The sequence below is a fragment of the Mesorhizobium sp. CAU 1732 genome (genome assembly GCF_039888675.1).
In the GTDB taxonomy this organism is placed as follows: Bacteria; Pseudomonadota; Alphaproteobacteria; order Rhizobiales; family Rhizobiaceae; genus Aerobium.
Window position 1 is genome coordinate 319,345 of sequence record NZ_JBDQQR010000002.1, and the last position, 56,563, is coordinate 375,907.

53 protein-coding genes (2 of these 53 running past the window's edge) are annotated in these 56,563 nt (G+C 65.1%); 12 read left to right on the plus strand and 41 right to left on the minus strand.

The window, feature by feature from the left end:
- The 3 genes from AAFN55_RS19275 to AAFN55_RS19285 form a co-directional block, all read right to left on the minus strand.
- On the minus strand, positions 1-4 hold the start of the coding sequence (locus AAFN55_RS19275; RefSeq protein WP_347800592.1) for a metalloregulator ArsR/SmtB family transcription factor. It extends 260 nt beyond the left edge of the window; only the first 4 of its 264 coding nucleotides appear in the window; the start codon lies at positions 2-4; the stop codon falls past the left edge of the window.
- Between the two features lie 30 nt (positions 5-34).
- Entirely contained in the window at positions 35-1,342 is a 1,308-nt protein-coding gene (locus AAFN55_RS19280) for an MFS transporter (RefSeq protein WP_347800593.1), read from the minus strand.
- A 104-nt stretch (positions 1,343-1,446) separates the two neighbouring features.
- On the minus strand, positions 1,447-1,641 hold the full coding sequence (locus AAFN55_RS19285; protein WP_347800594.1) for a DUF1192 domain-containing protein: 195 nt from the start codon (positions 1,639-1,641) through the stop codon (positions 1,447-1,449).
- A 99-nt stretch (positions 1,642-1,740) separates the two neighbouring features.
- On the opposite strand from AAFN55_RS19285, the gene AAFN55_RS19290 reads away from it, so the two are divergent.
- The 8 genes from AAFN55_RS19290 (at position 1,741) to AAFN55_RS19325 (ending at position 9,371) form a co-directional block, all read left to right on the plus strand.
- Positions 1,741-2,748: an NAD(P)H-quinone oxidoreductase gene (locus tag AAFN55_RS19290; protein ID WP_347800595.1), complete on the plus strand. Its 1,008-nt coding sequence runs from the start codon at positions 1,741-1,743 to the stop codon at positions 2,746-2,748.
- 51 nt (positions 2,749-2,799) lie between these two features.
- On the plus strand, positions 2,800-3,372 hold the full coding sequence (locus tag AAFN55_RS19295) for an XRE family transcriptional regulator (protein WP_347800596.1): 573 nt from the start codon (positions 2,800-2,802) through the stop codon (positions 3,370-3,372).
- A gap of 5 nt (positions 3,373-3,377) precedes the next feature.
- Entirely contained in the window at positions 3,378-3,911 is a 534-nt protein-coding gene (locus tag AAFN55_RS19300; RefSeq protein ID WP_347800597.1) for a GNAT family N-acetyltransferase, read from the plus strand.
- A 163-nt stretch (positions 3,912-4,074) separates the two neighbouring features.
- Positions 4,075-4,779 carry a DUF1013 domain-containing protein gene (locus AAFN55_RS19305; protein WP_347800598.1) on the plus strand — a complete coding sequence of 235 codons (705 nt, stop codon included), beginning with the start codon at positions 4,075-4,077 and terminating at the stop codon, positions 4,777-4,779.
- Positions 4,780-5,029: 250 nt separating this feature from the next.
- Positions 5,030-5,491 (plus strand): (2Fe-2S)-binding protein, encoded by a 462-nt coding sequence (locus tag AAFN55_RS19310; RefSeq protein ID WP_347800599.1) that lies wholly within the window; start codon positions 5,030-5,032, stop codon positions 5,489-5,491.
- Positions 5,491-7,716: a molybdopterin cofactor-binding domain-containing protein gene (locus AAFN55_RS19315; RefSeq protein ID WP_347800600.1), complete on the plus strand. Its 2,226-nt coding sequence runs from the start codon at positions 5,491-5,493 to the stop codon at positions 7,714-7,716. The genes AAFN55_RS19310 and AAFN55_RS19315 overlap by 1 nt, the downstream gene beginning before the upstream one ends.
- A 57-nt stretch (positions 7,717-7,773) precedes the next feature.
- Positions 7,774-7,995 carry a hypothetical protein gene (locus AAFN55_RS19320; protein ID WP_347800601.1) on the plus strand — a complete coding sequence of 74 codons (222 nt, stop codon included), beginning with the start codon at positions 7,774-7,776 and terminating at the stop codon, positions 7,993-7,995.
- Between the two features lie 59 nt (positions 7,996-8,054).
- Positions 8,055-9,371: a cytochrome c gene (locus tag AAFN55_RS19325; protein WP_347800602.1), complete on the plus strand. Its 1,317-nt coding sequence runs from the start codon at positions 8,055-8,057 to the stop codon at positions 9,369-9,371.
- A gap of 23 nt (positions 9,372-9,394) precedes the next feature.
- Here AAFN55_RS19325 and AAFN55_RS19330 read toward each other — a convergent pair whose 3' ends face one another.
- The 8 genes from AAFN55_RS19330 to AAFN55_RS19365 all read right to left on the minus strand — a co-directional run bounded on the left by AAFN55_RS19330 (position 9,395) and on the right by AAFN55_RS19365 (position 19,946).
- Positions 9,395-10,561 (minus strand): M20 aminoacylase family protein, encoded by a 1,167-nt coding sequence (locus AAFN55_RS19330; RefSeq protein WP_347800603.1) that lies wholly within the window; start codon positions 10,559-10,561, stop codon positions 9,395-9,397.
- A 19-nt stretch (positions 10,562-10,580) separates the two neighbouring features.
- Positions 10,581-11,417 (minus strand): ATP-binding cassette domain-containing protein, encoded by an 837-nt coding sequence (locus AAFN55_RS19335; protein ID WP_347800604.1) that lies wholly within the window; start codon positions 11,415-11,417, stop codon positions 10,581-10,583.
- Positions 11,414-12,301: an ABC transporter ATP-binding protein gene (locus AAFN55_RS19340; RefSeq protein ID WP_347800605.1), complete on the minus strand. Its 888-nt coding sequence runs from the start codon at positions 12,299-12,301 to the stop codon at positions 11,414-11,416. The genes AAFN55_RS19335 and AAFN55_RS19340 overlap by 4 nt, the downstream gene beginning before the upstream one ends.
- Positions 12,302-12,304: 3 nt before the next feature.
- Positions 12,305-13,204: an ABC transporter permease gene (locus tag AAFN55_RS19345; RefSeq protein ID WP_347800606.1), complete on the minus strand. Its 900-nt coding sequence runs from the start codon at positions 13,202-13,204 to the stop codon at positions 12,305-12,307.
- Positions 13,201-14,208 (minus strand): ABC transporter permease, encoded by a 1,008-nt coding sequence (locus AAFN55_RS19350; protein WP_347800607.1) that lies wholly within the window; start codon positions 14,206-14,208, stop codon positions 13,201-13,203. The genes AAFN55_RS19345 and AAFN55_RS19350 overlap by 4 nt, the downstream gene beginning before the upstream one ends.
- A 51-nt stretch (positions 14,209-14,259) precedes the next feature.
- On the minus strand, positions 14,260-15,816 hold the full coding sequence (locus AAFN55_RS19355; RefSeq protein ID WP_347800608.1) for an ABC transporter substrate-binding protein: 1,557 nt from the start codon (positions 15,814-15,816) through the stop codon (positions 14,260-14,262).
- Between the two features lie 79 nt (positions 15,817-15,895).
- Positions 15,896-19,723, minus strand: coding sequence for a hydantoinase B/oxoprolinase family protein (locus tag AAFN55_RS19360; protein WP_347800609.1), 3,828 nt, complete (start codon positions 19,721-19,723; stop codon positions 15,896-15,898).
- Between the two features lie 67 nt (positions 19,724-19,790).
- Positions 19,791-19,946, minus strand: coding sequence for a hypothetical protein (locus tag AAFN55_RS19365; protein WP_347800610.1), 156 nt, complete (start codon positions 19,944-19,946; stop codon positions 19,791-19,793).
- Positions 19,947-20,007: 61 nt separating this feature from the next.
- Here AAFN55_RS19365 and AAFN55_RS19370 point away from each other — a divergent pair, with 61 nt between their 5' ends.
- The gene (locus AAFN55_RS19370) at positions 20,008-20,745 is read left to right on the plus strand and encodes an IclR family transcriptional regulator (protein WP_347800611.1); all 738 of its coding nucleotides are present in this window, start codon (positions 20,008-20,010) and stop codon (positions 20,743-20,745) included.
- A gap of 39 nt (positions 20,746-20,784) precedes the next feature.
- On the opposite strand, the gene recQ is transcribed toward AAFN55_RS19370, so the two are convergent.
- The 7 genes from recQ to AAFN55_RS19405 all read right to left on the minus strand — a co-directional run bounded on the left by recQ (position 20,785) and on the right by AAFN55_RS19405 (position 28,447).
- A complete protein-coding gene (gene recQ / locus AAFN55_RS19375; protein WP_347800612.1) occupies positions 20,785-22,584 on the minus strand; it encodes a DNA helicase RecQ in 1,800 nt (599 codons plus the stop codon).
- A gap of 151 nt (positions 22,585-22,735) precedes the next feature.
- Positions 22,736-23,053 carry a hypothetical protein gene (locus AAFN55_RS19380; protein WP_347800613.1) on the minus strand — a complete coding sequence of 106 codons (318 nt, stop codon included), beginning with the start codon at positions 23,051-23,053 and terminating at the stop codon, positions 22,736-22,738.
- A 61-nt stretch (positions 23,054-23,114) separates the two neighbouring features.
- Positions 23,115-24,023, minus strand: a complete 909-nt coding sequence (locus AAFN55_RS19385) for an SMP-30/gluconolactonase/LRE family protein (protein ID WP_347800614.1) — start codon at positions 24,021-24,023, stop codon at positions 23,115-23,117.
- 11 nt (positions 24,024-24,034) lie between these two features.
- Positions 24,035-24,976: an ABC transporter permease gene (locus AAFN55_RS19390; RefSeq protein ID WP_347800615.1), complete on the minus strand. Its 942-nt coding sequence runs from the start codon at positions 24,974-24,976 to the stop codon at positions 24,035-24,037.
- Positions 24,973-25,917, minus strand: coding sequence for an ABC transporter permease (locus tag AAFN55_RS19395; protein ID WP_347800616.1), 945 nt, complete (start codon positions 25,915-25,917; stop codon positions 24,973-24,975). Before AAFN55_RS19395 ends, AAFN55_RS19390 begins: the two co-directional genes overlap by 4 nt.
- Positions 25,914-27,365 carry a sugar ABC transporter ATP-binding protein gene (locus AAFN55_RS19400; RefSeq protein ID WP_347800617.1) on the minus strand — a complete coding sequence of 484 codons (1,452 nt, stop codon included), beginning with the start codon at positions 27,363-27,365 and terminating at the stop codon, positions 25,914-25,916. Before AAFN55_RS19400 ends, AAFN55_RS19395 begins: the two co-directional genes overlap by 4 nt.
- 77 nt (positions 27,366-27,442) lie before the next feature.
- Positions 27,443-28,447, minus strand: coding sequence for an ABC transporter substrate-binding protein (locus tag AAFN55_RS19405; protein ID WP_347800618.1), 1,005 nt, complete (start codon positions 28,445-28,447; stop codon positions 27,443-27,445).
- A 237-nt stretch (positions 28,448-28,684) separates the two neighbouring features.
- On the opposite strand from AAFN55_RS19405, the gene AAFN55_RS19410 reads away from it, so the two are divergent.
- A complete protein-coding gene (locus tag AAFN55_RS19410; protein ID WP_347800619.1) occupies positions 28,685-29,926 on the plus strand; it encodes a sensor histidine kinase in 1,242 nt (413 codons plus the stop codon).
- The gene (locus tag AAFN55_RS19415; protein ID WP_347800620.1) at positions 29,923-30,651 is read left to right on the plus strand and encodes a response regulator transcription factor; all 729 of its coding nucleotides are present in this window, start codon (positions 29,923-29,925) and stop codon (positions 30,649-30,651) included. The genes AAFN55_RS19410 and AAFN55_RS19415 overlap by 4 nt, the downstream gene beginning before the upstream one ends.
- Positions 30,652-30,687: 36 nt before the next feature.
- Here AAFN55_RS19415 and AAFN55_RS19420 read toward each other — a convergent pair whose 3' ends face one another.
- The 21 genes from AAFN55_RS19420 to AAFN55_RS19520 all read right to left on the minus strand — a co-directional run bounded on the left by AAFN55_RS19420 (position 30,688) and on the right by AAFN55_RS19520 (position 53,996).
- Positions 30,688-32,208 carry an AMP-binding protein gene (locus AAFN55_RS19420; RefSeq protein WP_347800621.1) on the minus strand — a complete coding sequence of 507 codons (1,521 nt, stop codon included), beginning with the start codon at positions 32,206-32,208 and terminating at the stop codon, positions 30,688-30,690.
- A gap of 14 nt (positions 32,209-32,222) precedes the next feature.
- The gene (locus tag AAFN55_RS19425; RefSeq protein WP_347800622.1) at positions 32,223-32,681 is read right to left on the minus strand and encodes a MaoC family dehydratase N-terminal domain-containing protein; all 459 of its coding nucleotides are present in this window, start codon (positions 32,679-32,681) and stop codon (positions 32,223-32,225) included.
- The gene (locus AAFN55_RS19430; protein ID WP_347800623.1) at positions 32,678-33,985 is read right to left on the minus strand and encodes an MFS transporter; all 1,308 of its coding nucleotides are present in this window, start codon (positions 33,983-33,985) and stop codon (positions 32,678-32,680) included. The genes AAFN55_RS19425 and AAFN55_RS19430 overlap by 4 nt, the downstream gene beginning before the upstream one ends.
- 57 nt (positions 33,986-34,042) lie before the next feature.
- Complete coding sequence (dctP, locus tag AAFN55_RS19435) at positions 34,043-35,080, minus strand: TRAP transporter substrate-binding protein DctP (RefSeq protein WP_347800624.1); 1,038 nt, start codon at positions 35,078-35,080, stop codon at positions 34,043-34,045.
- Positions 35,081-35,118: 38 nt separating this feature from the next.
- Positions 35,119-36,405, minus strand: a complete 1,287-nt coding sequence (locus AAFN55_RS19440; RefSeq protein ID WP_347800625.1) for a TRAP transporter large permease — start codon at positions 36,403-36,405, stop codon at positions 35,119-35,121.
- Entirely contained in the window at positions 36,402-36,980 is a 579-nt protein-coding gene (locus AAFN55_RS19445) for a TRAP transporter small permease (protein WP_347800626.1), read from the minus strand. The genes AAFN55_RS19440 and AAFN55_RS19445 overlap by 4 nt, the downstream gene beginning before the upstream one ends.
- A gap of 25 nt (positions 36,981-37,005) precedes the next feature.
- Positions 37,006-37,875 carry a CoA ester lyase gene (locus AAFN55_RS19450; RefSeq protein WP_347800627.1) on the minus strand — a complete coding sequence of 290 codons (870 nt, stop codon included), beginning with the start codon at positions 37,873-37,875 and terminating at the stop codon, positions 37,006-37,008.
- Complete coding sequence (locus tag AAFN55_RS19455) at positions 37,875-38,330, minus strand: MaoC family dehydratase (protein WP_347800628.1); 456 nt, start codon at positions 38,328-38,330, stop codon at positions 37,875-37,877. The genes AAFN55_RS19450 and AAFN55_RS19455 overlap by 1 nt, the downstream gene beginning before the upstream one ends.
- A 23-nt stretch (positions 38,331-38,353) precedes the next feature.
- Positions 38,354-39,532: a CaiB/BaiF CoA-transferase family protein gene (locus AAFN55_RS19460; protein ID WP_347800629.1), complete on the minus strand. Its 1,179-nt coding sequence runs from the start codon at positions 39,530-39,532 to the stop codon at positions 38,354-38,356.
- On the minus strand, positions 39,525-40,790 hold the full coding sequence (locus AAFN55_RS19465) for an acetyl-CoA hydrolase/transferase C-terminal domain-containing protein (protein ID WP_347800630.1): 1,266 nt from the start codon (positions 40,788-40,790) through the stop codon (positions 39,525-39,527). Before AAFN55_RS19465 ends, AAFN55_RS19460 begins: the two co-directional genes overlap by 8 nt.
- A gap of 22 nt (positions 40,791-40,812) precedes the next feature.
- The gene (locus AAFN55_RS19470; protein ID WP_347800631.1) at positions 40,813-41,979 is read right to left on the minus strand and encodes an acyl-CoA dehydrogenase family protein; all 1,167 of its coding nucleotides are present in this window, start codon (positions 41,977-41,979) and stop codon (positions 40,813-40,815) included.
- 13 nt (positions 41,980-41,992) lie between these two features.
- Positions 41,993-43,213 carry a CoA transferase gene (locus AAFN55_RS19475; protein ID WP_347800632.1) on the minus strand — a complete coding sequence of 407 codons (1,221 nt, stop codon included), beginning with the start codon at positions 43,211-43,213 and terminating at the stop codon, positions 41,993-41,995.
- A 271-nt stretch (positions 43,214-43,484) separates the two neighbouring features.
- Entirely contained in the window at positions 43,485-44,282 is a 798-nt protein-coding gene (locus tag AAFN55_RS19480; protein WP_347800633.1) for an IclR family transcriptional regulator, read from the minus strand.
- A gap of 184 nt (positions 44,283-44,466) precedes the next feature.
- Positions 44,467-45,471: a hypothetical protein gene (locus AAFN55_RS19485; protein ID WP_347800634.1), complete on the minus strand. Its 1,005-nt coding sequence runs from the start codon at positions 45,469-45,471 to the stop codon at positions 44,467-44,469.
- A complete protein-coding gene (locus tag AAFN55_RS19490) occupies positions 45,461-46,579 on the minus strand; it encodes a GNAT family N-acetyltransferase (protein ID WP_347800635.1) in 1,119 nt (372 codons plus the stop codon). The genes AAFN55_RS19485 and AAFN55_RS19490 overlap by 11 nt, the downstream gene beginning before the upstream one ends.
- On the minus strand, positions 46,566-47,774 hold the full coding sequence (locus tag AAFN55_RS19495; protein WP_347800636.1) for a hypothetical protein: 1,209 nt from the start codon (positions 47,772-47,774) through the stop codon (positions 46,566-46,568). Before AAFN55_RS19495 ends, AAFN55_RS19490 begins: the two co-directional genes overlap by 14 nt.
- Before the next feature lie 3 nt (positions 47,775-47,777).
- On the minus strand, positions 47,778-48,662 hold the full coding sequence (locus AAFN55_RS19500; protein ID WP_347800637.1) for a ThiF family adenylyltransferase: 885 nt from the start codon (positions 48,660-48,662) through the stop codon (positions 47,778-47,780).
- On the minus strand, positions 48,650-49,600 hold the full coding sequence (locus tag AAFN55_RS19505) for a hypothetical protein (RefSeq protein ID WP_347800638.1): 951 nt from the start codon (positions 49,598-49,600) through the stop codon (positions 48,650-48,652). The genes AAFN55_RS19500 and AAFN55_RS19505 overlap by 13 nt, the downstream gene beginning before the upstream one ends.
- A 4-nt stretch (positions 49,601-49,604) precedes the next feature.
- Complete coding sequence (locus tag AAFN55_RS19510) at positions 49,605-50,969, minus strand: cytochrome P450 (RefSeq protein ID WP_347800639.1); 1,365 nt, start codon at positions 50,967-50,969, stop codon at positions 49,605-49,607.
- Positions 50,970-51,087: 118 nt separating this feature from the next.
- A complete protein-coding gene (locus AAFN55_RS19515) occupies positions 51,088-51,654 on the minus strand; it encodes a class GN sortase (protein ID WP_347800640.1) in 567 nt (188 codons plus the stop codon).
- A gap of 92 nt (positions 51,655-51,746) precedes the next feature.
- Positions 51,747-53,996 carry a marine proteobacterial sortase target protein gene (locus tag AAFN55_RS19520; RefSeq protein WP_347800641.1) on the minus strand — a complete coding sequence of 750 codons (2,250 nt, stop codon included), beginning with the start codon at positions 53,994-53,996 and terminating at the stop codon, positions 51,747-51,749.
- 193 nt (positions 53,997-54,189) lie between these two features.
- On the opposite strand from AAFN55_RS19520, the gene AAFN55_RS19525 reads away from it, so the two are divergent.
- Positions 54,190-54,945: a helix-turn-helix transcriptional regulator gene (locus AAFN55_RS19525; RefSeq protein ID WP_347800642.1), complete on the plus strand. Its 756-nt coding sequence runs from the start codon at positions 54,190-54,192 to the stop codon at positions 54,943-54,945.
- 39 nt (positions 54,946-54,984) lie between these two features.
- On the opposite strand, the gene panC is transcribed toward AAFN55_RS19525, so the two are convergent.
- Complete coding sequence (gene panC, locus AAFN55_RS19530) at positions 54,985-55,863, minus strand: pantoate--beta-alanine ligase (protein ID WP_347800643.1); 879 nt, start codon at positions 55,861-55,863, stop codon at positions 54,985-54,987.
- Positions 55,860-56,563, minus strand: the 3' portion of a protein-coding gene (gene panB / locus AAFN55_RS19535; RefSeq protein WP_347800644.1) for a 3-methyl-2-oxobutanoate hydroxymethyltransferase. The gene runs 142 nt beyond the window's last position; the window shows 704 of its 846 coding nt (coding positions 143-846); its start codon lies off the right edge, out of view; its stop codon occupies positions 55,860-55,862. The genes panC and panB overlap by 4 nt, the downstream gene beginning before the upstream one ends.

Consider the following 56,563-nt stretch of genomic DNA (forward strand, 5'->3'; position numbering starts at 1 on the left):
TCATCGCCATTTGTAAGCACGGACGGGCGTAAACTCAAATCCCTTGCGGCTTGACGTCTTCGGCGTCCGGATCGCCGGCATCCGCCGGAGGCTCAGCCTCCGGGTTGTCGGAATCCGCGCGGGGATCGAGCAGCACGCCCTGCGGCGTGACGGCCCGTTCCGACGGCAGCGTCTTGAAGATCTCGCGATCCTCGATCGGCACCGGCGCGCGAGCCCGCACACGCACGATCGCGTAGCCGGCAAGCAGGAAATGCGCGAGCGCGGTCGCGAGGAAGATGCTCTCCGGCCGCATCCGGCCCATCAGGAATGCGCCGAGGATCGGCCCGATCATCGTCCCGAAGCCGTAGAGCAGGAGCAGCCCGCCGGAGAGTTTTACGAAATCCTCGGAATTCGCATGGTCGTTCGCATGCGCGACCGCGATCGAATAGAGCGTGTAGGCGAGCGCGCCATAGGCAGCGGTCATGCCGAGGATCAGGTTCGCCGAGCGCGGCGCGAACAGGAAGACGGCCACCCCCACCAGCGCGCAGCCGAAGGCGGCCGCAGAGAGCACATAGCGACGGTCGGTCATGTCGGAGATGCGTCCGACCGGCAATTGCGCGACCGCGCCGGCAACGACGACGAAGCTCATCATCAGCGCGATTTCAGGCGTCGAGATGCCAACGCGCGCGCCATAGACGGCACCGAGCGTACCCCACGCGCCGTTCGCGACGCCGATCAGCAGGCAGCCGACCGCCGCGACCGGCGAGTTGGCATAAAGGCCGCGAAGATCGAGTTTCACGTCGGCGAGCGGCTGCGGGCTCGCGGCGGACGTGATCGCGGTCGGGATCAGCGAGGCGCAGAAGAAGATGCCCGCGACCATGAACAGGGCGGCCGAATTCACGTCGGCGAAGGCCACGATCATCTGGCCGCCCATGATCGAGGCGTATGTCACCATCATATAGAGGCCGAACACCGTGCCGCGGTTCTCGTTCGTCGCGCGCTCGTTGAGCCAGCTTTCGATGATCATGAAGGCCCCGGCCATCGTCAGGCCGGTTCCCGCGCGCAGCACGATCCAGGCATATTCGTTGATCATCAGGCCGGTCAGGAGCGCGATGATCGCTCCCGAAGCCGCAAACGCGCCGAACGCGCGGATGTGACCGACCTTGCGCACGAGCCGCGGAGCAAAGAAGCAGCCGGCAATGAACCCGCCGGCCCAGGCCGTGCCGAACAGGCCCAGCGAAGCCGTCGAAAAGCCCTCCGCCTGACCGCGCAGCGGCAGCAGGAGACCATGCAGGCCCGAGGCTGCGAGCAGAAACGCGGTGCCGCGAAGAAGCGAGAAGATCGGTCTGTATGTCGCGAGCATGCGTCTGCCTGTGTTCGTGTCGGTCGATCGGGCCTAGCCGCCGAATTTAGCCATCATGAGACGACATCCGCGCTGTTATGCGACGCATCGCATCCGATCCACACCTATTCGCGCCGGAAAAGCGCTTCGGCGGCAAGCTTGGTGGCTCCCTTGGACGACAATTCGCCCTCGAGACGCGCGATCTCGGATTTGAGCTGGCCGATTCGCTCGTTGAGTTCGTCCACGGACAGCAGGGACAGGTCCTGGCCGATCTCGTGCGCTCGCTTCGGCTTGGCTGCTTCGTCCTCGAATATCGCCATTCTCGTTCTCCGCTTTGCCTCTTTCGCCATAAATCTACATAAGGGTGGCGGGTCGATGCAAATGGCGTGATCCGACAGATTTCAGGAACGAGCAGAGACATGGCGACAACACCCCTTCCCGACAAGATGACGGCGATCGCGATCACCGAACCCGGCGGCCCGCTCGTCTTGAAGCCGGAACGCCGCGACGTACCCACGCCCGGCACCGGCGAAATCCTGGTTCGCGTGCGGGCAGCCGGCGTCAACCGGCCGGACGTATTCCAGCGCAAGGGTGCCTATCCCCCGCCCAAGGGCGCATCGGACCTGCCCGGCCTCGAAGTCGCCGGCGAGGTGGCGGCGCTGGGCGCGGGCGCCACGCGCTGGCGCATCGGCGACGCGGTCGCCGCCCTGACGCCCGGCGGCGGCTACGCCGAATACGCGATCGTCCACGAATCCAACGCGCTGCCGATCCCGCACGGCTTCACCTTCACCGAGGCAGCCGCCATTCCGGAAACCTTCTTCACCGTGTGGCACAACGTGTTCCAGCGCGGCGGCCTCAAGCCGGGCGAAACCTTCCTCGTCCATGGCGGGTCGTCCGGCATCGGCACGACCGCGATCCAGCTCGCCTCCGCATTCGGCAGCTATGTGTTCGCCACCGCCGGCTCGCCGGAGAAATGCGACGCGTGCCTCAAACTCGGCGCCGACCGCGCCATCAACTACCGCGAGGAGGATTTCGTCCGCGTCGTGAAGGACGCCACGGACGGCAAGGGCGTCAACGTCATCCTCGACATGGTCGGCGGAGACTATGTCGATCGCAACTACGATGCCGCCGCCATCGAAGGCCGCATCGTGCAGATCGCGACGCTGGGCGGCCCGAAGGCCAGTGCGGATTTCTCGAAGGTCATGGTCAAGCGGCTGACCCATACGGGCTCGACGCTGCGCCCCCGCACCGTGGCGTTCAAGGGCGAGATCGCGGCCGAACTGGAAGCCAAGGTGTGGCCGCTTCTGGCGACGCGCAAGATCGCGCCTGTCATGGACATGATCTTCCCGCTGAAGGAGGCGTGGCGCGCGCATGAACGCATGGAAGAGGGCGACCATGTCGGCAAGATCGTTCTGGACGTCGCCTGAGGACGCCAAACAGGATTGACGAATTTCCGAATATGAGAGAGGCTCCCATATATGGAAACCTCTCTCATCGATTCCGAAACGACTGACCGCCGCCTCGCCGAGCGGCTGAAAAGCCTCAGGGCGGAACGCGGCTGGTCGCTGGACGAACTCGCGACGCGCAGCAAGGTCAGCCGCGCGACGTTGTCGCGGCTGGAGAATGCCGAAGTCAGTCCTACGGCGAGCGTGCTGGGGCGTCTGTGCGCGGCCTATGGCCTGGCGATGTCCCGCCTCATGCTGATGGTCGAAGAGCACTACGCACCGTTGATCCGCAGCGACGATCAGCAGGTTTGGGTGGATGCGGAAACAGGCTTTCGACGCCGCGCCATTTCTCCGCCGGCTCAATCCCTCACCGGCGAAGCCATCGAGGGCAGTTTGCGCGCCGGAGCCGGCATCGTCTACGACGAGAGCCCTCGTCCGGGCCTGGAGCATCACCTGCTGCTCATCGAAGGACGCCTGTCCGTCACCGTGGACGGCGCGACGCACGATCTCCTGCCCGGCGACTGCCTGCGCTACCGGCTCTTCGGCCCCAGCGCCTTCGCCACGCCCGCCGACAGCTCCGCCCGATACATCCTGTTCATGGTTTGAGACCGATGATAACCGCCGCCATCACTGCATTCTCCTGTCAGGACGCGCAGACGCACCTGCCTGAACTCGCCGAACTGCTCCATGCCTGCGTCCATGACGGCGCCAGCATCAGCTTCGTCCTGCCGTTTTCGCTGACGGAGGCGGAAACCTTCTGGACGACGAAGGTGTTTCCGTCACTTCGCGCCGGAGGAACCATCCTCCTGATCGCAGAGGCGGACGGCCGCGTTGCCGGCTCCGTCCAGCTCGACCACGATACGCCGCCGAACCAGCCGCATCGCGCCGAGGTGCGCAAGCTGCTCGTCCACCCGGATTTCCGCCGTCGCGGCATCGGCAAGGCGCTGATGGCCGACCTGGAGCACCGTGCCCAAGAGATGGGCCGGAGCCTGCTCACGCTCGACACGCGGACCGGCGACAAGGCCGAACCGCTCTATGCATCCATGGGCTACGAGACGGCCGGCATCATCCCCGATTTCTGCCGCGACACCGTCTCGGATCGGCTGGACCCGACGACAATCATGTACAAGGCCATTCGCGCCTGAAGGGCGCTGATGGTCGCGCGAGCCCGACACGAAACTGTTCGTCGCCTGCACGATTTCTTGCCTCTCGCGGCAAATCCCGCTATACGAGGCGCGATTTCCCAAAACTGGTGGCTTTGCCCACCGCCCGCGCAAGGGACGCGGGCGAACGAGAGGATATGTCTCAATGGCCAACACGCTTCTGATGCCCAAGGCAACCGCCGTCTGGCTGGTTGACAATACGGCGCTGTCGTTCGAACAGATCGCGAATTTCTGCAAATTGCACCCCCTCGAAGTCAAGGCGATCGCCGACGGTGAATCCGCGCAGGGCATCAAGGGTCTCGACCCCGTCATCACCGGTCAGCTTTCGCGCGACGAGATCGCCAAGGCGGAGGCCGACCCGAACCTGCGCCTGAAGCTTCAGGAGCCGAAGGTTCGCGTTCCCGAATCCAAGCGCCGCGCACCGCGTTACACCCCGCTTTCCAAGCGCCAGGACCGTCCGAACGCCATCCTGTGGCTGGTCAAGAACCATCAGGAGCTGAAGGACGCGCAGATTTCGCGTCTCGTCGGCACGACAAAGTCGACGATCGAGCAGATCCGCAACCGCACCCACTGGAATTCGGCAAGCCTGGTCCCGATGGATCCGGTCACGCTCGGCCTGTGCTCGCAGATCGACCTCGACCTCGAGGTTCAGCGCGCCTCGCGCGGCCAGCCGGCTGCGGCGCCGACCGGCGACACGTTGCTCCCGGCTTCGATGACCGAGACGCTCGAAGTGACCGATCGCAACCCGACCAAGAGCGACGACGACGAACTCGACGCCGACGCGGTCTTCGCCAAGCTCTCCTCGCTCAAATCGACCACGCCGGTCGACGAGGACGACGACCAGCACTGATCGGGCTCACGCCCGCGCACCACAAAAAGAGCCGGAGCGGGTGCCGCTCCGGCTCTTTTTGTGTCCGCTCCCCAGCCTGCCACGCCCAATGCGGCTAAGGCACTCGAGGCCGACGCCGCCCATGCGTTTCCAACTAACGCGTGTGGACCGACCTCGCCTGTTGCAGTCGTGGGCTCGGCCCCCTATCGTCCTATCTGACGGGAATCGCGTCACTAAAATACAAAGCCAGGCGACAGGAAGCTGCCAAGCCATGATAAACCTCAGGGTCAACAATCAGGACGTTGAAGTCGACGTCCCCGGCAATGCAACGTTGCTGGCCGTGCTGAGCAACGATCTGAAACTCCGCGGTCAGAAGTTCGGATGCGGGGTGTCGCAGTGCGGCGCCTGTACTGTCCTGATCGACGGAGAACCCGTCAAAAGCTGCCAGACCCCGGTGACGTCCGCCATCGGACGCTCCGTCACCACGCTGGAAGGACTGCGTGACAGCAATGGGGGCCCCGGCGCCCTGCAGCAGGCATTCATAGAGGAACAGGCCGCGCAATGCGGCTATTGCACCAGCGGAATGATCGTTGCCGCCCAAGCGCTGCTCGACCGCAACGCCAGCCCGACCGAATCCGACATCCGCATCGCGCTCAGCGGCAATCTGTGCCGCTGCGGGTCGCATAATCGCGTCGTCAGGGCCGTGTTGAAAGCTGCGGGGAGCCCGGCATAATGAACAAGATGATATCCATCGATCGCCGCACATTCCTCAAAGGATCCGCCGGATTTCTGGCGGTGTCGTTCGTCCTGCCGGCCGATCTCTTTGCCCAGTCGTCCGCACCCGATCTTCCCGGCGACATGAAGAGCCACCCCCAGCTTTCAAGCTGGCTGCGCATCAATGCCGATGGCAGCGTCACGCTTTTCATCGGCAAGGTCGAGCTTGGACAGGGCGCATTGACCGCGGTCGCCCAGGTCTGCGCTGAGGAACTGGTCGTCGAATTCGACAGGGTCCAGGTCATAGCCGGCGATACGCGGCTGTCTCCCGATGAAGGCACGACCGCCGGTTCGCAGACCATGCCGAACTGTGCGACAGCCGTTCAGCAGGCTGCTGCCGAGGTCCGGCAGATCCTCACGAACATCGCGGCCGAACGCTTCGATCTCGATGGCGAAAGCCTCGCCATTTCCGATGGGACCATTTCGGGCGGCGACAACAGCGTCACCTACTGGGAACTGGTCGAAAACCTGAATCTCGAGGTCGATGCGACGGGGACGGCACCGCTGCTGCCTCTCTCGCAACATCGGATTATCGGGCGCAACGTTCCGCGTATCGATCTCCCCGCCAAGATCATGGGCGAGCCGATCTATGTCCAGGACATGCATCTGGACGGCATGCTCTACGGCGCCGTCGCGCGTCCTCCGACCTATCGCGCCCGTCTCACCTCGATCGATCTTTCCGGCGTCGAAGCGATGCCGGGCGTCGTCAAGGTCGTGCGCAATGGCAGCTTTCTGGGCGTCATTGCCGAACGCCAGGAACAGGCATTCGCCGCGGCCGAAGCATTGACTGCAGCGGGCGAGTGGGACGTCGAGAGCGCGCTTCCCGGCCATGACGGCATGAAGGAATGGCTTCAGTCCACGCAGAGCACGGAAACCGAGTGGCTGAACAAGGTTCGGGGCAGCACCACGCAGACGGCAGAGCGCCACGAGGCGACCTACTACCGTCCCTACCATATGCACGGCTCCATCGGCACGTCGGCCGCCGTGGCGGTTTTCGACGACGAAGGCGACATGCGGGTCTGGACGCATTCGCAGAGCGTTTGGGCCACCGCTGCCGCGATCGAGGGAATGCTTGGCCTCGACGAAGGCAAGGTCCACGCGATCCATACGGAAGGATCGGGTTGTTATGGCCACAACATGGCTGACGACGCGGCGGCGGATGCCTGCATTCTGGCGCATCAGATGCCCGGACGGCCGATAAAGCTGCAATATACCCGCGCCGGCGAACACCAGTGGGAACCCTACGGGTCGGCCATGGTCAACAGCGTGTCCGCGAACCTCGACGCGGATGGCAACATTCTCGACTGGGAGCACCACATCTATTCCACGCCGCACGGCAACAGGCCCGGCGGAAATCCGGGGCGCCTGCTCTCGGCGCAATATTTCGATCCGCCCTTCGAACTGCCGGTAGCCAGCGATGGCGGGCCGCCGAACTTCTCGTCGACGCGCAACGGCCTGTCCAATTACGATTTTCCCGGTGAGCGCGTCGTCACCCACTTTATCACCGAGATGCCGCTTCGCGTGTCATCGACACGTGGGTTGGGCGCCTATGCGAACGTCATGGCGGTTGAGCAGTTCATCGACGAACTGGCGGTGAAGGCCGGCGCAGACCCGGTCGAGTACCGGCTTCGCTACCTCAAGGACGAGCGCATGCGCGACGCACTCATCCGTTGCGCGGAAGCGTTCGGTTGGGACGCCTGGGAAAAGAGAGCCAACAGGGGCCGTGGCATCGCGATCGCGCGCTACAAGAATTTCGCCGCGATCACGGCGGTTGCGATGGAGGTGCAGATAACGCCGCGCAACGGTCTGGTTCGCGTGACCCGTGCCGTGGCGTCGAACGACGGCGGACACATCGTCAGCCCGGACGGCATCATCAACCAGGTCGAGGGCGGATTGATCCAGTCCATAAGCTGGACGCTCAAGGAAGAGGTCAAATTCGACAAGACGCGCGTCCTGTCGTCCGATTGGGCGAGCTATCCCATCCTCGGCTTCACCGAGGTTCCGCCCGTGGAAACCGTACTGATCGACAGGCCGGGTGAACCCTATCTGGGCAATGGCGAGTCGTCCCAGGGGCCGTCGGGCGCGGCACTGGCCAACGCCATCGCCGATGCCATCGGCACACGGATGCGTGACGTTCCCTTCACCCCGGACCGCGTGAAGGCTGCAATCGACGCCGCAGCCTGATCTGTCATCACGGCGGGGCTACGTCGCCAGCCCCGCCCAACCTCCGGGAGGTTCCCCATGTTCACGCTGGTCGCTGCCAGTCGAAAGCCCATCCTCGACGGTATCGTCGCTACCCGCCGGTACGAAACCGTTGCGGAAGCCGAAAAAGAGATGCGCAATTGGGGCCGCTTCGGCGTCGAGAACCAATGCAACGAGGCGGACGCGATTTACATCTGCGATCCCCGGGGCGAGCTCGTGCGCATTTGGGACCATGCGCGCAAATGCTCGGTGCCAGCTTAGCGCCGGTCGGGTCGGACAATCGGCCGCCATCCTCAGCCAGATAGCCAAAGGATCTTTCCTTGAAAGTTTCGACAGTTCTCATCGCCATCGGAGGCGCAGTGGTCATTGCGGCGGCCGGAGCCTACGCTTATGCCAACCGCCATCCCGAGATCGCGGCTATCACGCCTCCTTCCCGCGACAGTCTGGACGCCTCGCTGGTTGAACGCGGCGAAATGCTTGCCGGCATTGGCAATTGTGCCGTGTGTCACACGGCGGAAGGGGGCGTCCCGATGTCCGGCGGCTTCGGCCTGCCGACGCCCTTCGGCACGATCCACAGCACCAACATCACGCCCGATGCGGAGACCGGAATTGGAAGCTGGTCGCTGGAGGCCTTCGTGCGTTCCATGCGTAAAGGCGTGGATCGGGAGGGGCGTCACCTCTATCCGGCATTCCCCTATGATTTCTACACGCGCGTCACCGACGACGACCTCGAAGCGATCTATGCCTATCTGATGTCGCTGGAGCCTGTGCGGGCGGAAGCGCCAGCCAACGACCTCGGCTTTCCGTTCGACCAGCGCATTCTGATGGCCGGATGGAACCTTCTCTTTCTGGATGAAGGGCCCAAGACGGACGATCCCGGCAAGGACGATGTCTGGAACCGCGGCCGATATCTGACGGAGGGGTTGGCGCACTGCGCGGCCTGCCACAGCCCGCGCAACGTGCTTGGTGCGGCGGTGCGGAGCGGCGACGATGCCTATTCCGGCGGCGAAGCGGAAGGTTGGTACGCACCCGCCCTCAACGCGCAAAACCACGCGCCGATAGGCTGGAATGCGGACACGCTCGCCAATTACCTGATCGACGGCTGGGATCGCGACCATGGCATCGCCGCAGGGCCGATGATGCCGATTTCGAACGACCTCTACCATCAACCCGAGGAAGAGGTGGTGGCGATCGCCACCTATGTCGCCGATCTCATGGGAAGCGCATCCGGTCAGAGTGCGGGTGCCCCGGATTCGGCACGCCAGCGGGCGGAAAGTCTGGAGTTCGGTGCCGAGGACGCGCCTGCGCTACCGACGGATCCCGTGCTGGCACGGGGTGCCGAGGTTTTTGCGGACCAGTGCGCCGTCTGTCACCGTGCCGACACCTATACCGTTCCGCTCGCGTTGACCGGATCGGTCAATGCACCCGATGCCCGTAACTTCATCCAGACGGTCATGCATGGCATTCAGCCAGCACCCGCCGGATCTGCGGACCGCTTCATGCCGGCAAAGGGGTTGCAGATCGGTGACGACGATCTGGCCGCGTTGACCGCCTTCGTGCGCGGCAGGTTCGGCCCCGGCGACCCGTGGGACAAGCTCGACGAGACCGTGCGCTCGCTGCGTGAAGGCGCGGAGTAGACGGGCACGCGCCCGACGCCGGTTCAGCCCAAGCGCTGCTCGACCAGAGCCGACCAATAGCGCAGACCGTGAAGGATAGCGGCGTCGTTGAAATCATAGGCGGGGTGATGCAGCCCTGCCGTAGCGCCATTGCCCAGCCAGATGAACGAACCCGGCCGCTTCTCCAGCATGTAGGAGAAATCCTCCGACCCCATGATGCGCGGGCAGTCGTCGTCCACCGCGTCCGTCCCGACGACGCTGCGGGCGGCCTTTAGCGCGTGCCGCGTCATTTCCGGGTCGTTGACCGTAACCGGATAGCCCGGGCGCCAGTCGATATCAGCCTCGATATCCAGGAGCTTCGCCGACGCCGCGACGATGGCGCGAAACCGGGCTTCCACTGCCGTTCGGGTCTCGGGGTTGATGGTTCGTATCGTTCCACCCAGCAGGACGGAAGCCGGAATCACATTGAGCGCGCTCGCAGAACCCGCCGCCAGATGCGTCACCGACACCACGACAGGATCGAAGGGGTCGGCATAGCGCGAGGCGATCGACTGAAGCGCCGTCACCAGATGCGCGCTGGCAAGCACCGGATCCGGCGTCTCGTGCGGTGATGCGGCGTGACCTCCGCGCCCCCGCAACGTCACCATGAAGCGATCGCCCGCCGCCATCAGCGGACCCGGCCGTATCGCAAACGAGCCCACCGCGAGGCCCGGCTGATTGTGCATGCCGTAGACTTCGTCGATGCCGAATCGCTCCAGGAGACCTTCCTCGATCATCACACGGCCTCCGGCACCGCCTTCCTCCGCCGGCTGGAAGACCAGCACGACGGTGCCTGCGAAATCGCGCGCCGCGGCGAGGTGTCTGGCGGCGGCGAGAAGCATCGCGGTGTGGCCGTCATGACCGCACGCATGCATCATGCCGTCCACTTTCGACGCGTGAGGCAGGTTGGTCTGCTCGCTCATCGGCAGAGCATCCATGTCGGCGCGCAACGCTATCGTCCGTCCCGGCCCGCGCGATCCCTTCACCACGGCGACAACCCCCGACTGCGCGATCCCGGTGACGACCTCGTCGCAGCCGAACGCCCTCAGCTTTTCAGCGACGAAGGCGGATGTGTTCGGAAGGTCGAACAGCAGTTCCGGGTTCTGGTGGATGTGGCGTCGCCACGCAACGGCTTCCTGAGCGAGCTCATCCAGCGTGTCGGCTGCGTCCATCTGGCAATCCCCTCTGCTCTCAGTCTGCGCGGACGTCACTACCGACCCGGAACGGCGAGCGTTCCGGGTCGGGATCGGGCATCGCGTCGAGCAGCATGCGGGTATAATCGTTCTTGGGAGAATCGAAAATATCCGTCACGGGCCCCTGCTCGACGATCTTGCCGCGATAGATAACCGCGACGTCGTCGCAGATGTAGCGGATGACGCCCAGGTCGTGGCTGATGAAGAAATAGGTCAGGCCGAGTTCGCCTTGCAGCCGGTGAAGAAGGTTGAGGACTTCGGCCTGCACCGACACGTCGAGCGCCGAGGTCGGCTCGTCCAGGATCAGCAGTTCCGGCCGCACCGCAAGGGCGCGAGCAATGCCGATGCGCTGCCGTTGCCCCCCGGAGAACTCATGCGGGTAGCGGAACAGATGCTCCGCGCCGAGCCCGACCTGAAGCAACAGTTCCATCACCCGCTCGGTCCGCTGGCGCCCGGTGCGCGTGGTTTCGTCGCGATGGATGACGAGCGGTTCGGCGATGATGTCGTGGATCGTCATGCGCGGGTTCAGCGACGCGTAGGGATCCTGAAAAACGATCTGCATGCGGGAACGCAGGCGGCGCATATCCCCTGCCGAAAGCGAATGGATATCCTGGCCGTCGAACCGGATCGCGCCCGACGTCAGCGTCTCGAGGCGCAGGATGCAGCGCGTCAGCGTCGTCTTGCCGGAGCCCGACTCGCCGACCAGCCCGAAGCTGCCGCCCTTCTTCACCGACAGGCTGACGTCGTCTAGCGCCTTGAAGTCCTCCGACCTGCCGTACATGCCCCGGCGCGAACCGGCGAAAATCTTGGTGACGTTCTGGATATCGAGGCTCATGCGAGCGCCTCCGGTGACAGCCCGCTCAGACCCTTCAGTTCTCCGCGTTTTGTGTGCACCGTCGGCACGGAATCCAGAAGCGCCTGCGTATAAGCGTGGCTGGGGCGCTTCAGCACGTCAAAGACCGAACCCGCTTCGAGGATGCGGCCGCGATACATCACGGCGACATGCGAGCAAATCTGGGCGACGACACCGAGATTGTGAGTGATCAGCAGGACCCCGATATTGCGCTCTGCGACGAGGTCGTGGATCAGCCGCAGGATTTGCGCCTGTACCGACACGTCGAGTGCCGTCGTCGGCTCGTCGGCGATCAGAAGGTCGGGCTTGCCGATCATCGCCATCGCGATCAGCACGCGCTGGCGCATTCCGCCGGAAAACTGGTGCGGATAATCGTCGATGCGCTCCCCGGCGTTTGGGATGCCGACCTTCTCCAGCATCTCGATGGCGGTTCTGCGCGCGGCTGTTCTGAACGCCTTGCGCGACGCACCGGCCTCAAGTCCCAGGACGGACGGATCGGCGTGGCCTGCGTGCAAAGCCACGTCGACAAGCTGGGTTCCGATCCTGAACACCGGATTGAGGTTGGTCGTCGGGTCCTGGAAGATCATGCCGATATGGCGGCCGCGCAGCGCGCGCATGTCGCGGTCGGCGGCCTTGAGCAAATCCTTGCCCTGAAACGCGATCGAACCGGCGAGGTAACGCCCCGGCGGTGTCGGGATCAGCCGCGAGACGGACAGGCCCGTCAGCGACTTGCCGGAACCGGTCTCGCCGACCATGCCCCAGATTTCGCCACGCTCGATCTTCAGGTCGATGCCATGCAGGATCTGCGTCTCGCCCTCATAGCTCCGCATCGAGAGCTGCAGGTTCTTGATGTCGAGGAGTGCCATCGCCTACCTCCGCGCCTTGGGATCGAGCACGTCGCGCAACCCGTCGCCCAGAAGATTGAAGGCGAGCACCGCAAGAAAGATCGCCATGCCGGGCGCGACCGCCGTCCACCAATAGTCGGGCAGGTAGCTGCGCGCGCCGGACAACAGCGTGCCCCATTCCGGTGTCGGCGGCTTCACGCCGATGCCGACGAAGCCGAGCGAAGCGACCGTCAGGATGGCAAACCCCATGTCCAGCGAGGCCTTGACCACGATGGGCGACACGATGTTGGGCAGGATGTGCCGGCACAGGATGCGCACCCAGCCGGCACCCAGCGCGTGCGCGGCAACCACGAACTGCTCTTCCTTCTTGCCGATCACCTCGCCGCGCACGAGACGCGCATAGGCCGGCCACCAGGTAATCGCGATCGCCACGATCATGTTGAAAACGCCGGTGCCCAATGCCGCCGCCACAGCCATGGCCAGAATGAGGCTCGGGATCGTCAGCAGGAGATCGGTGATCCGCATCAGGATTTCATCGATCCAGCCGCCGAAATAGCCGGCGATCGCACCGACCGTCGTGCCGACCACGATCGCGATGAACACGACGGCGAGCCCCGAAAAGAGCGAAACCTGCGAGCCCACCAGAACCAGCGAGAAAATGTCCTGGCCGAGTTCGTTGGTGCCGAACCAAGCGCTCGCGGAAGGCGGCTGGAACCGGGCGGCGGTGTTCGTCATGCCCTGGACGTGCTCGGGATAAGGCACGATGTACGGAGCCAGGATCGCGATCACGATGAGCGCCACCACGATGGCGAGGCCGATCACCGACAGCCAGCTCTGGCGGAAGCGATAGAACGCCCTGCCCCAGTTTTCCAACCTCGCGGACTGGCTGCGGGCGGGAATGACGATCTGGTTCTCGGCCGTCATGCGTATCGCACCTTCGGATTGAAGACACCGTAGAGCACGTCGACGACGAGCATGGTGAACAGGTAGATGATCGCGATCACCAGCGTCACGCCGATCACAGGCATGAAATCCTGCGTCAGGATCGCCTGCGTGGCGTATAGCCCGAGACCGGGCCAGTCGAAGACCGTCTCGACCAGAACGGTTCCCCCGAGCAGCCAGGACACGTAGAGACCGATGACGGTCAGCGTCGAGGTCATGGCGTTCTTGAGCACGTATTTGAAGAGGATCAGACGGTTGGAAAGCCCGAGCGCGCGCTCCGTCATCACATAGTCCTGCTGCAGCACTTCGATCGTGGAGGACCGCATCATCCGCATGATCGTGGCCAGCGGCGACAGAGCCATGGCGATCGCAGGCAGCGCGAGATGCGCCGCCGCAATCTGGAAGGCATAGAAGTCTCCCGCGATCAGCGCGTCGATCGTGTAGAAGCCGGTCACCGTTTCAGGCGGCATCTCGATGAACGGATACCGACCGGCAAGCGGCAGCCAGCCGAGCCATGCAGCGAAGGCAATTTGCAGCAGCAGGCCCAGAAAGAAGCGCGGCATGGCGATGCCGCCCAGCGCCAGCGTGCGGGTCGTGTAGTCCAGAAAACCGTTGCGATAGACCGCTGTCAGCAAGCCGAGCGGAATGCCGAGGAGGATGGCGATGAACAGCGCCGCGAACACGAGTTCCAGCGTAGCGGGAAGATAGGTCAGAATATCGTCGAACACCGGACGGCGCGTGAACACCGACGTGCCCCAGTCGCCCTGGACGAGACCCGTCAGATAGGTCCAGTATTGCAGCGGCAGGGGCTGGTCGAAACCGAACTGCACCCGCAACTGCGCGATCGTCTCCGCAGACGCATTGGGACCGGCGGCAAGGCCGACCGGATCACCGGGCAAGAGGCGGGCCACGACGAAGAGAAGCAGCGTCAACCCGATCAGGATCGGGATGACGAGAACGAGCCGACGCAGAATGAAGACAATCATGCAGCACTCCGGTTTGTCGGGGCGAACGGGATCGCACGCCCCGACCAGGCATCACGCAAGCGAGAGCGGCCAGATCTCAAACGTATTTGCGGCAACCGGGCAGAAAGAATAGCCCTCGACATTGTCGCGCATGGCGAACTTGCGCAGTTCCAGAACGCCGAAGATGTCGGGCGCGTCTTCCACGATCACTTCCTGGAACGCCTTGTAGAGCTCGGCGCGCTTGGCCGGATCGACCTCGGCGCGGGCATCCTCGATCAGCTTGTCGACTTCCGGGTTGTTGTAGACCGGGTTCTGCCACTGGCCGTTGCGCGAGGAATGGTAGCCCGCGAATGCCGTGTTGTCCGGGTCCGCATAGTTGGCCGACTGGAAGATCGAATGGAAATCCGTCATCGTATCCGGTGACTTCGCCATCGCGACGATGTCGGGCCATACGAGAGCGCGGATGTCGAGGTTGATGTTCAGGGACCTGAGCGCCTCGAGCAGGATGAGACACCAGCGGCGCTGGTTCTCGTAACCGGCAGCGTGGGATATGGACAGGGTGAACCCGCCATCCTTGTACTCGGACTGCGCGAGGTATTCCTTCGCCTTCTCCATGTCCTGTCGGTAGATGTCGAGACCGTCCGCATGCCCGAACATGCCGGTGGGCAGAGGCCCTTCCATGAGTTCGGCAGGCCCGGCAGCATCCAGCATCGACTGATAGTTGTAGGCGTAGGAAATGGCCTTGCGCAGGTTCTTGTCGGCAAGCGGGCCCTTGGCGGTGTTCATCTTGATCGAGAAGCTGCGGTAATCGGGCTCCATGATCCGGACGACGCCGGGCATGTCCTTCACGGCTTCCATGTCCTCGGCGAACATGTCGAGCGCGAAATGCACCTCGCCGCGCTGGAGCATCAGGCGGGTCGTGGCGGCTTCGCGCACGATCTTCCAGATGACCGCCTCGATGTTGCCGCCCTGATGCCAGTCGTTCTCCGCACGGATGAGTTCGTAGAGATCGCCCGGGCGTGCACGGCCCATGGTGAAGGCGCCCGAGCCGGCGATGTTGGCCAGCAGATAGGCCTGCCCGTCATCGCTGCCGGCATTGGCTTCGACCACCGCGGAATTGACCACGAACATCCAGGGCAGAACCGAGAGCAGCGGCGCGAATGGCTTCAGGAGAGACATGGTGACGGTCGTCTCACCGCTCGCCTTGACGCTGTCGGCGTCCAGAATACCATCGACCATCCAGGCCGGCCCCTGCTTGAGACGGAGCAGACGGGCGAAGGAATATTCGACGTCTTTGGCCGTAACCGGCGCGCCGTCATGGAAACGGGCGGCCTCGTCCAGTTCGAACGTATAGATCAGGCCGTCGTCGGACTGCGTCCAGCTCTTCGCCAGGCCGGGCTTGGTCTCTGGCGGATTGCCGACCACGCGCACCAGCGCATCGTAGGTGTTGCGGAACAGCCATTGCGGCGCGTAGCCGGTCGCGACGTGCGGATCGAAATTCGGGATGTCCACGGTGCTGGCGAGCACCATGATCTTGCGGCCCTGCGCGCTGGCGTACCAGGGCATGGCTGTGGCGATCGCCGCGCCGGCGGACCCGATCAGAAACTGGCGTTTGTTTAAACGAAGCATGTCCATTCCCCTGTTCTGCCGGCATCGCCGGTGTTGAAGGCCGGCCGGCGTCGCTCGCCGGCCTGCCCTGTTTTCAAGTTCAGGCCGCCAGCCCTTTCTTGCGCGAGCTCAGGCGGTAAACGGTTTCGGCGGTGTCGGAACTGATCCGGTCTTCGCGCAGATCCTCTTCGACACTCTCGATCGAGCGCTTGAGCGGATCGCCGTATCCGGCACCTCCGCCAAGCTGGAGTTCGACCATGCGGTCCGCCCGATCCACGATCACGAGGCCACCAGAGCCGACATCATCGACAACCTTGCCTTCCGCATCGCGAACCAGACCGTGGGCAAGCAGGCCTGTCTGGCCGCCGAACAGTCCCTCGATCGGGGCATTCACGCCTTCCGGCGACACGAACACCGTCAGCGGAAGCCCGTCATCCTGGCGCTTGGCGAGCCGGATTCGCGCGCCCAGACCACCGCGATGCTCACCCGCGCCGCCCGAATCCGTGACGAAGCTTTTTTCCAGCACGACGATCGGCGACCGGCTTTCCAGAAGCTCGATGGACGAGGTGGCGGCCGAAGTCGGCCAGAGAACCGACGACTTGCCGTCCTGTGCGGCGCTGCCGCCCTGCCCGCCGCCTGACAGCAGGTGATCGTAGAACACCTTGCCTTCGGGCGTCTTGCCGTAGACCGTCATCAGGCTGGGCAGGCCGGTATGCGCCACGACCTTGTCAGGAGCAGCCTCCGACAGAGCGCGGAAGATGTTCGGCGAGGTGTACCAGCCGGTGCGAGTGCGCAGGCTGACGGGCGCTGGCTTGTTGCAGTTCAGAACCGACCCTTCCGGCGCCTTCAGCTTGAACGGCCTGTAGCAGCCGGCATTGCCGCGCACATTCGGCGTCAGCATGCATTTCAGCGGATAGGTCGAGTGCGCCGTGGTGTAGCTCAGCGTACAGTTGATGCCGCCCAGCGGGACCTCGGGCGGAGCACCCTCGAAATCGAGTTCGATTTCGTCGCCCTGGATCGTCACCTTGACCGGAACCGTCATCGGCGTGCCAAGCGGGTTGTAGGTCGTCGTGGAGGTGTATTCACCGTCCGGCAGTGCGCGGATCGCCTCGCGCATCGCCTTTTCCGACCGCGACTGGATCACTTCGGCAAGCGCGGTCAGATCGGCCAGACCATACTCGTCCATGAAGGCCGAAAGGCGACGGCTGCCCGTCTCGTTGGCGGCAATCAGCGAGCGGACGTCGCCGAGGACCTGCTGCGAGTCGCGGATGTTCTCCGCCATGATGCGGAAGAGGTCTTCGTTCTCGACGCCGGCCCTGACCAGCTTCATCGGCGGGATCTGGAGACCTTCCTCATAGAGTTCGGTCGCCTTCATGCCGTTTCGGGTGCCGCCGATATCGCCGACATGGCCGACGGTTCCCATGACAGCCACGACCTTGCCGTTCTGGAAGACCGGCGTGATGACGGCGATGTCGAAGAGATGGCCGGCACAGAGCCACGGATCGTTCGAGACCAGCACGTCGCCCGGTTCCAGCGTTTCCACGGGATAGCGCGCGAGTGCGGCCTTCACCACCATCGGCAGCGTCAGGTTGAACACCGGCATGACGCGGCTCGAATGGGCGAGCGTCTCGCCCCTGGCGTCAAGGATGGAGCAACCGAAATCCTGCGATTCCGAGATGATCAGCGAATAGGCGGTGCGGCAGACCGTGTGCCACATCTCTTCCGAGACCGTGACCAGGCGGCTCCACATGATTTCGAGCGAGATCGGATCGGACTCGATCTTCTCGATCGCCTGTTCCTTCGTCATGTCCGGGGTGACGAGGTCCATGCCCTTGCCTGCAACGGCAATCGTGATGCGAAGGTTGCCGGCCTCGTCCACCGTCAGCGTGTCGCCGGGCGGAACCACCGTCGTGGACTCCCGCTCCTCGATGATCGCGGGTCCCTTCACCTCGACACCAGGCGTCAGCCGGTAGCGGTCGTAGATCGCCGCATCGACGAAGCCTTCGCCGAAATAGGTCTTGCGGTGTCCCTTGAGCGCGCTGTCATCGCCTTGCGGAAGCCCGTCCTGCTTGATGGAAAGCGTCGGCGTCGCGCCGCTGGCCCGGATGCGGAAGGACAGGATTTCCAGCTCCGCGCCCGCCGGGACGATGGTGTAACGCGCCGCATAGACGTCCTCGAACGCCTTACGGATCGAACCGTATGCGGAGGCGTCGAGCCTGCCTGCCGGGATCGGAACGTTGATCTCGTGAAGCTGGCCGACCAGTCGCATGTCGGCCGTACGCGTCAAGACGACGTCGGCAACATCCGCGCCCGCGGCCACCAGCTTGGCGACGCCTTCGTCGGCTAGCGAGCCGAAGGCTGCATTCAGCGCGTCCGCATCGAGATCGGGCGACAGTTCCATCGGATGGGACCGGACCAGATCGAAGGAGAGCGGCGCGGTCAGGAAGCCGAACGCGGACGCCGCGCCGCTTGCTTGCGGAATGATGACTTCGGATACGCCGAGAATGCGCGCAACGCGTGCTGCGAAAGCAGGACCTGCGCCGCCGAAGCCGATCATCGAATAGCCGCGCGGGTCCTTGCCCTTTTCCACGAGATGAATGCGTGCAGCACTCGCCATGTTCTCGCCGACCACCTGGTGGATGCCCCAGGCAGCCTCGACCGTGGAAATGTCGAGCGGTTCGGCAATCGTCTTCAACGCCGTTTCGGCCGCGTCGAGATCGAGCGTCATGCGTCCGCCCAGGAAGAAGGACGGGTCGTAATAGCCGAGCGCGACGCTCGCATCCGTCACGGTCGGCTTGTCACCGCCCGCGCCGTAACAGGCGGGGCCGGGCGCGGCCCCTGCCGAATGCGGGCCGACCTGAAGCAGGCCGACCTCATCGATCGACGCGATCGAGCCGCCGCCGGCCCCAATCTCGATCATGTCGACCACCGGCGACTTGATCGGCAGGCCGGACCCGTTCTTGAAGCGACGAACGCGGCCGGCTTCCAGATAGGAGGCGATGTGCGCCATCCCGTTTTCGATCATGCAGGCCTTCGCCGTCGTGCCGCCCATGTCGAAGGCGATGACGTTGTCCTTCCCTGCCGCCTTGCCGAACCATGCGGTGGCAAGCGCACCGCCGGCAGGGCCGGATTCCAGGAGGCGGATGGGGAAGTCGCGCGCCTCGTCGAGCGACACCAGGCCGCCCGCCGAATGCATCAGACGCAACGCGCCCCGGAAACCGCGCGCATGCAGCTCGCGCTCGAACCTGCTGAGGTAACGATCCATCAGCGGCTGGACATAGGCGTTCGCGCAGGTGGTGACGAAGCGCTGATATTCGGAGATTTCGGCCACGACTTCCGAGGAGATCGACACGGAAATCTCGGGGTGGTGCTGCTTGATCAGTTCCCGAACCCGGCGTTCGTGGTCCGGGTTGCGGTAGGAATGCATCAGACAGACCGCGATCGCCTCGACCTTGTCGGCGACCAGCCGCTTCACGGCGCGCAGAACCGACGCCTCGTCCAGAGGCTTGATCACACCGCCATCCGCGCCCACGCGCTCGGAAATTTCAAGCCGGCGGGAACGGCTCACCAGAGGCTCCGGGAACGTCAGGAACAGATCGTAGATGTCGTAGCGCTGCTCGAAGCCGATTTCGAGAATATCGCGAAAGCCTTCCGTGGTGATCAGGCCGACCGGAGCACCTTTCCGCTCGATCACCGCATTCGTGACCAGCGTCGTGCCATGCACGATCTCGTCGATGTCGGCCACGCTGAGACTTGCCGCCTCGACCACCTCGCCAAGGCCGCCCAGCGCACCCTTCGACGGATCTGCCGGCGTCGTCAGGCACTTATGCAGCCGGATCGCGCCTGCGCTCTCGTCGAACAGGATGAAGTCGGTAAAGGTGCCGCCAATATCGATACCGGCGCGGAAACCCTTGGCGTTAGCTTGCATTCGGAAAATCCCCATTCGTCGAGGCAAGCCGCAGGCAAGCCTCCGTCCTTACCGCCATCGCTGGCGGTCAAAGTGTTTGCATGAATTCTTCCGCGGCATTGGCGAAGCGGCTGGCCCGTCGAAAGGCGCGCGAGGCCTGCATCGTCACGCCCATTTTTTGTGCATGAAGAATGTTGCTGAGTTTATAGGCCGGCACGAAAGATGAGTCCAGCATAAGTTTCATATTTGACATTATGTTCCAATAGTGGAACAAATGGCATGTCAAACTCGCGGGAGGATTGAATTTGAGCGCCCTTGAAGATGCCATTGCAATTCTCGGTTGCTTCTCTTTCGAGGAGACTGCTCTGACTCAGGCCGAGCTGACGCGTCGCGTCGGCCGGCCGAAAGCAACGGTATCGCGGGTGATGAAGACGCTGCGGGATACCGGGATGCTGGAATATGATTCCGCAAGCCGGCTTTACCGCCCCGGCATCCGCCTGTTCGAACTGGGGCAGATTTCCCGCGCGCATCAAACCTTCCTGGATCTCGTCCAGAAGCGGCTCCAGCATGTCTGCGCCGTGGGTGGCCACACCGGATACATCACGATGTTCGATGGCCCGCAGATGGCGGTACTACGCATGGTGCGCGGTTCCAGCCCGATCGCGATCGCTGCGACGCCCGGCTACCGGGCCTGGCCCCATGCCACCTCCAACGGACGCGCCATGCTGTCGCTCCTGACCGACGAAGAGTGGCGCCAGCGTGTTCCGGCCGAGCTTCCCCTGCTCTCGAAAAACACCCCGCGAACGCATGAAGAGCTTCTGGAGCGCATTCGCCAGATACGCGAAACCGGACGCTCCTATTCGTCGGACGATTCCTACGAAGGCGTGTCGTCGCAAGGCATCGCATTTCGCGACCCCGACAGCCAGGAGGTCATCGGAGTGGCGATATCCTATGCGACGACGCTCGACACGCCCGAGCTGAAGGAAAAGATCGGCAGGCTTCTCGACGAGATGAAGCGGGACCTCGACCGTCAGTTCGCTTGATCAGGCCCCGGGTTCGAACCCTGTTAAGCGAAAAGTGCGTCACACGTGCTCGGCGATCACCAGCAAAAAGGCGGGGCCGTAACGATCGAGCTTGGCTTCGCCCACGCCCGGCACGTTCGCCATCTCGTCGCGTGAGGACGGCCTGACGGCAGCCAGCTCGATCAGCGTCTTGTCGTGGAAGATCACGTAGGGCGGAATGTTCTGTGCCCGCGCGATCTCCATGCGCTTCTGGCGCAACGCCTGGAACAGGTCGCGGTCTCCCTCGGCCATCGTCGACTGCGCTGCGCTGCGGGCGACCTTGTCGCGTCTTGCGCGTGGGGCCGGCGGCACCCGCAGCATCAGCGTCGGCTTGTCGCGCAGGAAATCGCGGCCCGTCTCCGAAATCGACAGTCCGCCATGACCGGCGAAGTCGACATCCACGAGACGCAGCGCGATCATCTGGCGCAGGATCGCCCGCCACGTCCGGTTGTCGTGCTCCGTGCCGATGCCGAAGGTGGAAATGCGGTCGTGGCCGAACTGGGCGATGCGGTCGTTTTCGACGCCGAGCAGCACGTCGGCGATATAGGCCTGCCCGAAGCGTTCGCCGGTGCGGTAGATGCACGACAGCGCCTTCTGCGCGGCGACGGTGCCGTCGAACAGCTTCGGCGGCTCGGCGCAGGTGTCGCAATTGCCGCATGGCTGGCTACGGTCGCCGAAATAGGACAACAGCACCTGTCGGCGGCAGCCCGCCGTCTCGGCCAGGCCCAAAAGCGCGTCTAGCTTCTGCCGCTCCATGCGCTTGCGCTGGTCGCCCGCATCGGATTCCTCGATGAAGCGGCTGCGCAGCGCGATGTCGTCGTGGCCGTAAAGCATCAGCGTGTCGGAGGGCAGCCCGTCGCGCCCGGCGCGTCCAGTCTCCTGATAGTAGGCCTCGATGCTGCCCGGCAGGTCGATATGCGCGACGAAGCGCACGTCCGGCTTGTCGATGCCCATGCCGAAGGCGATGGTGGCCACCATGATGACCGCTTCGCCGTGCTGAAAGCGCATCTGGTTGGCCTCGCGCACCGCCTTGTCCATGCCCGCGTGATAGGCGAGCGCATCGTAGCCCTGATCGCGCAGCCAGGCGGCGGTTTCCTCGGTCTTGCGCTTCGACAGGCAGTAGACGATGCCGCTTTCGTCCTTGTGGCGCTTCAGGAACTCCTTCAACTGGGCGCGCGGGTTGTCCTTTTCCTCGATGGCGTAGCGGATGTTGGGTCGGTCGAAGCCGGCGACGAAGGCGTCGTTTCCCGCGATGGCGAGATGCGACAGGATTTCCGCGCGCGTCGGTTCGTCCGCCGTCGCCGTCAGCGCCATGCGCGGCGTACCGGCAAAGCGCGACACGATGGCGTCGAGCTGGCGGTAGGACGGACGGAAATCGTGCCCCCATTGCGACAGGCAATGCGCCTCGTCGATGGCGATCAGCGACAGCTTTACGCCGTCCAGCCGCTCCAGCACGTCCGGCCGCAGCAGCGTTTCGGGCGCGACATAGAGGATGTCGAGCGCGCCCGTCTCGACCGCGTTCCACAGCGCGCGCCGCTCGTCCGGCGCAAGGTCGGAGTTGAGCGCCGCGGCCCGCACGCCCGCCTGCCGAAGTGCTGCGACCTGATCGGCCATCAGCGCCAGGAGCGGCGAGACGACGAGGCCCATGCCGGGTCGGACGATGGCGGGGATCTGGTAGCAGACCGACTTGCCGCCGCCCGTGGGCATCAGCACGAAGGCGTTGTTGCCGGCGATCACATGCTCGACGATCCGCGCCTGCGGTCCCCGGAACGCGTCATAGCCGTAAACGGTCTTCAGGATGTCGAGGGCTGCGACGGTCATCTGCTCCGGATATCAGGAATCACGCGGAAGCCCCTTCATAAGCAGCTCCGGGATGATCGCAACCGTGGATGCGTGTCTTGTTTCCGGATCAGGTCAGTTCTTTCAAGCCGGCCGGTGTTTCTATGAGCGCCCAGCGATGCTCTAGAACCCGTCATTCCTCCGACCGGCCGTCGAGCGCGTCGATTATGGCTTGTCGCGCCCGATAGTGTACGCGCAGCCGATCCTCTTCGGCTTCCAGCTCTGCGCAACCCAATTCGTCCATGGCCTGTGTGATCGCGGCGGCACGGGCGGAATCATATGGGTCCTCGTCTGCCCAGTAGATGCACTGAGCGCGACGGTCGACAAAGTTTTGCGCATCTGCGGGCAATGCCCGCGCAGCCGGCGCAGCCGACAAGAACACAGCCATCGAGACAGTCGTGCGGCATAGACGCAACCACCGATGTTCGGGATTACGTTTGCGTTCCGCCACTGCGTCCTCCCGATGGATAACCTGTTCGACCTTAGCCCGCCCATGCGCCGACCGCCAAGACTCAAGGCCTCTGCGCCCCGGTGGCGGCGACGTAGAGCAGATAGACCGACGTCGTGGCGGTGATGAACAGCCGGTTGCGGCGCGGTCCGCCGAAGGTCAGGTTGGAGACGCGCTGCGGCACGTGGATCTTGCCGAGACAATGCCCGTCAGGCGAGAAGACGTGTACGCCGTCCTCCGCGCTCGACCACAGATTGCCGTTCATGTCGCAGCGAATGCCGTCCGGCAGCCCATTGTCGATGGTGCAGAAAACGTCGCCGCCTGTGAGCCGGTCGCCCGCGACGTCGAAGACGCGGATGACGCTGGGAACGTTTTCGTCGTGGCTCGATCCACTCTCCGCGATGTAGAGCCGCTTTTCATCCGGCGAGAAGCAAAGGCCGTTGGGCTGCGTGAAGTCATCGACGACCGACGCCAGCGCGCCGGATGTCGAGTCGAGGCGGAAGACGTTGCGGGCAGCCTGCTCCGGCTCGGCACGATAGCCCTCGTAGTCGGAGAGGATTCCGTAGGTGGGATCGGTGAACCAGATCGAACCATCAGATTTGACGATCACGTCGTTAGGCGAGTTCAGGCGCTTGCCGCCGAAGCTGTCGGCCAGGACGGTCGTCGAGCCGTCGGCTTCGGTGCGTGTCACCCGGCGGCTGCCGTGTTCGCAGGATATGAGCCGGCCCTGACGATCGCGCGTGTGCCCGTTGGCGAAGTTCGACGCCTGGCGGAAGACGCTGGTTCCCTGTCCCGGCACCCATCGCATGATGCGGTCGTTGGGGATGTCGGAGAACAGGAGCAGGTCCTGATCCGCGAACCAGACCGGTCCTTCCGTCCAGCGGCAGCCGCTCGCGATCTCTTCCATGCCCGCGTAAATGACCACACAGTCGAGGAAGCGGGGGTCGCGAATGTCGTAGAGGTCCTGGGTCATGATAAAGCGCCCTAGCGTGCCTCCATGCGCCGCGCGCTCGCGGCCAGGATGACGGCGATGATGATGAGACCGGTGAGGATGAGCCGGGGCCCCGCGCCGAAGCCGTAGGTGTTGAGCATCGAGACGACGAGGAACAGGAAGAGCGCGGCACCCCAGATGCCGGGAACGTTGGAGTTGCCGCCGGCCACGGAAGAGCCCCCGATAACGACGACGGCGATCGATGCCAGCAGGTACTCAGCGCCCATGTTGAGCGCCGCGCCGCCCGAAAAGCAGGCCAGCACGAAACCGCCCAGCCCAGCGAGCGTCGCGCACAGGACATAGGTGAGAAGCCTGACGCCATCCACCGGCACGCCCGCCATGCGCGCGGCGGCCATGCTCTGGCCGATGGCGGTGACGCGCCGCCCGAAGGGCGTCCGCTCGAGCAGGAACCAGGCGGCGATGGTCAGAAGACCCGCCATGACGGCCACGTTGGGCACGCCCCACAGATTGCCGGTCGAGGCCGAGGCCAGCCATTCGGGCGGCTTCACGCGCAGCCCCCGGTTCGTCCAGATCGCCATCGACTGGATGAGAAAACTCATCGCCAGCGTGGCGATGATCGGCGGTATGCGCAACGCCTTGATGAGCGTGTAGTTCGCGACGCCGACGCCCGCGCCGATGCCGAGCGAGATCGCCAGGCCGGGGATGATCAGACCGTTCTGCTCGGCCATGAACTTGAGCGATACCGTGCCGGCCAGCGTCATCGTCGCGGGGATCGAAAGGTCGATGTTCCCGGGACCGAGCGTGATGACGAACATCTGGCCGAGCCCGACGATGACGGAAAAGGCCGCGAAGGTGAAAGCGGCCTGTGTCAGGCCGCCGGCACTCGCACCTGCGGTGGCAGCGGTCGTCACGATCCACACGGCGATCGCGCCAGCCCAGGCCCATATCCATGGTCGCAGCAGAAGGGCTCTCATCGCGCCACGACTCCGCGCTTTTCGAGCGAGCGCAGGCCGAGCCGTAGCGCGAGCACGAGGATCAGGATGGCGCCCTGCGCTCCGATCTGCCAGTCCGGCGACAGGCGCAGGAACGACAGGAAGGAGCCGGCAAGAGCCAGCGTCAGCGCACCGACGACTGCGCCGACCGCCGAGACCCGGCCGCCGACGAACTCGCCGCCGCCGAGGATCACACCGGCGATGGACAGGAGCGTGTAGCGAAGCGCGATGTTGGCGTCCGCCGATGTGGTCAGCCCCACAAGGGCCATGCCCGCCATGACGGCGAAGGCTGCGGCAAGCGCATAGGCCGCGGCGCGCACCAGAAGCACGTTCCATCCGGCGCGCGACACAGAGCGCTCGTTGCCGCCGACGCCCCGTATCGCGACACCGAGCGACGAGCGCGCGATGATCAGGTGCGCCGCAACCGCGATCAGGACGCTCGCTGCGATTGCCATCGGGACGAGCGGCGGGCGCAGCGTCATCAGCGCCCGGATCCCGTCGGGCGGAGAGCCGCCCGGCACGGGCAGGATCATCACCGCGAGACCGGTCCACACGAAGCTCATGCCCAGCGTCACGACGATCGACGGCAGGCGTTGCAAATAGATGACGACGCCCAGCACGGCATAGACGCAGATGCAGCCAACGAGGATCGCCGTTCCCAGAAGCGGGGTCTGCTGCAGGACGGTGGCGGTCACGCAGGCGACGAAGCTGACGAACGCGCCCATCGACAGATCGAGGTCGTTGACCGCGATGATGAACATCTGCGCCAGCGTCGCCAGCGCGATCGGCACGGCGAGATTGAAGAGAAGGTTCAGTCCGGTGTAGCTCATCGCGCGCGGCTGCAACGCGAACACGCCGATCAGCAGCGCCGCAAGCGCCATGACGGGTACGGCAAGCCGAACATGATCTGCATTCAGCTTCATGAAGCCGCCCTGAACGAGGCTGCGAGCATGGCTTCCTCGGTGATGCCGTCTCCGGTCAGTTCGGCTTCAATGAAGCCCTCGCGGAACACGAAGACCCGGTCGCACTGCTCCATTTCCTCCATTTCGGTGGAGTACCAGACAAAGGCGCGGCCCTTGTCGGCCTCCGCCCGGACGATGTCGTAGACCTCCTGCTTGGTGCCGACATCGACGCCACGCATCGGGTCGTCCATCAGAACGAGCGGGGCGCTGGTCAGAAGCGCGCGGGCAAACAGCACCTTCTGCTGGTTGCCGCCAGACAACGACAGGATGGGCAGCGAGAGATCGGGCGAGCGGATGCCGATGCGCGTTTTCCACTCGTCCGCAGCCTGGCGTTCGGCGTCGCGATCGATCACGCCGCCCCGGACGAACCCTGACAGTGCGCTCATGACGAGGTTCATCCGGATCGACCATGCTTCGAACACGCCGTCGAGCCGCCGGTCTCCGGCGACGAACGCCACGGCGGGATCGCGGATGGTGCGCCATTCGGACGACAGGCGGGCGTGCAGCATGTGCAGCAATTCCGTCTGCCCGTGTCCGGCCAGACCAGCCAGCCCGACGACCTCGCCGGGATGAACGGAGAAGGGAAGGCCGCGCCGGGGTTCATGGACGATCAGGGGCGCTTCGTTCGCCGCCGTCACCCTGTGTTTCGCCGACCTGTCGCGCGCCGTCGAACCCATCGCGGTCACCAGCCCCTCCTGCGTGAACTCGCTCGCGGGACGGTCGGCGACGACCTGTCCGTCCTTCATCACGACGATCCGGTCGCAACTGGCCAGGATTTCCGAAAGGATGTGCGAGATCAGAACCACGCATCCGCCCGCTGCCACGAAGCGGCGCACGTGGGCGAGCAGTTGCGCCGCGGTTTCTCCGTCCAGCGACGAGGTCGGCTCATCCAGGATGACGATGCGTGGCGCGATGCCCGGATCTGCGAATGCCATCGCGATCTCGACCATCTGGCGCTGGGCGATCGCCAGGCCGGAGACCTGGCTGTGCGGGTCGATGCCGTGGCCGGGAAACACGCGGTTGAGGCTTTCGCGGATGATGGCTGCCGCCCGAGCGCGCCACGCTTTCCCCGGCGCGCCGAAATGCCCCTTGTGCATGAGGCGGGTGTTCTCGACGATCGTCAGATTGGGGCAAAGCGACAGCTCCTGGAAGACGCAGCGCAGACCTTGCGCCCGCGCCTCGCCAACGCCCCAGCCGCGCTGTTCGCCGTCCACGAGGACCGATCCGGCCTGCGGCGTCAGCCCCCCATTGAGCACGTTCACCAGCGTGGACTTGCCGGCTCCGTTGTGGCCGACCAGCCCCACGCACGCGCCGGCGCGCAACGCCAGGCTCACGCCGTCCAGCGCATTCACCACGCCGAACCGCATGCTCGCATCGGAAACCGCAACGAGGGGAGAGGCTTCGCTCATCATCGTTCCATGCAGCTAGACCGGCCGGAATCGGCCGGTCGTGGGCTGTGTCGGCTGAGCCGTTCGTGACGTCACGCTCAGTTGGCGCTTTCGATCACCGCGACGGCGTCTTCGAGCGAATACTCGACATTGGCCACCCCGCCCGCAGGCGTCGTCTCGAGGTTCTGTTCGAGATTGTCCTGCGAGATCGTCAGGAACGGAACGATCAGCTCCTTGGAGACTTCCTTGCCGTCGAGGATCTGCTGGGCCACCCAGAATGCAAGCGTCGAAACGCCCGGCGCGATCGACACCGACATAGTCTCATAGCCGTCCGCGTCCTTCCTCTCCTTCCACCAGGCAAGCTCGTCCTGCCGGTTGCCCATCACGATGATCGGCACATCGCGCCCGGCGGCCGCGATAGCCTGCGCCGCGCCATAGCCGTCGCCGCCCTGCGTCACCACGCCGACGATCTCGGGAAGCGAGGGGAGGATGCCCGCGACCGCGCGCTGCGCGACGTCCTGCGCCCAGTCGCCATGTACGGAGCCGACGATCTTGAACTGCGGGAACTGCTCGACGCCGGCATGGATGCCCGCGCTGATCTCGTCATCGACGAAGACGCCCGCCAGGCCGCGTATCTCGAGAAGATTGCCGCCATCCGGCAGCCTGCCCGCGAGATATTCGACCTGTCCGCGCCCCATCTCCTTGAAATCCACCGCAATGCGCCATGCGCACGGCTCGGTCACGACGCCGTCGAAGCTGACGACCACGATGCCGGCATCGCATGCTTCCTTGACCGCGCCGTTGAGCGCGGTTGGCGATGCGGCGTTGACGACGATCGCGTCATAGCCCTGAAGGATCATGTTCTGGATTTGCGACGCCTGTTCGGTCGCCGAATTCTCGCCGGTCGTGAACGGATCTGCGGCGGCTACCACGCCTTCGCTGACCGCCGGCCCCGTCACCGTCTCCCAACTCGTCAGCATGGCCTGACGCCATGAATTGCCGGCATAATTGTTGGACAGCGCAATACGTTTGTCGGCAGTGTCCGCTGTCGCCGGCACCGCCAGAAGCGCAAGCGCCGCAGTCAGCAGGATTGTCCTGTTCATGCTCGTCTCCTCCCTGAGATAGCCGCTCCGTTGATCGGGCGGCGTTTCGGCATAAGATCGGGCTCCTCCGCCCGTAACCCAAGAGTGGCGCAACGGCGCGGGTCTGCCTAGTGCCGGATCAGCAGGCCAGGTGCGCGTTTACGCGGGTAATTTGCGGGAACCCGCAACATCCCTGCTCGCAACCCCCTTGGCCGCGCCGCGCATCGCGTTCATGATCGCCGTCCCAGGGAGGCGACGATGAGCGGGCCACGGCCGGCTGCCAGATTGAACCAGTTTTTCCGCATGTCGCGGCTCCTCGCCGGACAGCTCGACTTCCTGTCGGCGATCCGCTCGGTGGCCGACGAGATCGCCGACGTCGTCGCGCACGATCATCTCGACGTCTGCATCATCCGGCCCGACGGCAAGGTGCACACCGCCTACGAGACGGGTATCGACACGGCATGGGGCAGCCAACCCAACTGCCCCGTCGCGTTCAGTCCCATCCGGGCGTTGCTGATGGGCGAGGTCGACCACATGATCTCCGCGGACGCCACGTCGGACCCGCAGTTCCACTTCGCGGGCGCCTTCGTGAAACCGATCCACGATCACCAGCTTCGCTCGCGCATTCATCTGCCGATGGTGGTGCATGGCGAGGTGATCGGCGCGCTGTCCTTTTCGCTGCACGAGGCGGGCCAGTATGGCGCGGCCGACATCCGCAACGGCGGCTATGTCGCGGAACTTCTCTCGCCGTATTTCTTCGCGCTTCGCGCGGCTGAGCAGGCGCGGCAATCGGCCATCGTGGAAGCGGCGGCACGGGCGCGCGAGGAAGGCCTGCGCCAGGGCGCGTTGCGCCTGACGGAAGCGCTCGAAACCGAACGCCAGCGCCTCGGAATGGACCTTCACGACCAGACGCTGGCCGATCTCACCCGCCTTGCGCGGCGGCTGGAGCGCCTGTCGCGGACCCAGGCCGCCGATCCGTCGGAGCTGGCCGCCGCATGCGAGGCGCTTCAGGCCAGCATGGCCGCCCTGCGCAGCATCATCGACGAGGCCAAGCCGACCGTTCTCCACCTGTTCGGCTTCGCCCAGGCGGTGGAGAACCATCTCGAACGCGCCATTCGAGACAGCGGACAGGCGATCGAGGCCGACCTTGTGGTCGACGGCGCGAGCGCTATCGATGCGATGCCGGCGAGTGTCTCGGTCGCGCTCCTGCGTATCGTCCAGGAGGCCGTCAACAACGCCGTCAGCCATGCCGCGGCCGGCCGTCTGGAAGTCCGGCTCGGCATGGTGGGCGGGCAGGTGGTCATCACCGTCACCGATGACGGACGAGGGCTGACGCAGGTCCATCGTCCCGGCGGCGCCGGTATCGACAACATGCGCACCCGCGCAAGGCTGATCGGCGCCCGGCTGAGCCTGGGGTCCGGGCGCGAGGGCAAGGGCACGGTCATGCGCGTCGCGCTGCCGCTGGCCGAGATGCATCCGAACGTCAGGAACGCTTCATGAAGGTGCTCATCGTCGAGGACGACCCGCTGCACAGGGCATATCTGCACGATTCGGTCTGCTCCGCCCTGCCGGAATGCGATGATGTGCTCGAGGCACGCGACGGCGACGAAGGCCAGACGCTGGCGCGCGAACAGCCGCAGGCACACATCGTGATGGACCTGCAGATGCAGCCCAGGACCGGTATCGACGCTGCCCGCACGATCTGGCGCGAGCGGCCGCAGACGCGGATCCTGTTCTGGTCGAACTATGCCGACGAGGCCTATGTGCGCGGCGTCAGCCGCATCGTGCCGGCAGGCGCAGCCTATGGCTATGTGCTGAAATCGGCCTCCGACGAGAGGTTGCGCCTGGCCCTGCGCAGCATCTTCGTCGAGAACCAGTGCGTCATCGACGGTGCGGTGCGCGGCACCCAGCAAAAGAGCCTGGCGCCCAGCGATGGCATCACGGAGACGGAGTACGAAATCCTGGTCGATATCGCGCTCGGCCTGACAGACAAGGCAATCGCCGAGCGCCGGGGCATATCGCTGCGTTCGGTGCAGAACCGGCTCCAGGCGATCTACGACAAGCTCGGCGTGCATGCGGGTGATGACGAAGCCGGCCAGTTCAACCTGCGGGGCAGAGCGGTCGCGAACGCGATGCTGCGCAAACTGCTCAACTCCGGCGCGCTCGAACGCGCCGAAACCGACCTGCGCGAATGGCTCGCCCGCCGCAAAGCGCACACGGACTGAAAACGCGGCCACCGACACCGAAAGATCGCAACCCGCCTAGCCGTCTACCAGCTTGCGACGCAGCTCCGTCTTCAGCACCTTGCCATAGCTGTTCTTGGGCAGTTCGGCGCAGAGTATATAGCGCTTCGGTTTCTTGAACGAGGCCATCTCGGCGCGGCACCACGCCTCGAGCGCGGCGGCGTCGCAATCGCCGTCCGGACGGCCGACGACGAAGGCGACGACGTCCTCGCCCCACTCGGCGCTCGGTGCGCCGATCACCGACACTTCCAGCACGCCGGGGTGGCGCGCCAGCACCTCCTCCACCTCGCGCGGATAGATGTTGGTGCCACCGGAGATGATCAGGTCCTTGGCGCGATCCGTGAGCGTCAGGAAGCCGTCCTCGTCCACCCTGCCGATATCGCCGGTATGGAGCCAGCCGTCACGTATCGCCTCGGCGGTCGCCTTCTCGTTGCGCCAGTAACCCTTCATCACGGTCGCGCCGCGCACCAGGATCTCGCCCGGCTCGCCCGCCGGTTTTTCGTCTCCGTCGGTGGCGATCCGCAATTCCACGCAAGCCATCGCCTGTCCCACGGACGCGCGACGCTCGCGCCAGGCCGGATGCGCCGCGTCGGCGACCAGTTCGCGCCGCAGCGAGGTGATCGTCATCGGTGTCTCGCCCTGGCCGTATATCTGGACGAACCGCGGACCGAACAGCGCCAGCGCCTCGTCTATGTCGGCGGCATACATCGGCCCGCCGCCATAGATGATCGTGCGGATACCCTCGCCGCGATAGCCGGAGCGTTTCGCCGCCTCGATCATGCGCTTGACCATCGTGGGCGCGGCGAACATCACCGTCGCGCCGAAATGGCGCGACAAGGCTTCGATCTCGTTCGGGTCGAAACCGCGCGAGGCCGGGAACACGTGCCGCCCACCCACCCGCACGAAGACGAAATTGTAGATGCCCGCGCCATGCGAGAAGGGGGCGGCATAGAGCGTCGCCTGCTCCTCGCCAGGCTGATCCACGTCCAGCGCATAGGCGAGCGTGGCGACCCGCATGTTCCAGTGAGTCAGCATCACGCCCTTGGGTCGCCCGGTCGTGCCGGAGGTGTAGAACAGCCAGGCGACGTCGTCGGATGCGACCTGCGCAGGAGTGTCGCCACCCTTGCCATGCGACGACAGCGCCCGCCATTGCGGCGAGCCGGTCGCGATCTCGACGCATCCCTGCGGCAGCTCGGCATTCGTCCCGACCTTGCCGTCATCGGACACCAGCAGTGCCGCGCCCGAATTCTCCACGATCCAGGCCGCCTCGCGCGGATGGAGCTTGTTGTTGATCGGCACGACGACGCCGCCGAACCACCAGATCGCGTAGAACAGCTCGATATAGGTGGGATCGTTCTTCATGAAGATGGCGACGCGGTCGCCTGCCTTCAGCCCATGCGCCGCCTGTAATCCCGCCGCCAGTTCCTTCGCGCGCGCGGCGAACTGCGCGTAGGTCGCGTAGAGCCGCGTCCCCTCGAAGATCGCCGGCGCATCGGGTTTCGCGCGCGCAGTCGCGTTCAGCCAGTCCGCAAGGTTCATGCCGTCTCTCCCGATCAGACTTCGCGACCTTCCATCAGCCGCAGCGGCGTGTAGGTGATGACGGTCTCTCCACGCTGATTGACCACGCTGTTGCGCGTGCGCACAAGACCTCGCCCGCCCTTGCTGGCGGGGCGAACCTCCATCACCTCGATCTCGACATGGATCGTGTCGCCCTGCAGCACCGGGCCTGACACGTTGAGTTCCATGTGCAGGAAGGCGAGGCCGGTGCCCTGCGCGGTCGCGTTCAGCGTCAGCCCCTCCGCCAGCGCGTAGACGAGGGCCGCAGGCGCGGGCCGACCCGGGATCGCCGAATGGCTGGCCCGGTATTCCGCGTCCACGAACAGCGATTCCAGCATTCCAGCACAGGAGATGAAGTTGACGATATCGGTATCGGTGATCGTCCTCCCGAATGTGCGGAACCGCTGCCCGACCTCGAGATCGTTCCAGCGAAATCCCTCTCCAAGTAACTTCATGTTCCTGCTCCTCGTGATGGCATGGTTGGCGGCGGCAGCGCCTGGGGGTTCTGAAGCCGGCCGGACATCCAGAACGGCGTGCAGGCGACCAGAATGCTGACGCCCGAAAAGATGAAAGCGGCGCGGTAATCTCCCGTCAGATCGTGCAGGAACCCCGACATCCACGAGCCGAAGGCCGAGCCGAACGACATGGTCATGAAGATCGCACCAAAGATCGAGGCGACGGCACCCTGGGCGAAGATGCGTGCCGTGAGTGTCGAGATGATGGGCCCCCGCGCGCCCTGGCTGACGCCGAAGGCGATGACGTAGATCAGGATCAGAAGCGAACTCGCGACGACCGAAAAAGCCAGGAGCGCCGCCACGCCGACGAAAGTCCCGACAAACGACAAGGTGGCGGCGAAGCGGTTGCCGTAGCGCGCGCACAGCCAGCCGGAAAACACCACACCGAAGATCGACAGCATTCCCGACGCACCGAAGGTGAGCGCCGCCTCGATCGGCGGATAGCCCTGATCGACCAGATAGGCCACGGTCTGCACCACGACGCTGTAGACGCCGCAGGCGGTGAAGAAGAAGACCTGCACCAGAAGCCAGAACTCGCGCGTCCGCAGCGCCGTGGCGATGCGCCAGCCATTGGTCCGCGACACCGCAACGGCCGGTTCCTCCGCCATGGGATCGACCGCCGGCTTCCTGCCTTGTCCCTCGGCGATGCGGCCCCATGGCAGCAGCAGGAGCGGCGTCATGCCGATCAGCACCAGCGCGATCAGGCGATAGGTGTCGCGCCAGCCATAGGCGTCGATGCCGGCCTGCGCGAGCGGCACGATGACGAGGATGCCCGAGCCGAAGCCCGCATAGGCGATGGCGATGGCGAGGCTCATGTTGCGATCGAACCAGCGGCCGATCAGGGCGGCTGCCGGCACCATCCCCAGCGCCGACGCGGCGACGCCGCAAAAGCCGCCGATGAACAGGTAGATATGCCAGAGCGCGGTCGTCGTCGATGCGGCCCACATCGCGCCGATCATCGTGGCGAGGCCGAGGCCGTAGGTCACGCGCGGACCCCAGCGGTCCAGCATCATGCCAGACAGCGGCGCCATCAGCCCGACGGTCAGGAGATAAACGGAGTAGACGCCTGTGAGGGTCGAGCGGCTCCAGCCGAATTCGGCCTCGAGCGGCAGCATGAACACCATGAAGGTGTCCACGACGCCGCGCGCGACGAAATTGAACAGGAAGCCCATGGTGACGACCAGTCCGGCCATCATCAGGTGGTTCCTGGAAACCTTGTCGTCGGGTGCGGTCTGCGATGTCATGCGCGCCATGCCGGAAAGCATCGCCCCGACCACCGGGACCAGGGCGATGCCATGGGTCTATTCCGCGGATCTGAGGGCTTCACGGAAAGCGTTGAGAATCTCCGTGCCCGGACGTCCGCGCCCGTCCAGTTCGGCGGCCCATTCCTCGCTGACCTCACCCATGAAGCCCATCAGCTTCTCCTCGTCCGCCGCCGGCAGGCTGACGAAGGTCACGCCGGAATCGGCGATCGTCTGCTTGTCCTTGAGATCGAGGCCGTCGGTCGCCTCGCATCCCTTGACGATCGCTTCCTCGCCGGCCTGCGTGAACGCCTGCTGGACGTTCTCCGGCAGCGCGTCCCAGCGTTCCTTCGAAATCACGTAGGTGACGACGAACGAGCCGAAATTGACGTTCTGCGTGCCGTATTTCAGCAGCGGATGGATGTCGTAGGGCAGCACGCTCGAATGGGGGAAGAGCACCCCGTCGATGGTGCCGCGTGATAGCGCATCGCGCGTTTCCGGCGCGGAGATCTGCACCGGCACGGCACCGACCTTCACGGTTGCGATCTCCTTGGCTCCGCCGGTCGTGCGAAGCTTCAGATTGCGCAGGCTGGCGAGGTCGGTGATCTCCTTGGACGAGGTGAGCACCTGATAGGGTGGCAGCACCAGCACCATCAGAACGCGCACGTCGTTGGGCGCGAATTCCGCCTGGTCGAGCGCGCCGCCCGGCTTGGCGATCTCCCAGAACGCCTTGGTGCCCTGGCACGAGGTGGTGAAATTCTCCGGCAGCTCGGCCACAGAGGACAGCGGCAGCTTGTCGCTGACATAGGACGCGCCGACATAGCCGACGTCGACCACCCCGGTCTGCGTCAAGGCCAGCAAATCCTTGGCCTTGCCGAGTTGCTCTGCCGGATAATAATCGAACCCGGCCTCTCCGCCGGTTAGCTCGGTGACCCGCTCCATCCAGAACTTGGTCATGTTCTCGGGGATGTAGTGGCCGACGGGGAAGCTGTCGCCCACCCGCAGCTTGACGTCCTGCGCCTGCGCGCCGGTCACTCCCAGTATTGCCACGCCCAGAGCGGACGCGGCCATCAGTGCATGTCTGTACCCGTATTTCATGACGTTCTCCTCCTTCTTCTTCAGGTTTTGCCGGCCGGTTACTGCATCGTGGACGGAAGCCACAGGATGATGGCCGGAAAGGCGGTGAGCAGGGCGATGACGATGAGGTGCGCCCAGACATGGGGCAGGACACCCCGGAAAAGCTCGCCCAACGGTCTTCGCGTGTATCGCGCCACCACGAAGACGTTCATGCCCAGTGGCGGCGTCACCATGCCGACCTCTGCCGTCACCACGATGATGACGCCGAACCAGATCGGGTCGAAGCCGAGCGACATCACCAGCGGCAGCACCACCGGCACGGTCAGGATCAGGATAGCGATCTGGTCCATGAAGAAGCCGAGCACGATGTAGCCGAGCAGGATGAAGACCATGATCGTCATCGGCGAGAACGGCAGGCCGCCGACCCAGTCGGTCAGGTCGTTGGTCACGCGTGCGAGCGTGAAATAGTAGCCGAAAATGTGCGCGCCCAGGATGATGAACAGGATCATGCAGGTGGTCTGTGCGGCGCGGCGCAATGCGCCCGACAGCGCCGGGAACGTCAGCTTGCGTTCCTTGATCGCCAGAAGCATTGCCACGAATGCGCCGATGCCCGATGCCTCCGTCGGCGTCGCGATGCCGCTGTAGATTGTGCCGGTCACGGACATGAACAGCAGGATCATCGGGCCGATCCGCGTCAGCGAGGCGAACTTCTCACGCATCGTGTAGGCACGGCCCTTCGGCGCGGACTCAGGCCACAGCCAGACCAGCACCGCGATGGTCGCGATGATGGCGAAGGTGACGATGATGCCGGGTATGATGCCCGCGATCAGCAGCGACGAGATCGAGATGTCGGCGATAATGCCGTAGAGGATCAGCGCGATGGAGGGCGGGATCAGCATGGCGAGCGTGCCGGAGATCGCCACCACGCCGCCGGCCAGCTTGGGTTCGTAGCCCTGCTTCATCATCTCGGGGATCGAGGTGGAGGCGAGCGTCGCGGCCGCCGCCGTGCTCGACCCGGAGATGGCTCCGAAGCCGGCGCCCGCCAAGGCGGTTGCCATGGCGACGCCGCCGCGCAGCCTGCCGACCCAGATCGTCGCGGCGCGGAAGAGGTCGTTGGCGATGCCCGAGATGATGACGAATTCCGCCATCAGGATGAACATCGGGATGGTGATGATCTCGTACGAATTGGCGGTGGAAATCGGCGAGGTGCGCAGAATGCCCGAAAGCACCGGCATCCCACCAAACATATAGAGCCCGATGGCGCCCGAAATCGCCATCGCCAGGGCGACGGGAAGGCCGATGACGAGCAGGACGACAAGTGCGAGGACGACGAGTGTGATGGTCATTCCGCCAGCTCCCGGGCCGGAATTTCGGTAACGGGTGGCGGCGGTGTTTCCACCAGGTCGTGGCCGGTGACACCGGAGGCCGCATGGCCGACCACGCGGTAGAGGCAGCGCAACGTGATGACGAAGCACCCGACCATGACGATGAAATAGGCGATCCAGGTGGGCCAGGGGATGATCGCGGCAATGCGGTCATCATTGACGTAGGCCGACTTGAAGCGCAGCCACGCCTGCCAGCCGATCAGCGCCATGACGATGGTCGAGAGCAGATATCCGAGCGACAGCGACAAATGGCGGGCGCGATGCGGTATCCGGTGCTGGAAGATGTCGATGGCGATGTGGCCATGGTTCTGCAGCGTGTCCGACAAAGCCAGGAAAAACACCGCCACCATCAGATACAGGCCGATGAGGTTGTAGGACCACGACAGCGGCGTGCCGAAGATGTAGCGCATCAACACGTCGGCGACGACGATCAGCATGATCGCCCCCATGGCGACGCTGGACAACACCACCAGCAGCCGTTCGACAACGGCCAGGGCCGCTGACGGCCGGTTTTCCGGCCTTTGGTTCTCGATCATTTCCTTACTCCTCCCAGAGTGCGGTTCAGGCCGCGGCCGCCCGGTTCACCATCGCCATGATCTTGCGCGCGGCGCGCTCGTGCGGCTTGTCGATCATCTTTCCGTCGATCTTGACGACACCGGCTTGCGGGTCGTCGGCGAACGCCGCGATCACCCTTTGCGCCCAGGCGACTTCATCCGGCTTCGGTGTGAAGGCAGCGTTGACCGGATCGACATGGCTTGGATGGATGACCGCCTTGGCGGCGAAACCGTCGCGCCGCGCGGCGTTGGCTTCCGCCTCGACATAAGCGAGATCGCCGATCGTGGTGCAGACCGTGTCGATCGCCACGACTCCGGCCGCCGCCGCGCCCATCAGGCACAGATTGCGCGCCAGCCGGAACGGCTCGGAATAGACGCCGTCGGTGCTGTTTTCGGTCGCGCCGAGCGAGGCGGCGAGGTCTTCCGCTCCCCACATCAGACCCCACAGGCGCGGGCTGGCGTTTTTGTAGCCCGAAAGGCCGAAGATCGACTCCGCCGTCTCGGTCGCAACGGCGACGATGCGTGTCGAACCGTGCTCCAGCCCGGATGCCGCCTCGAAGGCATCGAGATAGGAGGCGAGCTTTTCAACGTCCGCCGCGCCAGCGCATTTCGGCAGCACGATCCCGTCCGGCCGCAGCGGCATCACCGCCGCGAGATCGGACAGCGTCATGCCTGTGTCCAGCGCGTTGACGCGGACGAACCATTTTTGCGCCGTGCGCGCGGTTTCAAGCATCGTGCGCGTGGCGATGCGCGCCGTCTCCTTCGCCTCCACCGAAACCGAATCCTCGAGATCGATGATCAGCGCATCGGCATTGCCGCCGCGCGCCTTTTCGAATTTGCGGGCGCTGTCGCCCGGCACGAACAGGAACGACCGCATCAGGCGACTTCCCGCTTGCGCATCATGCCGGCACGGCGGCAGGTCGCGACGACCTCGCCATTCTGGTTTGTGCAGGTGTGCTCGAACTCGACGATGCCGACGTCGCCGCGCGATTTGCTCTCGCGTTTCGACACGATCCTGGTGTGGCTGCGTAGCGTGTCGCCATGGAAGACGGGCTTGGGAAAGCGCACGTCGGACATGCCGAGATTGCCGACCGTGGTTCCCAGCGTCGTGTCCTGCACGCTCATGCCGATCATGATGCCGAGCGTGTAGAGGCTGTTGAACAGCGGCTTGCCCCACTCCGTCTGCGCCGAGAAATGCGCATCGACATGCAGCGGCTGCGGGTTCATCGTCATCAGGCTGAACGAGATGTTGTCGTATTCGGTCACCGTGCGCGTCAGCGCGTGGCTGAATTCCTGACCGACCTCGAACTCCTCGTAATAAAGACCTGCCATCTATTTCCTCCCTTTCGCGGCAGTCAGGCCGCGTTCTCGTCTCTGCGTCCAAGGACGCCGGTTTTTGCCAGTTCGGCGATGCGGTCGTCCGCAATCCCCCAATCGCGCAACACGGCTTCGCCGCTCTCCCCCGGCGCCTCAGGCGGCGTCGGCGTGGCTGCGGGCGTGCGGCTGAAACGCGGCGCGGGCGCTGGTTGCACCAGCCCGTCGATCGTCGAGAAGGTGTCGCGTTCGGCGTTGTGGGGGTGGGCAGGCGCCTCGGCGAGCGACAGCACCGGCGCGAAGCAGGCATCCGTGCCCTCCAGCAACGCACACCACTCCTCGCGCGTCTTCTGCGCGAAGCGCTGCGCGAGAAGCCGCCTTGCCTCTTCCCAATTGTCCCGCTCGTTCATGTCCGGGAACGTGGCCGGGTCGAACCCCATGCGGGTCAGCAGCAGCGCCTGGAACTTGCCCTCGATCGGCGCGGCCGAAACGTACTTTCCGTCGGCGCAGCAATAGACGTCGTAGTGCGGCGCGCCGCTGTCGAGGATGTTTTCGCCGCGCCCACCCGGCCAGAGACCCGCCGCCTGCAATCCCATCAGGGGCGCTGCGAGCAGCGACACTCCGTCCACGATCGCGGCGTCCACCACCTGCCCCTGGCCCCCGCGCAACGCATTGACGATGCCGCAGACGATACCGAACGCCATCAGGAAACTGCCGCCGGCGAAATCACCCAGCAGGTTGAGCGGCGGTGTGGGCGGTTGTCCGCGCCGGCCGATGGCGTCGAGCGCGCCGGTCAGCGCGATGTAGTTGAGATCGTGGCCCGCCGCCTGCGCAAGCGGCCCTTGTTGGCCCCAGCCGGTCAGCCGACCGAAAACGAGGCGCGGATTGCGTGCGAGGCACGGTTCCGGGCCGAGGCCCAGCCGCTCCATCACGCCGGGCCGGAAACCTTCGACCAGCGCATCCGCGCGGCCGATCAGGTCGAGCGCGCATTCCACGCCCTCCGGCCGCTTCAGGTCCAGCGCGACCGAGCGCCGGCCGCGTGCGGAAAAATTGAAACGGTCGGGCCGCTGGACGCCCAGCCCCGACGATGCCGGGCGGTCGATACGGATCACGTCCGCGCCCATGTCGGACAGAAGCATAGCCGCCAGCGGAGCGGGACCGATGCCCACCATCTCGACCACGCGCAATCCGGCGAGCGGGCCGCTTTTCGCGTCAGCCATGCGCCGCCCTCCCCTTGTCGTGCCAGTCACGGGCGAGGTCCTCGCGGAACTGCGGCGCGGCAATCGCGATCATGCGCTCGGCACGTTGGGACAGCGTGCAGCCACGGAGTTCCGCCACGCCCCACTCGGTCACGACGGCATCGACGTCGCTGCGCGGGCAGGTCACCGTCGTCACCTGCGGCACGATCCGCGAGACCGTCCCGCCTCGCGCGGTCGATGGCAGCGCGATGATCGCGCGTCCGCCCGGCGAAGCGTTGGCCCCGCGCACGAAATCGAGCTGGCCGCCCACCGCGCCGACATAGCGATGTCCAACCGTCTCGGCATTCACCTGCCCGGTGAGGTCAACCTCGACGGCTGAGTTGATGGCGCAGAAGAGCGACAGCGACGCCATGATTTCGACGGCATGGGTGTAGGATGGCGGACACAGCCGGAATGCCGCATTGTCGTTGGCGTAGGCATAGAGCCTGCGCGTGCCGATCAGCAGGCCGGCGATGCTGACGCCGGCGTCCCGTTCCTTGGCCGCGTTGGTGACAACACCGCTCTCGATCAGGTCGACGACACCGTCGAACAGCGCACCCGAATGAATCCCGAGGTCGCGATGACCGGTCAGCTTTGCCACCACCGCCTGGGGTATCGCGCCGACACCGAGTTGCAGCACGGCCCTGTCCGGCACGAGCGACGCGACGTTTTCGGCGATCGCCAGTTCGGTCTCGCCCAGTTCGCCGGCGACAAGCTCCAGCGGCGGGTGCTGTGCTTCCACGGCAAGATCGATGCGTATGTCGGACGGCCATTCGCCGCCCCGGCACAGCGGCGCGTGCCGATTGATTTCCGCGATCACCACGCGCGCGTTCCGCGCCGCCTCGACCACATAGTCGCTCGCGATGCCGAGGTTGAATCCCCCGTCCGGCGAGGCTGCGAGCTGCACCATCACACAGTCTGCCCGCAACGATCCGTCGCCATAGGCGCGCGCGAGCTGCGAATAGTGCCAGGGCAGGATATCCAGCCGGTCCGCCGCAGCCAGCTTCGCCGCCTGTCCGATCGCGCCATAGCCCTCGAAAGCGAGGCCGTTCGGCTCGCCCGCCCAGGTGTCGGAATAGACCGAGCCCAGAAACACCGTGCAGCCGTGCGGCAAGCCGCGTGCATGCGCCAGCCGCCGCGTCAGCGTCAGCGGCTCCGCCGTCGCCTGGCCGACAACGATGCGGTCGCCCGGCCGCAGCATTGCGGCGAAGTCCGGATCGTCGGGGCCTGTCGGCTGCATTGGTCCTCCTTCTGCCGCGCCGTCAGTACGATTTCGGCAGGCCGAGCACGCGCTCGGCGATGTAGGACAGGCAGAGTTGCGGGCTGATCGGCGCGATGCGCGGGATCATCACTTCGCGCAGATAGCGCTCGACGTGGTACTCCTTCGCATAGCCGAAGCCGCCATGCGTCATCACCGCCGTCTCGCAGGCGTGGAACCCGGCCTCGCCGGCAAGGTATTTCGCGGCGTTTGCCGCAGCGCCAGCCGGTTTGCCGGTGTCGTATTGCCAGGCCGCCGAAAGGACCATCATCCACGCCGCTTGCAGCTCCGCCCAGCACTTGGCCAACGGATGCTGGATGCCCTGGTTCTGGCCGATCGGGCGGTTGAAGACGACGCGCTCCTGCGCATAGCGCGCGGCGCGGTTGATCGCGGCCATGCCAAGCCCGACAGCCTCGGCGGCGATCAGGATGCGCTCGGGGTTCATGCCGTGCAGGATGTATTCGAAGCCGCGCCCTTCCTCGCCGATCAGATCGGCCTCCGGGATCTCGAAATTCTCGAAGAACAGCTCGTTGGAATCGACCGCCTTACGGCCCATCTTCTCGATCTCGGCGACCTTGATGCGCTCGCGGTCGAACTTCGTATAGAACAGGCTCAGGCCGTGGGTGGACTTCTTCACCTCGTCCAGCGGCGTGGTACGGGCGAGCAGCAGGATGTTGTCGGCGACCTGTGCCGTCGAAATCCAGATCTTCTGGCCGTTGACGACATAGCGGTCGCCCTTCTTCTCGGCCTTCAGCTTGAGTTGGGTGGTGTTGAGGCCGGTATTCGGCTCGGTCACCGCGAAGCATGCCTTTTCGCGTCCCTCGGCCATCGGCCTGATCATGCGCTGCTTCTGCTCCTCCGTGCCGAAGACGGCGACGGGGTTGAGACCGAAGATGTTGATGTGAACAGCCGACGCCCCCGACAGGCCGGCGCCCGATTCGGCGATGGTGCGCATCACGATCGCCGCCTCGGTGATGCCGAGTCCCGCGCCGCCATAGGATTCGGCGGTGCAGATGCCCAACCACCCCTCGCGCGCCAGCGCATCGTAGAAGTCGAACGGGAAGCCGCCTTCCCTGTCGCGCTTCAGCCAGTAGGCATCGTCGAAGCCGGCGCATATCCGCGCAACGGACTCGCGGATTGCTTCCTGTTCTTCGCTCAGACCGAAATCCATTCTCTTTTCCTCTTCAGGCCAGCGCGGCGTTGCCGCCGGTACTCTTGCGCACGATCCCGCGTTCCAGCATGTCGTCGATCTCCGCGTCGCTAAAACCCGCCTCGCGCAGCACCTCCTCGCTGTGCTCGCCCTGGCGCGGCGCATGGCGTGACGGGCTTGCAGGGCTGCGCGACCACTTCGCCGGCACCGCCATCGTGCGGATCGTGCCTTCGCTCGGGTGTTCCTCCAGCTTGAAGAAACCGGTCGCGGCAAGATGCGGATCCTTCAGCACGCCCTCGAAATCGTGCATCGGCATGGCCGGAACGTCTGCCTTCTCCAGCAGGTCCAGCCACTCCGCGCTGGTGCGGGTGAGAAAGATGTCCGAGAGCGCGCCATAGACCTCGTCGACATTGGCCATGCGCGCCACGAAGGAGCGGAAGCGCGGGTCCGCAGCCGGTATGTCCGTCCGCCCGATCGCGGCGAAGAAGCGATCCCAATGGCCGTCCGTGTAGATCAGCGCGCAGACATAGCCGTCCTTGGTCTGGTACGGCCGGCGCTCGGTGGACAACTGGCGCGGATAGCCGCCCGCATCCAGCGGCGGATCGAAGGTCAGCCCGCCCATGTGGTCGCCCATCACGAACCCCACCATCGTCTCGAACATCGGGATATCGACGCGCTGGCCGACGCCGGTGCGGTCGCGCTCCACCAGCGAGGCGAGAATGGCACCCACCGCCACCAGTCCGACGACGCGGTCGGCCATCGCCGACGGTACGTAGCGCGGCTTGCCCTCGTTCACGCGCGAGAAGAGGTAAGGGATCGTCGCGCCGCCCTGGATCAGATCATCATAGGCGGGACGCGCCGCATAGGGACCGTCCTGGCCGTAGCCGAACATGCCGGCATAGACGAGGCGCGGGTTCACTGCCGCGACGTCCTCATAGGACAGGCCCAGCCGCGTCATCGCCTTGGCGCGCACGTTGTAGACCAGCACGTCGGCGTCGGAGCAGAGCCGCAGCAGCGCCGCGCGCCCTTCCGGCTGCTTCAGATCGAGCGTGATCGAGCGCTTGGAGCGGTTGGCGTTGAGATAGATGGGCCCCATGCCCTCATTGCGGGCCGGGCCGATCTTGCGCACGAGGTCGCCTTCCGGCGCTTCCACCTTGATCACGTCTGCGCCGAAGTCGCCCAGCATCTGGGTCGCGTACGGCCCCATCAGCACGGTCGTCATGTCGATTATGCGGATTCCGGCCAACGGCCCCATGCGTCTCCTCCGCAGCCACCCGTTGCCGGATGCTCCTCGCTGCTTTGTTCATATATATGGACAAATATTATCCATACATGGACAGTAAGGCGATAAGTCGGACTCGAGTCAAGCGGCAAAAGTCGCCGGCAAAAAAATCAACATGCGAAGCAGGGGTATGGGAGGGGTGTAAAGTGGGGCGTGAACGGTTGCGCCACCCGCCAGACGGCGCGCCTCCCCCGAACGGTCGGAAGGTGTTTTCGAGCGCCGTTTCTATCTCATCGGGAACCGTTCAGGCGTCGGGATCCGACGTCCGCATGCCGGGATACAGGCTCTTGAGCCCCTTGACGTTCTTTGCCAGGTAATCCTGGCCGAGATGCAGCGCCACGCCCTCGTGCATGAGATGCGCGAATTCCTCCAGCCGCTTGCCGACCCGGAACCACGGACCAGCAACAGTCATCGCAAACGCGCGATCGCCGAACACGATCGGCACCGCGATGCCGCCCAGATCGGGCGTAAAGGCCGATGAACTCACGAACCAGCCGCGATTGAGCGACACGCGGATGCTGTCCTCGACCGCTTCGATGCTCATCGGGCTGCCCTCGCCATAGCGTTTGAAGACAGCCTTGCGCAGCAGCGAGGTCTGCTGCGCCGGCGGCAACTGGCTCATGATCGCCTGCCCCGTCGCCGTGCCGTGCAAGGGAACGCGGGTCCCGACCTTGGCCGTATAGCGTACCGAGGCCTTGGACTCGATCACCTCCAGAAACACAGCGTGCTGGCCACTTTGCGCCGCGATCCAGACCGTCTCACCACTCTTCTGGGCAATGTCCTTGAGCAAGCTCAGGAGCGCTTCCGGCAGCGGTTCGGCGGCTGCCACTTCCTGCGCCAGCGTCAGCCAGCGCGGTGTCGGATAAAACCGCCCGCGCGCTTCCGGCTCGTAGAGAAAGCCGCGCGACACCAGCGTCGACAGGAGGTTGAACGTGCTGGAACGCGGCCAGCCGAAATGCTGCGACACCTCCGCAAGGCTCGCCGCCTTCTTCCGTTCGGCGAAGAACTCCAACAGTTCCAGAACGTTAACGACTTGCTTCACCAACACGTCTCAAACCTTCCAGCGCTGTTTCCGAAGTGGGAGAAACGATATCTCTCGAGCCCGTTTCTCCTAGTTCTTTCCACAAATCCGCGCTTATTGTCCACCTGAGTGGACAATATTGTTCCGACGCGCGTTGTGCAAGGCTTTGTACCGCCACAAACGCCGACGGTCGAAGTCCATCCCTTCATCCCGCCGGCAGGATCAATTCCCTTCCGCCATCACGAGCACGCGGAGGCTTGCGCGGCGCTATCCCGACGCGGAGAAGATTGATCAGCCTGCGCTCGTCACCGATGCGGAAATGCGCCGCGCAGGCTGCGGCGGTTTCCGGATCGTCGGCCAGTGCCGCCATCGGCCAGGCCGCATAACCCAGATGGGCAAGCTCAAGCCACATGCGGTAGAATTCGCGGCCGGTCGCGATCGCAGGTTCGTCGTGGGGCCGGTGGAACAGCACGACCGCTGTCGATGACAGGGTCTTGCCGCGCTCGCCCAGCATCAATCCGGCGATGCGGGTTGCGTCAAGGATGCGGAAGAGCGGACCCGCCCCGAGCGCCAGCCGGGCCGCATGGCCCTCAAACGTACTCAGACCCAGGGCCTCCAGATTGAGGCCGTCGCGGTCATAGTCAGGGTGAGATCGGATAAGCCGCATCCAGCCGACGAGCTCGGCGCGATAGTCGTCGTTGCGATAGAAGCGCAGGCTTGCTTCGTCATTGAGCCCGGCCAGCATCTCCAGATCGGCGCGTTCCGTGGCGAGCGCGACGTCGTCGCGGGCGGCCGCCCACGCCGCAAGCCCTTTCTTGGCGCTATCGCCTGCAGCTTCAAAACCAGCGCGCCATGTGAACCGGGCATCGACGGCCCACGAGAGCGAAGATGGCTCACCGCCGTCGCGCGGGACGATGCTGGCGGCGGGTCGGAGGCCTTTCGCCGATGCCGATTGCCAGAGGTCTTCCACATGGATCGCGGAGACGCCGAGCTCAGCCAGCGCGATGATCGTGCCTTCGACCGCCGCGCCACAGGACACACCCGCGTCACGCCCGTGCGGATCGCCCACTTTCAGGAAGCGGCTTTCATCCGCAAGCACGGTGATCGTTCCGTCAGCCTCGAAACGCCAGCGCGCCGGCTGGGTGTTGTGCACCGAGGGCGCCAGATTGGCACGGCTGACGATGCGCTCCCGCGTCGCCTCATCCAGCATGGCGGAGGTCCTTGCGATAGAGATGGAGGCGATGCAGCGGACGCGCGCCGGCTTTCTCCGCCTGCCTGAGGCTCGCCTTGTTCACATCCGCGATCCATGTGCCGCCGACGGTCCTGTAGCCGGCTTTCTTCATCGCAGAGGCGACGTGCCAGAGCATCAGCGGATTGACGCCTTCGCCCTGATGCTCGGGCAGGACGCCCTGGAAGATGATCACCGCGCGGCGACGCGTCAGCCGGTATTTCAGATAGTGCCACGGGGTCGAAAGCCGCAGCCGCGCCCCGGTCGCCCGCACCAGCGGGTTCAGATCGGGTATGGCGATGATCGCGCCGATCGCCTCGCCCTTCCTTTCGAGGACCACCGAAATGCGCGGATCGATGATCGTCTTCATCTCGTTCGCCTGGAAGTCGAATTCCTCCTTCGTGACCGGCACGAACATCGGATTGTCGATGAAGGAGGCGTTGAGGATCGTCCGGGCATCCTCCATGCGCCGTTCCAGCGAACGGCGGTTGACGGGTGCAAAGGCATAGTCGCCGCTGGCGAGCAACGCCCGCTGCCTCGGGCCGAGAAGCATCTCGGGATCGGTCGTCGTCAGGTCGATCTCGATCGTGGTCATGGGAAATTCCGCGGTGTAGCCGGCTGTCTCGAGCAGCCGCTTCAGGTGCGGCGGGCTGTAGATCTGGTCGGTATAGGGAGGATGCTCGTAGCCGTCGGTCAGCACACCCGCCTGCTGCATCGCCGTGAGGTTGAAATTGCCGGCGATCTCGCTGAAGCCGCGACTGCGCGCCCAATCTTCAGCGCTGGAAAGCAAGGCATTGGCCGCTTCCTGGTCGTCGGCACAGTCGAAATAGCCGAAGCAGGCGCGGCTCGTCCCATGAAGCTTGTTCGAGGCCGCATGGACATGGGCGGTTATTCTCCCGACCGGTCGGCCGTCGCGATGCGCCGTGAAGACGCTGATCTCGTCCCTGCTCGAAAACAGCGGGTTGGCGTCTGCCGAGAGGAAGCGTTGCAGATCGTTGCGCATCGGCGAGACGTAGAGCGTATCGGGACCATAAGCGACGAAGGGTGCCTCGAAGAACGCATCGAAATCGCCTTTCCTAATGTCGATCATGGCCTCTCTCCGAGATCAGCAGCGCCACGCGCTGGACCGCGCGCAGCTCGGTTTCCGCGCCGGGCGTGGCGGCGAGCGCGGGCATGTTCAGCGCCACCAGCGTCAAGGGTTCGCGCGAGACCAGCATCAGATGCGTTACCTCGTAACGCTCGAAGATCGCCTGAAGCTGCTCGATCCCCGGCTGTTTCGGCGTCTGCTTGCGTATCTCCCCGACATGGCGCACCGGATCGGCGGCGAAGACGGTTTCGAGTTCCGCCGTGTCGAATTCTGAGAGGTCGGAGGGCTCCAGCATCAGCGCGCCTTCCACCAGCATATGCTCGCGCAGACCGCTCAGGAACGCGGCGGCGTCGGTCTCGCTGCCATAGGCGATGTGGGTGAGCAGGCTGTCGCGACGCTCTTCCGCGCCGAGATTCATGGCGTCGATGAAGATCGCCGCGACCAGCGCGGCGCACAGGGCGAGCGCGACCGATTGCACCATGCCGGCGAAATCCAGCCCCGCAATCGCGCCGATGCCGATGCCGCCGATGACGGCCGAAACGACCAGCACCGCGAACGCCTTCACCGTATCGCGGTGGCCGAGGCTGCTGCGGCCCGCGCCCACCACGAGCCAGCAGATGAAGAGGATGGCGATGCCCGCCATGCGAACCGGCAATTGCGATCCGTCGAAGCGGAAATCGGTGACGAGAAACGGCAGGATCAGAAGCAGCGACAGCGCGATCCGATCGGTCAGCCAGTTCTCGCGCGGGGACAGCGAGGCACGGTCGCGCGTCACCACCATCCAGCCAGCGGCAAGGAAACCGGCAAACTGGAAGGCGAGCAGCCCATAGGAGCGAAATGGCTCCACCAGCGCGATCGGCAGGAAGGCCAGCACGGTAAACAGTGCGGTTCCGGCCAGGAGCCCGTATTTGACGAGAGGCGGCGCGTGGCGGCGCAAAAGCCCCTCCGCGAGCACGACGGCCGCGAGCGGGATCAGCCCTGCCGAGATGTACATCACCGGCAGGAAGAGGGAGTTCTCCGTGATCCACCACAGGAGCCGCCCAGTCAGAAGCACGATCAGCACGATGAGGCCGAGCTGGAAGCGTCCCGTCAGAGCGTCAGCGGGGCCGGAACGGCGCAGCACGCCGAACAGAACCAGCAGCCCGACGATCGCCGCCAGCGTCACGAGGCTGTCCGCGATGAGATGAGCCTGCGTCATCGCTCAGGCCGTCAGCTTCGTAAGGAAGCGCCGCACGACCGGGCGCAGCAGAGCGGCTGTCAGGACATTGCGGGGTCGCTCCACGCGGCCGCGATACGGGTTGAAGAACCAGCCCCGTTCGTCCGTATCGGTTTTCTCGCCAAGCAACAGCGCGATCGTCTCATAGGCCATCAGCATGCCGGTCGTGATGACCATCGGCGCGAACGACATGCGGCTGCGCTTGCCAGCCGCGACCTCACCCGCGAGTTCGAGGTTCACATGATGACGCGAAGAGGAATGAAGGACCACATGCTCGGCCTCGCGGAGGAAAGCTTCCTTCCGCTGTGCGTCCGAAACGGCGTTCCACGCAGTGCCGATCGTGGGGTAGCCGAGGCGCTCCTCCGGCATCGGCCGGCCGGGCCGTGTGACATAGACCGACGGCAGCGGCGAAGCGTAGGCGTCGATCACCGGTTTTCCGAGCCGGCGCGCGGTGCGGTAGAGCAACAGCGAGGCCGCGAGGTCGTCGGTGCCGTTCACCACCACGTCGCATTGCCCGACGATTACGTCGACATGGTCCGCCCACTGGTCCTTGTGGACCGTGATATCCAGCTCCGGATTGATGGTGAGGCACTGGTCGCGCGTCGCCTCGGCCTTGTGCTGCCCTACCGTATCCAGATTGGCGAAGACCTGCCGGTTGAGATTGGAGATCTCGAACGCGTCGAGATCGGCCAGCACCAGATGCCCGACGCCAGCGCGTGCAAGCGCCAGCACGCAGGCCCCGCCCATTCCGCCCGTGCCACAGACGAAGACGCGCGCACCGCGCAGCCTCTCCTGCTGCTCGGCGGTGATGAAGCCGATGTTGCGCGTCGTGAACTCGGCATAGCTGAACGCCTGCTTCACCGCCCCCATGGTCGCAGCCCTCCCCATTGCCGGCTGGAATCCAGCCAGTAGATCAGCGGCAGAATCAGGCCCTGAAGACCGATCAGCCCCGCCGACAAAAGCAGATGGCGCAGGGATTCGCGCGGTACCGATTCCGTCAGATATTTGCGCGCCGCGTTGAGATCCATCTGCCCAAGCTGGAGCAGGTCGTCGCCCCGCTCGTAATCGAGCATGTCGCGGCAGAACGCGTTGTAGCTTTCGTCGCGATGCCCGGCCGCTTCCTCGAAACTCTTCTTCAGCCCGTCCGAGCCGCCCGTATAGGCGTTGGTGATGACGAAGCGATCTTCCTCGAAGCCGGCATCCTCTCCGACGCCGAAGACGTGGCGGTGGCCGCGCATGATCTGCCGCGCCAGCAGCACATGGGCGAAGCTGCGCCGATCCTGCGCCTGCGGCGCGGGATAGACGTTGGAGAAATTCTGCGTGACGAGGCCGATGACGGCCGGCACTTGCGTGACGTTCGATATCCAGAAAGGCCGAAGCTGGTTGCGGATGAAGATGAGTAAGCAGGTCAGGCCGTAGAGAACCCAGGAAAGCCCCTGGCTGCGCTGTCCCGGATCGACCATGACCAGCCCAAGATGCACCACCTCCTGCGGCCTGCCGTTAAGCGAGAGGTTCATCACCGCGAGCGCGTTGAACGCGATCGGAACCTGCTCCTTGCGGCTGTAGACGATCGTGACGATGCTGTCCTTCAGCCGCGAGCGGTCGGCCGAGAAGATGCCGTAGGTCAGGTCCTCGCCCGACAGGCTGGCCGAGGCGACGCGCTTCAGGTCCTCCCTCAGCGCCTCGATGTCGCGATCCTCCATCCATATGCCCGGCCGCTCGACGATGCGCGTCTCGATACCCTTGCCGACGCGCATCCTGACGTCGAGATGGTCCTGGGTCAGCGATTTCAGCCAGACGCCGAGCATGTGCTCACCTCCGTGCCGGCTCGACGAAGAGCGGCATGCCGCCTTTCGGCCGCAGCGTGATGGAGAATTGCGGATAGATACGGTGCGCGGGATCGGGCGTGAAGCGCACGCGCCGTATCAGCGTCGCCAGCAGGATCGCCGCCTCCATCTGCGCCAGCTTCATGCCGATGCAGATGCGCCCGCCGCCGCCGAACGGCATATAGGCGAACCGGTGCCGCCCTTTCGCATTTTCTTCACGGAAGCGATCAGGATCGAAAAGGCCAGGGTCGGACCAGTGCTTGCGATGCCGGTGCAACACATAGACCGCCACCGTCACGTGATCGTCCTCGTCGATATCCATGTCACCCAGCCTCGTATCCACGACTGCCGTCCGGCCCACTGCAGCCGCCGGGGGATAGAGCCGCATCGTTTCCTGCACGACGCGGTTGGTGAGATCGAGCTTCTCGGCATGCACCGCCGTCACGGGGCCCTCGCCGCAGATGTCGTGTGCCTCGCGGGCGAGCGCTTCCTGGAGGTCGGGCCGGTGCGCCAGGATCGACAGCGCCCAGGTGACGGCCAGAGCCGTCGTCTCGTGGCCGGCGCCGATGAAGGTGAGGATGTTGTCGATCACCTCCTCCGTCGATAGCGCTTCGCCGGTTTCGGGATCGCGCGCGAGCGTCAGCAGGGCAGCAAGGTCGGGCCGGTCCTCGCCCAGTTCGCGCGGCGCGTCGATGACGTCGCGCGCGGCCTGCCGAAGCCTGCCGATCGCGGTGCGGCCGCGATGGCGGGTCCGCGGAAACCATTCGGGAAACCCGAAATAGTCGAAGAGATCGAGATTGCCGTGCGTCTCGAAATAGGTGGTGATGTCGCGCGAGATCGCATCGCGGTCGTAGATGTCGCCCGGATCGCCGAACAGCGCCTCCACGATGATGTCGAGCGTGCCGGCCACCAGCTCGTGCAGGATGTCGATGCGCGAACCCGGTTCGAGCGCTGCGAGCCTTGCGGCCGTCTCCTCGCCGATCGCCGCCATCGAGGGGGCGAGCGCGGCGATCTTCTCGTGGCGGAAGACCGGCGCGGCGGCCCGGCGCTGCGCGCGCCAGCTCTCGCCTTCGGCCGTCAGCAGCCCGTTGCCCATGGCGGGCTTCAAAAGCCGATTCACGAAGCGTGACTTGATGTAGGAGCCGGCATCGTCGAGCAGCACCGTCTTGGCCAATTCCGGGTCGGTGACGGTGATGAATTTCTGTCCCGGCAGCCGCATGACGCTGAGCTGGCTGTCGAACATGTCGTCCGACCAGAGCTCGAGCGGATTGCGCACCACGGCCGCAAGCCCGCGAAGCGTACCGAGCGGTCGTGAGGGCGGTGGAACGGTTGGGGGATAAAGAGCGATCAAGCTGCCTTGCGCGTTATGGTGTTCGGTGCCGAACAATGGACCTACACTATCCCGGCTTCGTCTGCACGGTGCAACCTTACGTCGCAATCTCAAAAGGCCGGCCGTTCCATGGGGAGCGTCATCGCGCATCTGCCGCCTGCATGAGTTGCGCGTGGACGAGAAAGCGCAATGGGCCGGGCTGCATCGCGCCGAACGGCCAGCACGTGGCAAGCACGAGGGAACGGCCGGACGCGTAGGGATCGATCCCCGATACGTCCCAGCGCACCACCGACGTGCTGGAAACACGATAGGAAAAGACCCGTCCGTCATCGCGCGTCACACGGATTTCGTCGCCCTCCACCACGTTGGCGAGGAATGCGAAATGGGTATCGCGGTGCGCGGCATAGACCGCCGTTCCCGCCTCTCCCGCCGCCGGCGTGCCATCGAGGTGGCCGGGGCCGAACGCCAGCGCCTCGCCGCTCGCGCCCTTCAGAACGATCGCGCTCTCGCCAAGACGCACGGCTTCGATGCGCGCCACGGGCCAGGTGTCGGCCCATGACCATGGCTTCACCGGCTCACCCGTGGCGAGAGTGCTTGCGAAGGCCTGCTCCAGAAGATGCTGCGCGAGGAGCGCCTTCGCGTGGATCCATCCACCCTGGCCGAGGAGGACGAGCCCCACGGCCAGGAGAAGCGAAGCTGACAGCATGGCCAGCCTGCTTCGCGCGGCCGGGCTGCGCGACGGGCTTGCGGAAATGTCCGCTTCCCGCGCGCAGGCACATGGAGCCCCGAGAACCGCCATCAGCGCCGCGCCCCAAGCCTGCCGCGCGACGACAGGACGATCATGCCCGCGAAGAGGATCGTTATCCCGAGCAGCATCTTCAACTGCGCGGCGGTGGCCGTCTGCGGCAGGGACACGCCGGGCTGCGGCACTCTTGCCGCGTCGGAAGCGAGCATCCGGGTGTCGCCTTCGTCCGTCCTATCGCGCAGGTGGGCACGGTGCTTCGCGGCTTCGCCGAAGACCTTGTCGAAGTCCCAGCCCGCAGGCAGGTTCAACGGCAGGTCCGACCTCTTGAGGGACACGCCTTGCGGACGGCTGGGCGTCGCGTCCACCGCGACGAGGCTGGTCAGGCGGGTGACAAGGCCATGCTCCAGCGCCAGGTCGAGGATGCGCCCGTCCGCCTCCGATGACGTGATCTCGCCAACCGCGCTTGCCACTTCCGCGTCGGTGATCCTGCGGTTTGCCCAAGACTTCGAGATGCCTTCGCCTTTCGCCGCATTTTCGAGAGGCAACGTCACTGTCCAGGGCCGGTCGCCTATCATGCCGTCGAGCGTCAGCATGCCGGAAAGCGAGCCAAGCCTCGCTGCCAGAACGACGGGCTCGCCCCGATAGAGATCCGGCAGCATAGAGGGCGTGACGTCGGCCTGGGTGTCGGAGAAGGATGCGCGCAGATTCGTGACGACGGGGCTTTCCAGTCTGTCGAAGAGGATGCGCATGCGCGCCTCGACCTGCTCCTCCGAGCCGATATGGGTGACGGTGCCGCGCCCCAGTTCCGCCGCGCGGCTCATGAGGTGGCTGTTCGGCGCGGAGCCGATGCCGACCATGAAGATGCGCGAGCGTCCGAGCCGTGCTCCGATCGTGTCGAACAACTGCCGCTCATTGCCGATCGCGCCATCGGTCAGGAATACGATTTGGCGGACATGGCCGGTCTCGTCGGCCCGGGGATCGGCAAGCGCCGCCTCCAGCGGAGCCAGCATCTCGGTTCCGCCATCGGCGTCGAGCCAGCGCACGAAGCGTCGCGCCGCCGCTACATTTTGCTGGTCGGCATCCACCGTGGCAGGGTGGAGCATCTCCATCGAATGGTCGAAGCGGATGATGTTGAAGCGGTCGGCCGGCTTCAATCGCCCGAGAGCGTAGTCGAGGCTCGCCTTGGCCTGCTCAATCGACGTGCCGGCCATCGAGCCTGACGTGTCGATAACGAAGACGATCTCGCGCGGCCGCTCAAGGACCGTCTCGTCGAGCAAGGGCGGAGTGACGTGGGCGAGAACGTAGTCGTGCCCGCCGACCGTCTCGCGGAAGAGGCCGACATCCGGCGCGTCGCCTTTCGCGGCCTGCCATGTCAGTTCGAAATCGCGGTCGGCCGGAACCGGTCCATCGAGCCTGATCGTGCGCGCCGCTTCGTCGAGTTCGTCGATCGTGACCGCGTGATGCGCGCTTTCCACCGTGCCGAGCGGGAAACCCGCCTGAAGATGGACGGCGATCGTTACCGGATTGACGGGGTCCGCCGCGCGTGGATCGAGTACAGGCGGGCTGATGCGGTCGCGATCGGGCACTGGATCGGTCACGGCGTTGCCCCAACCGGCCCCGGCCTCGAAATCGGCCGTCTGGGTCACCGGGGCAGGATTGTAGCGCGGCGCGACGACGAGCGGGATGCGCAGCGAGAACGCGTCGTTTGAGCGATGCACCGGCTGCTGATACTCGATCTGCACGATCACGCTTTCACCCGGACCGATATTCGCGACAGCGTTGGTGAAGATGTTCGGCCGCTCCTGCTCGGTCAGGGCTGCCTTTTGGCCTCGCGCCCTGGCTTCCTCGTAGATCGCGCGTGCCTCCTGCCGTTCCTTGATCTCGCCGACGATGACGCGATCGCCGACGATCATCTTCAACCCGTACACCGCGCCGTCTTCCGGCAACGGGTAGACGTAGATGGCCTCGACCCAGCCATCGGTCGGGTTGTGGAACATCTGGGTGACGCGGGCGCGGGCGGTCGGCCCGCTGACGATGACGTCGATATCCGTTCCAAGGCGTGGTGCCTCGACATGGCGCCCGGCTTCCCCGGTGCGCAGGAGGAGCGCCCCCGACCTCATCTCGCCGGGCGTGACGAACCCCGCCTGCTGGCCTTGTGCCTGCGCTGCCTGGCGCGGCAGCATCAGCGTCATGCAAGCCGCGAGCACCAGAACCGTGACATGAAGCAGAATGCCGATACGCCGGCGCAAATCCGGCGAAGCCGCTACGAAACGGGCAAGGGTGGTCGGTGGAATTGGGTACATCGAGAGTTCGCTCCTAATGATCGAGAAACTGCTTTTCTGATCGGCCGGCCGGAGCGCGCGGGCCAGCGTAAGGTTCCGCAATGTTCCGGTGCGGATGTCATCGCGCGTCTTGTCGAATGCAGGGGTGTGTGGATATGTGAAGGAATGTACGCACTTCCGGCATGTCATCAGTCCGGGAACGGGGGACATACGCATGCCAGAACAGGACGGCGATCTCTCCGAGAGCCAGAACCGGGCCATCTCCATTCTCATTCGCGAGGAGATCGCCAGACGCCGCATCTCGCGTCAGCATCTTGCCGATCTGGCGCGCATAAGCCTCTCGACGCTCGAAAAGGCGCTGTCGGGTCATCGCCCGTTTACGTTCGCGACCACGATCCGCCTCGAGGAAGCGCTTGGAATGCGATTGCGCGAAAATCGAGCGGCGGCGCCATCTCCGGGCGAGAACGCCCCGGACGAGCAGGGCGCGTATTCGCGCGCATCGGTGTCGTGGATCGAGGGTGACTATGTGACCCTGCGCCCCTCCTTCGGCGAGAGCGGGACGATCTTCGCCTATCTCACGCGGATCGCCTGGGACGAGGCAAGCTCATACCTCGCATTCCGCGAAGGTGAGCGGCTGGACGCAGCCTTCACCCAGGCCGGCGCGGTATCGATCCCGAACATGTCGGGGCATGTCTATCTCACGACGAACAAATCCGGCCAGCATCGGCTGATCGTCGTGTCGCGCCCGACCATAAGCGGCGAGATGTACGGCATCATCACGACCCTGCTCGCCGGGCGCGGCGCACTGTTAACGCCGGTATCGGCCCCGATCGCCCTGGTGCCCGTCTCAAAACTCGAACGGATCGAGTTCGGTCGGATAAGCCCGGACACCCCTTGCCACGAAGCCTACGCGGCGCATCTGCGGCGCACCGTTGAAGAGCCGTTCGCAATCCTGCTGAAAGACGGGTGAGGAGCGTGTCCGCCAGAAGCGCCGCACCGCCGGTCCATCCTAAGCGGCGAAGGTTATCTGCTCCTGGGAGGAATTGATGACCTCGAGATTGTCGATGAGACGGGTATCGCCGAGCCAGGCCGCGACGAGCAGGCGCGCGGGCCGATCCAGCCCGCCGAGTGGCGCGAGGTCGTCCGCAGCCCGCAATTCCAGATACTCGACGCTGTCGAAGCCCGCCGCCAGGATGGCGGCCTTCGCTTCGTCGAGCGTAGCCGTCACGGGCGCGTGGTTCGCGAGACGGCGCGCCGTCGCAACCAGCACGTCCGCGAGCCTCGGCGCGATGACGCGCTCTGAGGGCGACAGCCGCACATTGCGCGACGAAAGCGCCAGCCCGTCCGCCTCGCGCACGGTCGGGCAGGCGACGATCTCGACGGACAAGTCGAGATCGCACGCCATGCGCCGGACCACCTGGAGCTGCTGGAAATCCTTCTCGCCGAAGAAGGCCATGTCCGCGCCTGTCTGGAGGAACAGCTTGGCGACGACGGTCGAGACCCCGTCGAAGTGACCCGGCCGGAACGCGCCGCATAGCCCATCGCTGACTCCGGTCACGGATACGGTCGTGGCGAAGCCCTGCGGGTAGATCTGCTCCGCGTCCGGCACGTAGAGCATATGCGCACCGAGCGGAGCGAGCTTCGCCGCATCGTCGTCCTCGGTGCGGGGATAAGCGGCGAGGTCCGCCGCGCTGTTGAACTGTTTTGGGTTGACGAACAAGGTGACGATGACCCGGTCGGCGCGGCCAAGTGCTGTACGCACGAGGCTCAGATGGCCCTCATGCAGAGCGCCCATGGTCGGCACCACTGCTATGGTGGCGCCTTCGCGCCGCCAGCCGGCGACCGTGGAGCGAAGCCCGGCCAGGGTGCGGACGATAGGAACGCTCATGCCGCGCCTCCCCTGGCGACCGCCTTGGGCATATCGCCGAACACATGCTCGGCAGCGGGAAACCGACGAGCGCGCACATCGGCCGCATAGGCAGCGATCGCCTTGGCCGCCTCCGCGCCCAGTTCCGCGTAGCGCCGGACGAACTTGGGGCGGAAATCGGTGAAAGCGCCGAGCATATCGTCCACGACGAGGATCTGGCCGTCACACGCCTGCGACGCACCGATGCCGATCGTCGGCGCTGCAATCTCGCCGGTAATCCGGCGGGCCAGCGGCTCCGGCACCTTTTCCAGCACCACGGCGAAAGCGCCGGCCTCCGCTACGGCAGCCGCATCGCGCGCAACGCGCTCGCTGTCCTCGCCGCGTCCTTGCACGGCATAGCCGCCGAAGGCGTTGACGGCCTGCGGGGTGAGGCCGACATGCCCCATGACCGGCACGCCACGCGTCGCGAGGAAACGAATAGTCCCGGCCATCGGCTCGCCGCCTTCGAGCTTGACCGCAGCGCAGCCGGTCTCTGCCATGAGGCGGGCGGCGTTGCGGAACGCCTGTTCCCGGCTTTCCTCGTAGGAGCCGAACGGCATGTCGACGACCATGAGCGCGCGCTCGAGCCCGCGCCTCACCGCCTGGCCGTGCATGATCATCATGTCGAGCGTGACGCCGAGCGTGGATGGCAGGCCGTGCAGAACCATGCCGACGCTGTCGC

Excerpts from the sequence above, each read along its gene's own strand:
- AAFN55_RS19280 (WP_347800593.1), bottom strand. The coding sequence starts at position 1,342 with ATGCTCGCGACATACAGACCGATCTTCTCGCTTCTTCGCGGCACCGCG.
- AAFN55_RS19285 (WP_347800594.1), bottom strand. The coding sequence starts at position 1,641 with ATGGCGATATTCGAGGACGAAGCAGCCAAGCCGAAGCGAGCGCACGAG.
- AAFN55_RS19290 (WP_347800595.1), top strand. The coding sequence starts at position 1,741 with ATGGCGACAACACCCCTTCCCGACAAGATGACGGCGATCGCGATCACC.
- AAFN55_RS19295 (WP_347800596.1), top strand. The coding sequence starts at position 2,800 with ATGGAAACCTCTCTCATCGATTCCGAAACGACTGACCGCCGCCTCGCC.
- AAFN55_RS19300 (WP_347800597.1), top strand. The coding sequence starts at position 3,378 with ATGATAACCGCCGCCATCACTGCATTCTCCTGTCAGGACGCGCAGACG.
- AAFN55_RS19305 (WP_347800598.1), top strand. The coding sequence starts at position 4,075 with ATGGCCAACACGCTTCTGATGCCCAAGGCAACCGCCGTCTGGCTGGTT.
- AAFN55_RS19310 (WP_347800599.1), top strand. The coding sequence starts at position 5,030 with ATGATAAACCTCAGGGTCAACAATCAGGACGTTGAAGTCGACGTCCCC.
- AAFN55_RS19315 (WP_347800600.1), top strand. The coding sequence starts at position 5,491 with ATGAACAAGATGATATCCATCGATCGCCGCACATTCCTCAAAGGATCC.
- AAFN55_RS19320 (WP_347800601.1), top strand. The coding sequence starts at position 7,774 with ATGTTCACGCTGGTCGCTGCCAGTCGAAAGCCCATCCTCGACGGTATC.
- AAFN55_RS19330 (WP_347800603.1), bottom strand. The coding sequence starts at position 10,561 with ATGGACGCAGCCGACACGCTGGATGAGCTCGCTCAGGAAGCCGTTGCG.
- AAFN55_RS19335 (WP_347800604.1), bottom strand. The coding sequence starts at position 11,417 with ATGAGCCTCGATATCCAGAACGTCACCAAGATTTTCGCCGGTTCGCGC.
- AAFN55_RS19340 (WP_347800605.1), bottom strand. The coding sequence starts at position 12,301 with ATGGCACTCCTCGACATCAAGAACCTGCAGCTCTCGATGCGGAGCTAT.
- AAFN55_RS19345 (WP_347800606.1), bottom strand. The coding sequence starts at position 13,204 with ATGACGGCCGAGAACCAGATCGTCATTCCCGCCCGCAGCCAGTCCGCG.
- AAFN55_RS19350 (WP_347800607.1), bottom strand. The coding sequence starts at position 14,208 with ATGATTGTCTTCATTCTGCGTCGGCTCGTTCTCGTCATCCCGATCCTG.
- AAFN55_RS19355 (WP_347800608.1), bottom strand. The coding sequence starts at position 15,816 with ATGCTTCGTTTAAACAAACGCCAGTTTCTGATCGGGTCCGCCGGCGCG.
- AAFN55_RS19360 (WP_347800609.1), bottom strand. The coding sequence starts at position 19,723 with ATGCAAGCTAACGCCAAGGGTTTCCGCGCCGGTATCGATATTGGCGGC.
- AAFN55_RS19365 (WP_347800610.1), bottom strand. The coding sequence starts at position 19,946 with ATGAAACTTATGCTGGACTCATCTTTCGTGCCGGCCTATAAACTCAGC.
- recQ (WP_347800612.1), bottom strand. The coding sequence starts at position 22,584 with ATGACCGTCGCAGCCCTCGACATCCTGAAGACCGTTTACGGCTATGAC.
- AAFN55_RS19385 (WP_347800614.1), bottom strand. The coding sequence starts at position 24,023 with ATGACCCAGGACCTCTACGACATTCGCGACCCCCGCTTCCTCGACTGT.
- AAFN55_RS19390 (WP_347800615.1), bottom strand. The coding sequence starts at position 24,976 with ATGAGAGCCCTTCTGCTGCGACCATGGATATGGGCCTGGGCTGGCGCG.
- AAFN55_RS19395 (WP_347800616.1), bottom strand. The coding sequence starts at position 25,917 with ATGAAGCTGAATGCAGATCATGTTCGGCTTGCCGTACCCGTCATGGCG.
- AAFN55_RS19400 (WP_347800617.1), bottom strand. The coding sequence starts at position 27,365 with ATGAGCGAAGCCTCTCCCCTCGTTGCGGTTTCCGATGCGAGCATGCGG.
- AAFN55_RS19405 (WP_347800618.1), bottom strand. The coding sequence starts at position 28,447 with ATGAACAGGACAATCCTGCTGACTGCGGCGCTTGCGCTTCTGGCGGTG.
- AAFN55_RS19410 (WP_347800619.1), top strand. The coding sequence starts at position 28,685 with ATGAGCGGGCCACGGCCGGCTGCCAGATTGAACCAGTTTTTCCGCATG.
- AAFN55_RS19415 (WP_347800620.1), top strand. The coding sequence starts at position 29,923 with ATGAAGGTGCTCATCGTCGAGGACGACCCGCTGCACAGGGCATATCTG.
- AAFN55_RS19420 (WP_347800621.1), bottom strand. The coding sequence starts at position 32,208 with ATGAACCTTGCGGACTGGCTGAACGCGACTGCGCGCGCGAAACCCGAT.
- AAFN55_RS19425 (WP_347800622.1), bottom strand. The coding sequence starts at position 32,681 with ATGAAGTTACTTGGAGAGGGATTTCGCTGGAACGATCTCGAGGTCGGG.
- AAFN55_RS19430 (WP_347800623.1), bottom strand. The coding sequence starts at position 33,985 with ATGACATCGCAGACCGCACCCGACGACAAGGTTTCCAGGAACCACCTG.
- dctP (WP_347800624.1), bottom strand. The coding sequence starts at position 35,080 with ATGAAATACGGGTACAGACATGCACTGATGGCCGCGTCCGCTCTGGGC.
- AAFN55_RS19440 (WP_347800625.1), bottom strand. The coding sequence starts at position 36,405 with ATGACCATCACACTCGTCGTCCTCGCACTTGTCGTCCTGCTCGTCATC.
- AAFN55_RS19445 (WP_347800626.1), bottom strand. The coding sequence starts at position 36,980 with ATGATCGAGAACCAAAGGCCGGAAAACCGGCCGTCAGCGGCCCTGGCC.
- AAFN55_RS19450 (WP_347800627.1), bottom strand. The coding sequence starts at position 37,875 with ATGCGGTCGTTCCTGTTCGTGCCGGGCGACAGCGCCCGCAAATTCGAA.
- AAFN55_RS19455 (WP_347800628.1), bottom strand. The coding sequence starts at position 38,330 with ATGGCAGGTCTTTATTACGAGGAGTTCGAGGTCGGTCAGGAATTCAGC.
- AAFN55_RS19460 (WP_347800629.1), bottom strand. The coding sequence starts at position 39,532 with ATGGCTGACGCGAAAAGCGGCCCGCTCGCCGGATTGCGCGTGGTCGAG.
- AAFN55_RS19465 (WP_347800630.1), bottom strand. The coding sequence starts at position 40,790 with ATGCAGCCGACAGGCCCCGACGATCCGGACTTCGCCGCAATGCTGCGG.
- AAFN55_RS19470 (WP_347800631.1), bottom strand. The coding sequence starts at position 41,979 with ATGGATTTCGGTCTGAGCGAAGAACAGGAAGCAATCCGCGAGTCCGTT.
- AAFN55_RS19475 (WP_347800632.1), bottom strand. The coding sequence starts at position 43,213 with ATGGGGCCGTTGGCCGGAATCCGCATAATCGACATGACGACCGTGCTG.
- AAFN55_RS19485 (WP_347800634.1), bottom strand. The coding sequence starts at position 45,471 with ATGCTGGATGAGGCGACGCGGGAGCGCATCGTCAGCCGTGCCAATCTG.
- AAFN55_RS19490 (WP_347800635.1), bottom strand. The coding sequence starts at position 46,579 with ATGATCGACATTAGGAAAGGCGATTTCGATGCGTTCTTCGAGGCACCC.
- AAFN55_RS19495 (WP_347800636.1), bottom strand. The coding sequence starts at position 47,774 with ATGACGCAGGCTCATCTCATCGCGGACAGCCTCGTGACGCTGGCGGCG.
- AAFN55_RS19500 (WP_347800637.1), bottom strand. The coding sequence starts at position 48,662 with ATGGGGGCGGTGAAGCAGGCGTTCAGCTATGCCGAGTTCACGACGCGC.
- AAFN55_RS19505 (WP_347800638.1), bottom strand. The coding sequence starts at position 49,600 with ATGCTCGGCGTCTGGCTGAAATCGCTGACCCAGGACCATCTCGACGTC.
- AAFN55_RS19515 (WP_347800640.1), bottom strand. The coding sequence starts at position 51,654 with ATGCTGTCAGCTTCGCTTCTCCTGGCCGTGGGGCTCGTCCTCCTCGGC.
- AAFN55_RS19520 (WP_347800641.1), bottom strand. The coding sequence starts at position 53,996 with ATGTACCCAATTCCACCGACCACCCTTGCCCGTTTCGTAGCGGCTTCG.
- AAFN55_RS19525 (WP_347800642.1), top strand. The coding sequence starts at position 54,190 with ATGCCAGAACAGGACGGCGATCTCTCCGAGAGCCAGAACCGGGCCATC.
- panC (WP_347800643.1), bottom strand. The coding sequence starts at position 55,863 with ATGAGCGTTCCTATCGTCCGCACCCTGGCCGGGCTTCGCTCCACGGTC.